Source organism: Variovorax sp. FW305-3-2-15-B-LB1, from assembly GCF_058787635.1.
Map to the genome: position 1 here is coordinate 1 of NZ_JBYSZY010000010.1, position 56,738 is coordinate 56,738.

48 protein-coding genes (1 of these 48 running past the window's edge) are annotated in these 56,738 nt (G+C 69.6%); 21 read left to right on the plus strand and 27 right to left on the minus strand.

Annotated features, from left to right (window positions below):
* Positions 1-88: 88 nt before the first annotated feature.
* The 8 genes from AC3WQR_RS08555 to AC3WQR_RS08590 all read right to left on the minus strand — a co-directional run bounded on the left by AC3WQR_RS08555 (position 89) and on the right by AC3WQR_RS08590 (position 8,443).
* Positions 89-1,099 (minus strand): aldo/keto reductase, encoded by a 1,011-nt coding sequence (locus AC3WQR_RS08555; protein ID WP_492741739.1) that lies wholly within the window; start codon positions 1,097-1,099, stop codon positions 89-91.
* Between the two features lie 89 nt (positions 1,100-1,188).
* On the minus strand, positions 1,189-2,739 hold the full coding sequence (locus AC3WQR_RS08560; RefSeq protein WP_492741740.1) for an alkaline phosphatase D family protein: 1,551 nt from the start codon (positions 2,737-2,739) through the stop codon (positions 1,189-1,191).
* Positions 2,736-3,269, minus strand: a complete 534-nt coding sequence (locus AC3WQR_RS08565; RefSeq protein WP_492741741.1) for a DUF3592 domain-containing protein — start codon at positions 3,267-3,269, stop codon at positions 2,736-2,738. Before AC3WQR_RS08565 ends, AC3WQR_RS08560 begins: the two co-directional genes overlap by 4 nt.
* A gap of 73 nt (positions 3,270-3,342) precedes the next feature.
* Positions 3,343-4,599, minus strand: coding sequence for an MFS transporter (locus AC3WQR_RS08570; protein WP_492741742.1), 1,257 nt, complete (start codon positions 4,597-4,599; stop codon positions 3,343-3,345).
* A gap of 116 nt (positions 4,600-4,715) precedes the next feature.
* Positions 4,716-5,483, minus strand: a complete 768-nt coding sequence (locus AC3WQR_RS08575) for an enoyl-CoA hydratase/isomerase family protein (RefSeq protein ID WP_492741743.1) — start codon at positions 5,481-5,483, stop codon at positions 4,716-4,718.
* On the minus strand, positions 5,480-6,445 hold the full coding sequence (locus AC3WQR_RS08580) for a Bug family tripartite tricarboxylate transporter substrate binding protein (RefSeq protein WP_492741744.1): 966 nt from the start codon (positions 6,443-6,445) through the stop codon (positions 5,480-5,482). Before AC3WQR_RS08580 ends, AC3WQR_RS08575 begins: the two co-directional genes overlap by 4 nt.
* A gap of 46 nt (positions 6,446-6,491) precedes the next feature.
* The gene (locus tag AC3WQR_RS08585; RefSeq protein ID WP_492741745.1) at positions 6,492-7,655 is read right to left on the minus strand and encodes a CaiB/BaiF CoA transferase family protein; all 1,164 of its coding nucleotides are present in this window, start codon (positions 7,653-7,655) and stop codon (positions 6,492-6,494) included.
* Positions 7,656-7,657: 2 nt separating this feature from the next.
* Positions 7,658-8,443: an enoyl-CoA hydratase-related protein gene (locus AC3WQR_RS08590; protein WP_492741746.1), complete on the minus strand. Its 786-nt coding sequence runs from the start codon at positions 8,441-8,443 to the stop codon at positions 7,658-7,660.
* Between the two features lie 104 nt (positions 8,444-8,547).
* Between AC3WQR_RS08590 and AC3WQR_RS08595 the strand changes: the two genes are divergently transcribed.
* A complete protein-coding gene (locus tag AC3WQR_RS08595) occupies positions 8,548-9,354 on the plus strand; it encodes an IclR family transcriptional regulator (RefSeq protein ID WP_492741747.1) in 807 nt (268 codons plus the stop codon).
* 4 nt (positions 9,355-9,358) lie between these two features.
* Here AC3WQR_RS08595 and urtE read toward each other — a convergent pair whose 3' ends face one another.
* The 9 genes from urtE to ppk2 all read right to left on the minus strand — a co-directional run bounded on the left by urtE (position 9,359) and on the right by ppk2 (position 19,402).
* Positions 9,359-10,051: an urea ABC transporter ATP-binding subunit UrtE gene (urtE, locus tag AC3WQR_RS08600; RefSeq protein ID WP_492741748.1), complete on the minus strand. Its 693-nt coding sequence runs from the start codon at positions 10,049-10,051 to the stop codon at positions 9,359-9,361.
* A gap of 263 nt (positions 10,052-10,314) precedes the next feature.
* Positions 10,315-11,193: an urea ABC transporter ATP-binding protein UrtD gene (gene urtD / locus AC3WQR_RS08605; protein WP_095744117.1), complete on the minus strand. Its 879-nt coding sequence runs from the start codon at positions 11,191-11,193 to the stop codon at positions 10,315-10,317.
* Positions 11,190-12,422, minus strand: coding sequence for an urea ABC transporter permease subunit UrtC (gene urtC / locus AC3WQR_RS08610; RefSeq protein ID WP_492741749.1), 1,233 nt, complete (start codon positions 12,420-12,422; stop codon positions 11,190-11,192). Before urtC ends, urtD begins: the two co-directional genes overlap by 4 nt.
* Entirely contained in the window at positions 12,419-13,966 is a 1,548-nt protein-coding gene (gene urtB / locus AC3WQR_RS08615) for an urea ABC transporter permease subunit UrtB (protein WP_492741821.1), read from the minus strand. Before urtB ends, urtC begins: the two co-directional genes overlap by 4 nt.
* 162 nt (positions 13,967-14,128) lie before the next feature.
* A complete protein-coding gene (gene urtA, locus AC3WQR_RS08620; RefSeq protein WP_013543023.1) occupies positions 14,129-15,397 on the minus strand; it encodes an urea ABC transporter substrate-binding protein in 1,269 nt (422 codons plus the stop codon).
* A 117-nt stretch (positions 15,398-15,514) separates the two neighbouring features.
* Positions 15,515-15,838 (minus strand): nucleotide pyrophosphohydrolase, encoded by a 324-nt coding sequence (locus AC3WQR_RS08625; protein WP_492741750.1) that lies wholly within the window; start codon positions 15,836-15,838, stop codon positions 15,515-15,517.
* A 44-nt stretch (positions 15,839-15,882) separates the two neighbouring features.
* Positions 15,883-17,319, minus strand: coding sequence for an MFS transporter (locus AC3WQR_RS08630; RefSeq protein WP_492741751.1), 1,437 nt, complete (start codon positions 17,317-17,319; stop codon positions 15,883-15,885).
* Positions 17,320-17,391: 72 nt separating this feature from the next.
* Entirely contained in the window at positions 17,392-18,426 is a 1,035-nt protein-coding gene (locus AC3WQR_RS08635; protein WP_062472220.1) for an extracellular catalytic domain type 1 short-chain-length polyhydroxyalkanoate depolymerase, read from the minus strand.
* Between the two features lie 49 nt (positions 18,427-18,475).
* Positions 18,476-19,402, minus strand: coding sequence for a polyphosphate kinase 2 (gene ppk2, locus AC3WQR_RS08640; RefSeq protein ID WP_492741752.1), 927 nt, complete (start codon positions 19,400-19,402; stop codon positions 18,476-18,478).
* 194 nt (positions 19,403-19,596) lie between these two features.
* On the opposite strand from ppk2, the gene AC3WQR_RS08645 reads away from it, so the two are divergent.
* Positions 19,597-20,631 (plus strand): transporter, encoded by a 1,035-nt coding sequence (locus AC3WQR_RS08645; RefSeq protein WP_070061594.1) that lies wholly within the window; start codon positions 19,597-19,599, stop codon positions 20,629-20,631.
* Between the two features lie 13 nt (positions 20,632-20,644).
* Here the strand turns inward: AC3WQR_RS08645 and AC3WQR_RS08650 are convergent, their stop codons facing one another.
* Positions 20,645-21,586, minus strand: coding sequence for a LysR family transcriptional regulator (locus tag AC3WQR_RS08650; RefSeq protein WP_167394989.1), 942 nt, complete (start codon positions 21,584-21,586; stop codon positions 20,645-20,647).
* A gap of 107 nt (positions 21,587-21,693) precedes the next feature.
* On the opposite strand from AC3WQR_RS08650, the gene AC3WQR_RS08655 reads away from it, so the two are divergent.
* From AC3WQR_RS08655 to AC3WQR_RS08690, 8 genes are all read left to right on the plus strand, one after another.
* On the plus strand, positions 21,694-22,683 hold the full coding sequence (locus AC3WQR_RS08655; protein WP_492741753.1) for a Bug family tripartite tricarboxylate transporter substrate binding protein: 990 nt from the start codon (positions 21,694-21,696) through the stop codon (positions 22,681-22,683).
* Positions 22,684-22,690: 7 nt separating this feature from the next.
* Positions 22,691-24,265 (plus strand): GMC family oxidoreductase, encoded by a 1,575-nt coding sequence (locus AC3WQR_RS08660; protein ID WP_492741754.1) that lies wholly within the window; start codon positions 22,691-22,693, stop codon positions 24,263-24,265.
* A 120-nt stretch (positions 24,266-24,385) separates the two neighbouring features.
* Positions 24,386-25,243, plus strand: a complete 858-nt coding sequence (locus AC3WQR_RS08665) for a 3',5'-nucleoside bisphosphate phosphatase (RefSeq protein WP_062482136.1) — start codon at positions 24,386-24,388, stop codon at positions 25,241-25,243.
* Positions 25,240-26,217: a DMT family transporter gene (locus AC3WQR_RS08670; RefSeq protein WP_492741755.1), complete on the plus strand. Its 978-nt coding sequence runs from the start codon at positions 25,240-25,242 to the stop codon at positions 26,215-26,217. The genes AC3WQR_RS08665 and AC3WQR_RS08670 overlap by 4 nt, the downstream gene beginning before the upstream one ends.
* Before the next feature lie 16 nt (positions 26,218-26,233).
* Positions 26,234-26,869, plus strand: a complete 636-nt coding sequence (locus AC3WQR_RS08675; RefSeq protein ID WP_062482128.1) for an L-threonylcarbamoyladenylate synthase — start codon at positions 26,234-26,236, stop codon at positions 26,867-26,869.
* Between the two features lie 43 nt (positions 26,870-26,912).
* Complete coding sequence (locus AC3WQR_RS08680) at positions 26,913-27,584, plus strand: site-2 protease family protein (RefSeq protein WP_492741756.1); 672 nt, start codon at positions 26,913-26,915, stop codon at positions 27,582-27,584.
* Between the two features lie 13 nt (positions 27,585-27,597).
* Complete coding sequence (locus AC3WQR_RS08685; protein ID WP_095744105.1) at positions 27,598-28,929, plus strand: tryptophan--tRNA ligase; 1,332 nt, start codon at positions 27,598-27,600, stop codon at positions 28,927-28,929.
* A gap of 76 nt (positions 28,930-29,005) precedes the next feature.
* The gene (locus AC3WQR_RS08690; RefSeq protein WP_056578680.1) at positions 29,006-29,608 is read left to right on the plus strand and encodes a LuxR C-terminal-related transcriptional regulator; all 603 of its coding nucleotides are present in this window, start codon (positions 29,006-29,008) and stop codon (positions 29,606-29,608) included.
* Between the two features lie 148 nt (positions 29,609-29,756).
* Here AC3WQR_RS08690 and shkS read toward each other — a convergent pair whose 3' ends face one another.
* The gene (gene shkS / locus AC3WQR_RS08695; RefSeq protein WP_070061585.1) at positions 29,757-31,172 is read right to left on the minus strand and encodes a surface-behavior sensor histidine kinase ShkS; all 1,416 of its coding nucleotides are present in this window, start codon (positions 31,170-31,172) and stop codon (positions 29,757-29,759) included.
* A gap of 192 nt (positions 31,173-31,364) precedes the next feature.
* Between shkS and AC3WQR_RS08700 the strand changes: the two genes are divergently transcribed.
* Positions 31,365-31,766 carry a phage holin family protein gene (locus AC3WQR_RS08700; RefSeq protein ID WP_062482043.1) on the plus strand — a complete coding sequence of 134 codons (402 nt, stop codon included), beginning with the start codon at positions 31,365-31,367 and terminating at the stop codon, positions 31,764-31,766.
* Positions 31,767-31,829: 63 nt separating this feature from the next.
* Here the strand turns inward: AC3WQR_RS08700 and AC3WQR_RS08705 are convergent, their stop codons facing one another.
* On the minus strand, positions 31,830-33,032 hold the full coding sequence (locus AC3WQR_RS08705) for an MFS transporter (RefSeq protein WP_492741757.1): 1,203 nt from the start codon (positions 33,030-33,032) through the stop codon (positions 31,830-31,832).
* Between the two features lie 144 nt (positions 33,033-33,176).
* On the opposite strand from AC3WQR_RS08705, the gene AC3WQR_RS08710 reads away from it, so the two are divergent.
* The gene (locus tag AC3WQR_RS08710) at positions 33,177-34,118 is read left to right on the plus strand and encodes a LysR family transcriptional regulator (protein WP_492741758.1); all 942 of its coding nucleotides are present in this window, start codon (positions 33,177-33,179) and stop codon (positions 34,116-34,118) included.
* On the opposite strand, the gene AC3WQR_RS08715 is transcribed toward AC3WQR_RS08710, so the two are convergent.
* On the minus strand, positions 34,094-35,461 hold the full coding sequence (locus AC3WQR_RS08715) for an amidohydrolase (RefSeq protein ID WP_492741759.1): 1,368 nt from the start codon (positions 35,459-35,461) through the stop codon (positions 34,094-34,096). The genes AC3WQR_RS08710 and AC3WQR_RS08715 overlap by 25 nt on opposite strands.
* A gap of 182 nt (positions 35,462-35,643) precedes the next feature.
* Between AC3WQR_RS08715 and AC3WQR_RS08720 the strand changes: the two genes are divergently transcribed.
* The 4 genes from AC3WQR_RS08720 (at position 35,644) to AC3WQR_RS08735 (ending at position 42,667) form a co-directional block, all read left to right on the plus strand.
* Positions 35,644-36,594, plus strand: coding sequence for a LysR substrate-binding domain-containing protein (locus tag AC3WQR_RS08720; protein ID WP_492741760.1), 951 nt, complete (start codon positions 35,644-35,646; stop codon positions 36,592-36,594).
* Between the two features lie 206 nt (positions 36,595-36,800).
* Positions 36,801-38,036: an efflux RND transporter periplasmic adaptor subunit gene (locus AC3WQR_RS08725; RefSeq protein ID WP_139706413.1), complete on the plus strand. Its 1,236-nt coding sequence runs from the start codon at positions 36,801-36,803 to the stop codon at positions 38,034-38,036.
* Positions 38,037-38,045: 9 nt separating this feature from the next.
* Entirely contained in the window at positions 38,046-41,210 is a 3,165-nt protein-coding gene (locus tag AC3WQR_RS08730; protein ID WP_492741761.1) for an efflux RND transporter permease subunit, read from the plus strand.
* Positions 41,210-42,667 (plus strand): efflux transporter outer membrane subunit, encoded by a 1,458-nt coding sequence (locus tag AC3WQR_RS08735; protein WP_492741762.1) that lies wholly within the window; start codon positions 41,210-41,212, stop codon positions 42,665-42,667. Before AC3WQR_RS08730 ends, AC3WQR_RS08735 begins: the two co-directional genes overlap by 1 nt.
* Positions 42,668-42,679: 12 nt before the next feature.
* On the opposite strand, the gene AC3WQR_RS08740 is transcribed toward AC3WQR_RS08735, so the two are convergent.
* On the minus strand, positions 42,680-44,107 hold the full coding sequence (locus AC3WQR_RS08740) for a short-chain fatty acyl-CoA regulator family protein (RefSeq protein WP_492741763.1): 1,428 nt from the start codon (positions 44,105-44,107) through the stop codon (positions 42,680-42,682).
* Positions 44,108-44,227: 120 nt separating this feature from the next.
* Here AC3WQR_RS08740 and AC3WQR_RS08745 point away from each other — a divergent pair, with 120 nt between their 5' ends.
* Genes AC3WQR_RS08745 through AC3WQR_RS08765 form a run of 5 tightly spaced genes read left to right on the plus strand, consistent with a single transcriptional unit; the run spans position 44,228 to position 50,533 of the window.
* Positions 44,228-44,638, plus strand: a complete 411-nt coding sequence (locus tag AC3WQR_RS08745) for an acyl-CoA thioesterase (RefSeq protein ID WP_492741764.1) — start codon at positions 44,228-44,230, stop codon at positions 44,636-44,638.
* Positions 44,635-45,792, plus strand: coding sequence for a bifunctional 2-methylcitrate synthase/citrate synthase (prpC, locus tag AC3WQR_RS08750; RefSeq protein ID WP_492741765.1), 1,158 nt, complete (start codon positions 44,635-44,637; stop codon positions 45,790-45,792). Before AC3WQR_RS08745 ends, prpC begins: the two co-directional genes overlap by 4 nt.
* 60 nt (positions 45,793-45,852) lie before the next feature.
* Entirely contained in the window at positions 45,853-48,447 is a 2,595-nt protein-coding gene (gene acnD, locus AC3WQR_RS08755) for a Fe/S-dependent 2-methylisocitrate dehydratase AcnD (RefSeq protein WP_492741766.1), read from the plus strand.
* 2 nt (positions 48,448-48,449) lie between these two features.
* Positions 48,450-49,640 (plus strand): 2-methylaconitate cis-trans isomerase PrpF, encoded by a 1,191-nt coding sequence (gene prpF / locus AC3WQR_RS08760; RefSeq protein WP_492741767.1) that lies wholly within the window; start codon positions 48,450-48,452, stop codon positions 49,638-49,640.
* A gap of 29 nt (positions 49,641-49,669) precedes the next feature.
* A complete protein-coding gene (locus tag AC3WQR_RS08765) occupies positions 49,670-50,533 on the plus strand; it encodes an isocitrate lyase/PEP mutase family protein (protein ID WP_070061575.1) in 864 nt (287 codons plus the stop codon).
* Positions 50,534-50,539: 6 nt separating this feature from the next.
* On the opposite strand, the gene AC3WQR_RS08770 is transcribed toward AC3WQR_RS08765, so the two are convergent.
* The 5 genes in view from AC3WQR_RS08770 to flhB are tightly spaced (at most 25 nt apart) and all read right to left on the minus strand, a layout consistent with a single transcriptional unit that may run on beyond the window.
* Complete coding sequence (locus tag AC3WQR_RS08770) at positions 50,540-51,274, minus strand: RNA polymerase sigma factor FliA (protein ID WP_139704662.1); 735 nt, start codon at positions 51,272-51,274, stop codon at positions 50,540-50,542.
* Positions 51,275-51,299: 25 nt separating this feature from the next.
* Entirely contained in the window at positions 51,300-52,103 is an 804-nt protein-coding gene (locus AC3WQR_RS08775) for a MinD/ParA family ATP-binding protein (protein ID WP_492741768.1), read from the minus strand.
* Between the two features lie 5 nt (positions 52,104-52,108).
* The gene (flhF, locus tag AC3WQR_RS08780; RefSeq protein WP_492741769.1) at positions 52,109-54,433 is read right to left on the minus strand and encodes a flagellar biosynthesis GTPase FlhF; all 2,325 of its coding nucleotides are present in this window, start codon (positions 54,431-54,433) and stop codon (positions 52,109-52,111) included.
* Positions 54,430-56,538, minus strand: coding sequence for a flagellar biosynthesis protein FlhA (gene flhA, locus AC3WQR_RS08785; protein ID WP_159274400.1), 2,109 nt, complete (start codon positions 56,536-56,538; stop codon positions 54,430-54,432). The genes flhF and flhA overlap by 4 nt, the downstream gene beginning before the upstream one ends.
* A protein-coding gene (gene flhB / locus AC3WQR_RS08790; protein ID WP_095946641.1) for a flagellar biosynthesis protein FlhB crosses the window boundary here: on the minus strand, positions 56,535-56,738 show its 3' portion. 939 nt of this gene lie beyond the right edge of the window; only the last 204 of its 1,143 coding nucleotides appear in the window; the start codon falls outside the window, past its right edge; its stop codon occupies positions 56,535-56,537. The genes flhA and flhB overlap by 4 nt, the downstream gene beginning before the upstream one ends.

Below are 56,738 nucleotides of genomic sequence, written 5' to 3' on the forward strand. Positions count from 1 at the left end.
GGGATGTGGTCATGCCGGGCGCGATTCTCCCGCATGGCCCAAGCACGTACTGCGCGCAGGCCATCCGGGCGCCCGCACGCCCGTTCGCTCAGCGGGGCGCGTCGCCCTTGCGGTACTCGGCGGTGAGCGCGTCGAGCTTCTGCTTGAGCGCCGGGTCGAGCACGTAGCTGGCGGCGGCCACGGTGGCGTCGAGCTGTTCGGGGCGGCTGGCGCCCAGCAGCGGCGCGGTGATCAGCGGGTTGGCCATGACCCACGCCACGGCCAGCGTGGCCAGCGGCACGCCGGCTTCGTCGGCCAGAGCGTGCAGCTGGGTGACGGTGTCGAAGCTGCGGTCGTTCCAGTAGCGGTCCTGGTACATGCCGCCGGCGGTGCCGAGGGTGAAGCGGGTGTTCTCCTCGGGCTTGGCGCCGGGCTTGTACTTGCCGGTGAGCAGGCCGCCGGCCAGCGGGTTGTAGGGAATCACGCCCAGGCCCTCTTCGGCCGCGAGCGGCAGCAGCTCGCGCTCGATCTCGCGGAACAGCAGGCTGTAGCGCGGCTGCACCGACACGAAGCGCGTGAAGCGGTGCAGCTCGGCCTTGCCCAGCGCGCGCGCCAGACGGTAGGCCAGGAAATTCGACACGCCGATGTAGCGCGCGCGGCCCGACTTGACGATGACGTCGAGCGCCTCGAGGCTTTCTTCGAGCGGGGTCTCGCGGTCGTCCATGTGCAGCTGGTACAGGTCGACGTGGTCGGTCTTCAGGCGCTTGAGCGAGAGGTCGATGGCGTCGAGCAGGTGCTTGCGCGAAGCGCCCTGGTCCCACGGGTTGGGGCCGACCTTGTTGACGGCCTTGGTGGCGACCACGAAGCGGCGACGGCCCGCGGAGCCCTGCTTGTCGAGCCAGTTGCCGATGATCTCTTCGGTGCGGCCGGTGGTCTCGATGGTGCCGCCCAGCGGGTACACATCGGCGGTGTCGAGGAAGTTGATGCCGGCGTCGGCGGCCTTGTCCAGGATCTGGTGCGACACGGCCTCGTCGGTCTGCAGGCCGAAGGTCATGGTGCCCAGGGCCAGGCGGGACACGGTGAGGCCGGTACGGCCCAGGCGGGTGGTGGGAATGCTCATGCAGGCTCGCTCCGAGAAGGTGGGAGAGGGAGGGAAAGAGGCGGCGGCCATCATAGGCACGGCCGCGCATTCCTGCAGGCGCTGGAGATTCAGGTGGATTCGAGGTGCACGCCGGGCGCGCCGCGTTCGACCGAGAAGCGGGCCATGGCCGCCACGACGGAGTCGGCGTTCTTCTCGTCGTCCACCGCGCGGAACTCGACCGCGCAGCCGCGCGCGTCGAGCGTCATGAGGCCGTAGCCGCGCTTGTCGGCGCGGCCGTAGCGCAGGTGTTCGTTCTTCGCGCGCATGTGGGCCACGCTGGCGGCGCTGGGCCCTTCGGAGGTGATGGCGCCGCCGACGAACTCGGTCGCGACGACGGGCCCCTGCGGCTCGCGGCGCAGGTCGGCGGCCCAGAAGGCGTGCACGTCGCCGCCGAGCACCAGCGCATCGCCGCCGCGCGACGGGTTGGCGGCCAGCGCGTCGAGCAGGCGCGTGCGCGCGGCGGCGTAACCGTCCCAGCCGTCCATCCAGTAGCCGTGACCGGGGCCGCGCTGGCGGTCGGCCTCGGCGAGCAAGGTCGGTTGGGCGATGACGGTCCAGCGCGCCGGCGGCGTTGCGAGTTCGTTCGCGAGCCAGGCTTCCTGCTGCATGCCGAGCAGGCTGCGCTCCGGCGCCAGCCGGTCGGCGCAGTCAACCAGCGGCTTGGTGCTGCGGCCCGGGAGGCAGGCGTGGTGCGAGCGGTACTGCCGGCCATCGAGCAGCATCACGTCGAGCATGCGGCCGAAGCGATGGCGCCCGTAGATGGTCGCGCTGGCGCCGCGCGGGCGCATGGAGGCGGGCACGGGCATGTGCTCGTACCAGGCTTGGTAGGCAGCGGCGCGGATCGCGAGAAACTGCGCCGGGTCGGGCGTGCGCGGCGAGACGTCGTCGGTGTAGTCGTTGGCGACCTCGTGGTCGTCCCAGGTCACGAGCCAGGGAAAGGCCGCGTGCGCGGCCTGCAGGTGCGGGTCGGTCTTGTAGAGCGCGTAGCGGTTGCGAAAGCCGGCCAGGTCGGTGGGAATGCCGCCCTCGTGGCGGCGCACGTTGTGCGAGCCGCGCGAGCTTTCGTAGATGTAGTCGCCCAGGTGCACGACGAAGTCGAGCGGCTGCGCGGCCATGTCGCGGTAGGCGGCGTAGTAGCCCTCCTCGTACTGCTGGCACGAGGCGAAGGCGAAGCGCAGCGGCTGCACGGCGGCGTCATCGTCGGCCGGCGCGGTGCGCGTGCGGCCGACGGGGCTGCGCACGCCGGCGGCGGTGAAGCGGTACCAGTAAGGGCGGCCGGGGCGCAGGCCCTGTACTTCGACGTGCACCGAGTGCGCGAGGTCGGCCTCGGCGCTGGCGATGCCCTTGGTCACGATGCGGCGAAAGCGCTCGTCCTCGGCGACCTCCCACTGCACCGCCACAGACGCCTCGCCCATGCCGCCGCCCTGCACCGGGTCGGGCGCGAGCCGCGTCCACAGCACCATGCCGTCCGGCCGTGGCGCGCCCGAGGCGATGCCGAGCGTGAACGGGTCGCGCGAAGCCGAGGGCTGGGCGCGCAGGTGCAGGAAGGGATGGCCGAGCGCGGCGGCGGCGAGGACGGTGTGCAGCAGGCGTCGGCGGGTGAAAAGCGGAGTGGTCATCGGGCGTCTTTCTTGGCGCGTCGCTCGGCGATCTCGAGGTCGATCGATGCTTGCAGCTGCGCTTGCCGTTCGGGGTTCTTCGGGCGGGTGTCGAAGCTCCTCGTGCGTATGCCTTCGACCGACTGTGAGGAAACACGGCGAGACTTTCCCCACCAGATCGCTGCAGCGCCGCCGAGCAGGAACAGCGCGACCATGAATTCCGCGGCGACCCGGTTCAGGTCGCTCTTGAGGATCGGCTGCGCTGCGTTGTTTGTCCGGTCCCGCGGAGGCAGCAGGACTGCGAGCTTCTTGCCCACGGGGCGCGCGCTGAACTTGCCGCCACGGCCGGCCCGCAGGACGGCTTTTCGGCCATCGGGTCGGACGTAGTCGACCCGCACCTCGTCGCCGTTGACGCCGGTGACGACACCCTCGACTTCGTCGTAGGAAAGAAGAACCAGCGCCGCGTCATACGCCGACAGCAGCGCGACACACAGCATGGCGACGCCCATCGCCGCAACGCACGTCGCCACCAACACTCGAAAGATATGCATGGACTCCAGCCATCAGGAACGTGCCTGATTCTGGCGCCCTTCTCTTACAGCACCGCCACTGCAGAACGGCGTCTCAGCCCACCGACCCTTCGCAAACCACGGCCACCGGCCGCCGCGCATCCGCACGCGCGCTCGCGACCGCCCAGGCAAAGATGCCCACACCCGCCAGTGCCAGCAGCGCGCCGACCCAACCGGTCGAGGTCCAGCCCAGGCCGGCCGCAATGGCGACGCCGCCGAGCCAGGCGCCGAGGGCGTTGGCCATGTTGAAGGCCGAGTGGTTGAGCGCGGCGGCGAGCGTTTGTGCGTCGCCGGCCACGTCCATCAGGCGGATCTGCAGGGCCGGGCCGATGGCGACGGTGGTGCCGATCAGGAACACGGTGAAGGCCGCCGTCACGACGTGGTGCGCCGCGAAGGTGAAGCTGGCAAGCACGAGCGCCGCGTAGACGAGCACGCCGCCGATGGTGCGCATGAGCGACTTGTCGGCCAGCCGCGAACCCACGAGGTTGCCGGTGACCATGCCCAGGCCGAACAGCGCGAGCACGAAGGGCACGCCGCCCAGCGGCAGGCCGGCCACTTCGATCAGCGTGGGCTTGATGTAGCTGAACACGGCGAACATGCCGCCGAAGCCGATGGCGCCGATGCCGAGCGTGAACCACACCTGCTTGCGCTTGAGCGCGCCGAGTTCGCGCCACGGGCTGGCGCCGGCGGCGGGTGCGATGTCGGGCACGTCACGGCGCAACAGCAGCACCGCAACGAGCGCGATGACACCCACGAACACGAAGGCCGCGCGCCAGCCGAACAGCTGGCCCAGCCACGCCGCGATGGGCACGCCGACCAGCGTGGCGCCGGTGAGCCCCAGCATCACGAGGCCGACGGCGCGCGCACGGCGCCCCGGCGGCGCGAGCGTGGCGGCCACGAGCGCGGCCACGCCGAAGTAGGTGCCGTGCGGCAGGCCGGTGGCAAAGCGCAGCAGGTTGAGCGACAGGTAGCCGGGCGCCATCGCGCTGGCGAAGTTGCCGGCCGCGAACACGGCCATCAGCGCGATCAGCAGTGCGCGTCGGCCCCAGCCGGCGGCCAGCACCGCGAGCACGGGCGCGCCGATGACCACGCCCAGCGCGTAGGCGCTGATGACGTGGCCGGCCTGCGGGATGGTGACGGCGATGTCTTTCGCGACCTCGGGCAGCAGGCCCATGATGACGAACTCGCCGGTGCCGATGGCAAAGCCGCCGACGCCGAGCGCGAGCACCGCGCGCAGGAACTGGGCGGACGAGACGGACGGTGCAAGGGCGGTGGTTTCCGCGCCTTCGCGGGCGGACGGTGAGGCGTTCAAGGCCGGGCTCCTGGGGGGTGCCCGGCGGACGCGGGCAAGGCCCGATTCTAGGGTAAACCCTTAAATTGTGAAGATGCTCTCGTGCGCCGCGTCGGTACCGTCTTGCAGACGAAGCCTCAGCGCCGCTGGAACTGCGGCGCCCGGCGCTCGGCCATGGCGCGCACGCCTTCCTTGAAGTCGTCGGTCGCGAACTGCACGCACTGCACCTCGCGCTCGTGGCGGTTGGCCTCGGCCACGGCGTCGGCCAGGCCGCGCCGCAGGGTGGCGCGCGTGGCTTCGACGGCGAGCGGGGCCGACAGCGCGATCTCGCCCGCCAGCGCCAGCGCGCTCGCGCGCACCTCGTCGGCCGGCACCAGCTGGTCGACGAGGCCGATGCGCAGCGCTTCCTCGCCGCCGATGCGCCGCCCGGTGAAGAACAGCAGGCCCGCCTGCTGCGCCCCGACGAGGCGCGGCAGCGTCGCGCTCAGGCCGAAGCCCGGGTGAAAGCCCAGGCGGTTGAAGTTGGCGCTGAAGCGCGCCTCGGCGCAGCTCACGCGAAAGTCGGCCGCCACCGCGAGGCCGAGGCCCGCGCCCACCGCCGCGCCGTGCACCGCGGCGACCAGGGGCTTGGCGCTGCGAAAGAGCCGCATCGCCTGCGCGTACAGCGGGCCGGGGTCGCGCGAGGTGCCGTCGTCGTCCCCGCTGTTGAAGTCGGCGCCGGCGCTGAAGGCGCGCCCCTCGGCAGCCAGCACGACCGCGCGGCAGCCGGGGTCGGCGTCGAGCCGGTCGAGGTGGTCGGCCAGCTCGCGCAGCAGCGCCTCGTTCACGTAGTTGAAAGGACCGCGGCGGATTTCGAGCAGCGCGACGTGCGCGTGGCCCGCGTCGAGGGATGCGATGTGGCTCATTGGACCTCCAGCTTGGCGATGTCGACGTAACCCTTCCACTTCTCGCGCTCCTGGCGCTCGAAGGTGGCAAGGTCGGCGAGGCTGACCTTGGCCGGCGCGAAGGCAAAGCCCTCGAGCCGCGAGCGGATCGGGTCGGTGGTCACGGCCTCGTTGATCCAGGTGTTGAGTTTCTGCTGGATCTCCACCGGCGTCGCGGCTGGCACGGCAATGCCGAGGAAGCCGCCGCGGATGGTGAACTTCGGGTACGTCTCGGCGATCAGCGGCAGCGCCGGGTAGCGCTTGAGCCGCGCGTCGCTGTGCACGGCCAGCGCACGCAGCTGGCCCGAGGCCACGAAGGCGTCGCCGGCCACGGTGTCGGTGAACACCACCTGGATCTGCCCGGCGATGAGCTCCGACATCGCCTGGCTCACCTGCTTGTAGGGAATGGGCGCCAGCTCGATGCCGGCCTCGTGCGCGAACAGCGCGCCCGTGACCTTCGAGGTCGCGTTGAAGTGGCCGTAGTTGATGCTGCCCGGTGCCTTCTTCGCGGCGGCCACGAACTCCTGCAGCGTCTTGTAGGGCGCGTCGGGCCGCACCAGCATGTAGGTGGAGCCGGGGCCGAAGGAGCCGACCAGTCGGAAGTCCTTGCCCGGGTCGTAGGGCAGCTTGCGGAACAGGCTGGGGTTGGCCAGGTGCGTGGACGTGGTGGCCAGCAGCAGCACCGAGCCGTCGGCTGGCGCGTTGCGCACCGCCTCCACGCCGATGATGCCGTTGCCGCCGGGGCGGTTGTCGACCACCACCGCGCGGCCGGTCTTGCGCGTGAGGAACTCGGCCAGCATGCGCGCCGAGATGTCGCCCGAGCCGCCGGGGCCGAAGGGCACGATGATCTGGATCGGCTTGTCCTTGTCCTGAGCAAGCGCGACGCCGGCGGTGGCCGCGAACGGCAGGCCCGCCAGCCAGGCGAGGCAGTGTCTTCTGTGCATGGGATGTGTCTCCTGTCTGTTTTTGAATGTCGTGGCCGGTGGGTGCTCAGCCGAGCGCGCCGGCGCCCAGCGCCTCGTTGTGCTCGCCCACGCCGGGCGCGCGGGCCCGTACCTGCGGGCGTTCGCCGTCGAAGGACAGCGGCAGCCCGACGATGCGCAGCTCTTCGTCGGGCACGGTCTGGAAGATGCCGATGGCCTCGGTCTGCGGCTGCGCCAGCACCTGCGCAAAGTCCTGGATCGGCGCGCACGGAATGCCCAGCGGCTCCAGCGCGTCGAGCCACTGCTGCGTCGAGCGCGTGCGGAACACGGCCTCCAGCGCGGGGATGAGCAGCGCCTTGTGCTGCACGCGCAGCGCGTTGCTCGCAAAGCGTTCGTCGCGCGTCCATTCCTCGTGGCCCGTGGCGCGCGCCAGCTTGGCGAACAGGCGGTCGTTGGCGGCGGCCACGACGATCTCGCCGTCTTCGGTGGGCAGCGCCTGGAACACCACCACGTTGGGGTTGCCGCTGCGGTGGCGCTCGGGCTGACGGCCCGTGGCGTGGAAGCCGGCCATCATCACCTGCAGCCAGCCCAGCGCGGTCTCGAACAGCGAGGTGTCGACCACGCAGCCCTGCCCCGTCGTCGCACGCCGCAGCAGCGCGGCGATGCAGCCCAGCGCCGCCCAGATGCCGGTGCCCAGGTCGAGCACCTGCATGCCGACGCGCGCCGACGGGCCGCTTTCGGCGCCGTTGATGCTGAAGATGCCCGCGAAGGCCTGCACCATCGGCTCGTAGCCGGGCGCCAGGCGCATCGGCCCCTTGTGCCCGAAGGCCCACAGCGAGCAGTACACCAGCCGGGGGTTGAGCGCGCGCAGCACGTTGGGGCCGAGTTCCAGTTCTTCGAGCGAGCCGGGGCGCATGTTCTGGATGAACACGTCGGCCTGCGCGGCGTGTTCGCGCAGCCACTGCACGTGCGCCGGGTTCTTCAGGTCGAGCGCGATGCTCTTCTTGCCGTGGTTCATGGCCTGGAAGGTGGTCGCGGTGCCGCGCCAGAACGGCGGGCCCCAGCCGCGCGCGTCGTCGCCCGCGCCGGGCCGCTCGATCTTCACCACCTCGGCGCCGAGCGAGGACAGGATCTCTCCCGCGTAGGGCCCGGCGATGTTCTGCCCGACCTCGATGACCTTGATGCCGGCCAGCGGCTGCGCGGCGGCGATGTTGTGGAAAGGGGTCGTCATGTTCAATGTCCTGTGAATCGGGGGGCGCGTTTGTCGAGGAAGTGCTGCACGCCCTCGCGGAAGTCGTCGGTGTCGCGGCAGGCAGCAATCTCACGGTCGGCCTCGCGCGTGGCCTGGCCCAGCGTCTGGTAGCGGGCGGCGCGCAACTGCTGCTTGATGACGCGGGTGGCGCGCGGCGAGGCGGCGTTCGCGATCTCGCCGGCGCGCGCGAGCACCGCGTCGAGAAAGCCCTCGGCCGGCAGCAGCCAGGCCAGCCCCATGCGATCGGCCTCCTCGGCCATCACGGTGCGGCCGGTCAGCAGCAGGTCGGCGGCGTGCATCGGGCCGATGAGGCGCGGCAGCAGCCAGGCCGTGCCGTGCTCGGCCACGAGGCCGCGGCGCGCATAGGGAAAGCTGAGCTTGGCGCCGGCCGCCACGTAGCGCAGGTCGGCATGCAGCGCGAGGCACAGCCCGACGCCAGCTGCGGCGCCGTTGATCGCGGCGATCAGCGGCTTGTCGAAGCCGCCGAGGTAGCCGTAGCGCTGCGCGAGGTCGTCGTCCGAGGGCGCCTGCGGCACGGGCGGCCGGACTGCTGCGCCCAACACCGCCATGTCCATGCCGGCGCAGAAGCCGCGACCAGCACCGGTCAGCACCGCGCAGCGCACGTCGTCGTCGGCCTGCGCCAGGTGGATGGCTTCGCGCAGCTCGGCTTCCAGCGTGGGCGTCCAGGCGTTGAGCCGGTCGGGGCGGTCGAAGGTGATCGAGGCGACGCGGTCGGTCACCGCGTACCTGAGTTCCGTGAATTCCAAGCGTGTCTCCGGTTCGTTGCTCGCCCTGTGTCGGGCATGGGCTCAGTATTCCGGCGCACCTTGGCGGTGACAATGCTGCAATTTCGCTGACCGAAATCATGGCCATGCCCCGCTCCACCTCCACCCGGGCCGAAACGCAGTCGACCGGCACCTTCGTGCGCAGCACGCCGGGCAGCCATTCGCTCGAGCGCGGGCTGGCGTTGCTGCGCGCCTTCCGGCATGGGGTGGACGTGCTGACCAACGCCGAGCTGGCCGACCGCACGCAGCTGCCGCGGCCCACGGTGAGCCGCCTGACACGCTCGCTGGTGGATGCGGGCTTTCTCGCCTACGACCTGGAGCAGCGCGGCTACCGGCTGACGGCCGCGTGCCTGAGCCTGGCCCTGTCGTTCCGCACCTCGGAGCAGACGCTGGCGCAGGCCCTGCCGCTGATGCGCGCGCTGGCCGAGGGCCGGCGCGTGAACGTGGGCCTGGCGGTGGCCGACCAGCTGGAGATGGTGTACCTGGACTCGGTGCGCTTCAGCCGGCTGGGCATCTTCCGGCGCATCCTGCCGGGCTCGCGCCTGCCGATCGCGAGCACGTCGCTGGGGTGTGCCTTCCTGGCGGGCATGCAGGCGACGGAACGCAAGGCCTTGCTGGCCCAGTTGCGCAAGGCGCATGGCAGCGACTGGCCCGCGCTGCAGCGACAGGTGGATGCGGCGCTGCGTGCGGTGGACGCGCAAGGCTATTGCCACGCGAACTGGGCGCCGGGCATGACGGCGGTAGCGCTGCCGCTGCGCGCGCCGTCAGGCAGCCTCTATGCGATGAACGTGAGTTTTCCGACGACGGGCGAGGTGTCGGCGGATGCACTGCGGACGCACGCCGATCTGCTGCTGCGCCTTGCGTCCGACCTGCGCAAGACGTGGGCGCGGTAGCGCGTCAGATCGCGACCAGCTGCCGCACGCCCTGCGCTTCCATGTCTTTTCCCAGGCCGCGCGCAATGACTTCGCCGCGCTCCATCACGAGGTAGTCGTCGGCCAGCTCCTGCGCGAAGTCGTAGTACTGCTCGCACAGCACGATGGCCATGTCGCCGCGGTCGGCCAGCATGCGGATGACGCGGCCGATGTCCTTGATGATGCTGGGCTGGATGCCTTCGGTGGGCTCGTCGAGGATCAGCAGCTTGGGCTTGGGCGCGAGGGCGCGGGCGATCGCCAGTTGCTGCTGCTGCCCGCCTGACAGGTCCCCGCCTCTTCTGTTGATCATCTGCTTGAGCACGGGGAACAGCTCGAACAGCTCCGCAGGAATCGGCGTGCCGCCGCTCTTGTAGGCCAGGCCCATGCGCAGGTTCTCTTCCACCGTGAGCCGCGCGAAGATCTCGCGGCCCTGCGGCACGAAGCCGATGCCGGCCCTGGCCCTGTCGTACGGCGTGGCCTTGTGGATCGGCTTGCCTTCGAGTTCGATGCTGCCGCTCTTGATGGGCACCAGGCCCATGAGCGACTTCAGCAGCGTGGTCTTGCCGACGCCGTTGCGGCCGAGCAATACCGTGACCTTGCCGAGCGTGGCCTGGAAGCTCACGTCTCTGAGGATGTGGGAGCCGCCGTAGTACTGGTGGATGTTTTTTACTTTCAGCATGGTGGGATGCCTTCCTTGGTCTTTATCGGGGGCACCCGGTGGGCGGCACGGCGCGGTCGGCCCCACTGTGCCGGCCCTTCGGGCTGCCCTGCGGTGCTCGCGTTTCGCGGGGTCTCGCAGAACTCGCTGCGCTCAAACAGCTGCGAGCCCTGATCCGCGAAACGCTGCGCTCCTCGGCGGCACAGAGGGGCCGCCCACACCGCACCGCCCACCGGGCGCTGGTCGTGGCGTTGATGCCGTCGGCTCTGGCCGCGGCGACAAGTTCACCGCCCAAGGTAGACCTCGATCACGCGTTCGTCGGCCTGCACTTCGTCGAGTGTGCCTTGCGCGAGCACCGAGCCATCGCACAGCACGGTCACGATCTCGGAGATGGTGCGGATGAAGCTCATGTCATGCTCCACCACCATCAGCGAGTGCTTGCCCTTGAGCGTGAGGAACAGCTCGGCGGTGCGAGCGGTTTCCTCGTCGGTCATGCCGGCCACGGGCTCGTCGAGCAGCAGCAGCTTCGGGTCTTGCATGAGCAGCATGCCGATCTCGAGCCACTGCTTCTGGCCGTGGCTCAGGTTGCCGGCCAGGCGCGACACGCTGTCGGCCAGGTGGATGGTCTCCAGCACCTCGGCCAGGCGGTCGCTCTGCGCCGAGTCGAGCCTGAACAGCATCGAGGCGCGCACGCCCTTGTCGGTCTTCAGTGCGAGCTCGAGATTCTCGAACACAGTGAGGTGCTCGAACACCGTCGGCTTCTGGAACTTGCGGCCGATGCCCAGCTGCGCGATGTCGGCCTCGCGGTGGCGCAGCAGGTCGATGGTGCTGCCGAAGAACACGGTGCCCGAATCGGGCCGGGTCTTGCCGGTGATGATGTCCATCATCGTGGTCTTGCCCGCGCCGTTGGGTCCGATGATGCAGCGCAGCTCGCCCGGCGCGATGTCGAGCGAGAGCTTGTTGATGGCCTTGAAGCCGTCGAAGCTCACGCTCACGTCTTCCAGGTACAGGATGCGGCCGTGGGTGATGTCGACCTCGCCCGGCGTGGCGATGCGGCTGAAGCCTGCGGTGCGGCCACCCGATTCGGTCTGGCCCGTGGCCGCGTGCAGGCCGGCCGCGCGTGCGGCGCGCTCGGCGCCGGCTTCCATCAGGTCGGGCGTCATGCGCGGGCTCCCTTCACCTCGGCGACCAGAGGCGCCTGCACGGTTGCTTCGGGCTCGGCATGCGCGGGGTGCGCGGCGGCGGGCTCGCGCCGCGCTTCCTTCGCAGCCGGCGCTGCGGCCTTCTGTGTCTTCTCGCGCGACAACCACTTGCGCACCAACCCCACGATGCCGTTCGGCAGGAACAGCGTGACAGCAATGAACAAGGCGCCCAGGAAGTACAGCCAGTACTCGGGGTAAGCCACGGTGAGCCAGCTCTTGGCGCCGTTGACGATGAAGGCGCCGAGGATCGGACCGATCAGCGTGGCGCGCCCACCGACTGCGGCCCACACCGCGATCTCGATGGAGTTGGCCGCGCTCATCTCGCCCGGGTTGATGATGCCGACCTGCGGCACGTACAGCGCGCCGGCCACGCCGCACATGACGGCGGAGATGACCCAGATCGTGAGCTTGTACGGTAGCGGGTTGTAGCCCGAGAACATCACGCGCGTTTCGGCGTCGCGAATGGCCTGCAGCACGCGGCCGAACTTGCTGCCGATGAGCCACTTGGCGAACAGGAAGAAGCCCAGCAGCGTGAGGCCGGTGAGCGCGAAGAGCGTCATGCGCATCTCCTGCGTGGCGATCGGGATGTTCAGGATGCGCTTGAAGTCGGTGAAGCCGTTGTTGCCGCCGAAGCCCGTCTCGTTGCGGAAGAACAGCAGCATGGCGGCGAAGGTCATGGCCTGCGTGATGATCGAGAAGTACACGCCCTTGATGCGCGAGCGGAAGGCGAAGAAGCCGAACACGAAGGCGATGAGGCCGGGCACCGCCACGATGAGCAGCAGCGTCATGCCGAAGCTGCCGCTGAAGGTCCAATGCCAGGGCAGTTCCTTCCAGTCGAGGAACACCATGAAGTCGGGCAGGTCGCTCTTGTAGTTGCCGTCGCGGCCGATCTGGCGCATGAGGTACATGCCCATCATGTAGCCGCCCAGCGCGAAGAACAGGCCGTGGCCCAGCGACAGGATGCCGGTGTAGCCCCAGATCAGGTCCATGGCCAGCGCGCAGATGGCGTAGCACATGATCTTGCCGACCAGCGCCACGGCGTAGTCGCTCATGTGCAGCGGGCTGTCGACCGGCACCACGATGTTGAGCACCGGCGCGATCGCGCACACCACGATGAGTGCGACGAAGAAGGCCGTCCAGCCCTTGCCGCTCAGCAGCGGACCTTTAGTTGGCAACGTGACCTTGCTCATGCCTCTGCGCTCCGGCCCTTCATCGCGAAGATGCCTTGCGGCCGCTTCTGGATGAAGATGATGATGAAGACAAGCACCGCGATCTTCGCAAGCACCGCGCCCGCCCAGCCCTCGATGAACTTGTTGAGAATGCCCAGCCCCAGGGCCGCATACACGGTGCCCGCGAGCTGGCCGACGCCGCCCATCACGACCACCATGAAACTGTCGACGATGTAGCTCTGGCCCAGGTCGGGGCCGACGTTGCCGATCTGGCTCAACGCACAGCCCGCCAGGCCCGCGATGCCGGAGCCGAGCGCGAAGGCGTAGGTGTCGATGCGTGCGGTGTTCACGCCCATGCACGAGGCGATCGGGCGGTTCTGCGTGACGCCGCGCACGAACAGGCCCAGGCGCGTCTTGCCGATGAGCCAGCCCATCGCCAGCAACACGAGCGCCGCGAAGACGATGATGCAGATGCGGTTCCACGGCAGCGTGACGTTGCTCAGCATGGTGAAGCCGCCGCTCATCCAGCCGGGGTTTTCCACGCCGACGTTCTGCGCGCCGAAGAGCGAACGCACGAGCTGCTGCAGCATCAGGCTGATGCCCCAGGTGGCGAGCAGCGTCTCGAGAGGACGGCCATACAGGAAGCGGATCACGCCACGCTCGAGCACCGCGCCCACGAGCGCCGAGGCGAGGAAGGACACGGGAATGGCGGCCACCAGGTACCAGCCGAACGCTGCCTCGGGCATGTACCTCTGGAAGATGCCCTGCATCACGTAGGTGGCGTAGGCGCCGATCATCATCAGCTCGCCGTGCGCCATGTTGATGACGCCCATGAGGCCGTAGGTGATGGCCAGGCCGAGCGCGGCGAGCAGCAGCACCGAGCCCAGGCTGATGCCGCTGAACACGGCGTTGATGCGGTCGCCCCAGACCAGCGCGCCGTCGATGTTGGCGATCGATGCGGTGATGGCCGCCTTGACGTCGGCCTCGGTTTCGTCGGCCAGGCGTTGGTTGAGCAGCAGCTTGGTGTCGGGGTTGCGGTTGTTGCCCAGCTCCTTGGCCGCGGCCAGGCGCTTGGCCTTGTCGGCGCTCGTGAGCATGCTGGCGGCACGCACCAGCTCGAGCTGCGCCTTGATCTTGGGGTTGGTCTCGGCGGCCAGCGCCTTCTCGACCATGGGAATGCGCGACTCGTCGGGCTCCTTGAAGAGCGCCTGCGCAGCTTCGGCGCGCACCGCGTCGTCGGTGCTCGTGAGCTTGAGTGCGGCCTGTGCGGCATCGAGTGCGCCGCGCATGAGGTTGTTGTTGACGACGTCCTCGGCGGTGTCGGGCACCTTCAGCTCGGAGCCGGTGACGGGGTCGAAGCCCTTGTCGTCCTTCATCACGAAGACCTTGTCTTCGGTGTACTTCACGGCGTCGTCGGACATCGCCTGGATGAACGCGGCGGTCTTGTCGTCGGCAGTGAGGACGGCCTTGTTGAGTGCGGCGATGCGGGCTTCGGATTCGCCGGAGGCGATGGCCTTGGCTTCGTCGGCGGTCAGCGCATGGACGGGCGCTGCTGCCAGCAACAGCAGCGCCGTCGTGCAGGAACAAATTGAGCGCAGTAATGGATGCACAGCGTTTCTCTCATTCGGGAACACCGAGGAACCGGCTTTGCCGGCCCTCAGGTGTTGCCCCCGGTAGGGGGAAGGCGAAGCGACACGAAGTGCGCACAGCCTGGGAGCGAGCCCCAGTTACATCGACTTGCCAGCGGGGTAATCCGGCTTCTTGTCGTTGCCTTCGATGTACGGGCTCCACGGCTTGGCCTTGACCGGACCCGGCGTCTTCCACACCACGCTGAACTGCCCGTCGGCCTTGATCTCGCCGATGAACACGCTCTTGTGCAGGTGGTGGTTCTTCTCGTCCATCTTCGACACGATGCCCGACGGTGCCGTGAAGGTCTGGCCGGCCATCGCGGCGATCACCTTGTCGGTGTCGGTCGACTTGGCCTTCTCGACCGCCTGCTTCCACATGTGGATGCCGATCCAGGTGGCTTCCATCGGGTCGTTGGTGAGCGGCTTGTCCTTGTGGCCGGCGATGTTCTTGGCCTTAGCGTAGTCGCTCCACTGCTTGATGAACGCCGTGTTGGTCGGGTTCTTGATCGACATGAAGTAGTTCCATGCCGCGAGGTGGCCCACGAGCGGCTTGGTGTCCACGCCGCGCAGTTCTTCCTCGCCCACCGAGAAGGCGACCACCGGCACGTCCTTGGCCTTCAGGCCCGCGTTGCCCAGTTCCTTGTAGAAGGGCACGTTGGAGTCGCCGTTGATGGTCGAGACCACGGCGGTCTTGCCACCGGCCGAGAACTTCTTGATGTCGGCGACGATGGTCTGGTAGTCGCTGTGGCCGAAGGGGGTGTACTTCTCGTCGATGTCCTTGTCGGCCACGCCCTTGCTCTTGAGGTAGGCGCGCAGGATCTTGTTGGTGGTGCGCGGGTACACGTAGTCGGTGCCCAGCAGCACCCAGCGCTTGGCGCCGCCGCCTTCCTTGCTCATGAGGTAGTCGACGGCCGGAATCGCTTGCTGGTTGGGTGCGGCGCCCGTGTAGAACACGTTCTTCGAGAGCTCTTCACCCTCGTACTGCACGGGGTAGAACAAGAGGCCGTTCATTTCCTCGACCACCGGCAGCACGGACTTGCGCGACACCGAGGTCCAGCAGCCGAAGATCACCGAGACCTTGTCCTGGCCGAGCAGCTGCTTGGTCTTTTCAGCGAACAGCGGCCAGTTGGAGGCCGGGTCGACCACCACGGGCTCCAGCTGCTTGCCCAGCACGCCGCCCTTCTTGTTGATGTCGTCGATGGCCATCAGCACCGTGTCCTTCAACACGGTTTCCGAGATGGCCATCGTGCCCGACAGCGAGTGCAGCACGCCGACCTTGATGGTGTCGGCTGCGAATGCAGGCGCAGCAGAAATGCTGGCCAGCGCGACGGCGGCGGTGAGCGCCTTGAGTGTGAAACGACGTTGCATGTGGACTCCTGCTCCGGGTGGGTTGAACCTTGTCGACAGCGCGGGGCTGGCGATGGAGAGGAGTCTGCGGAACGCACCACAAAGGGGAAATACGCCGGGTGGCGTACACGGAGGTACTCAGGCGGGTGGCGGGGCCGGGTACTTCACGGCGTTGGCGAGCATCTTGTGCTTCGCCGCCTCGACCGGGTCGATGCCGAGCTTGTCGGCCAGCTGCAGCAGGTAGAGCAGGACGTCCGCGATCTCGGTGCCGATCTGCGCGCGCTGGTCTGCGGGCAGCGCCCGGCTTTGCGCTTCGGTGAGCCACTGGAAATGCTCGAGCAGTTCGGCAGCCTCGACCGACAGCGCGGCGGCGAGGTTCTTGGGGGAGTGGAATTGCTCCCAGTCGCGGGCTTGTGCGAAGTCGCGCAAGGCCTGGGTCAGTGCTTGAAGTTCGGTGGCCATGTCAATCCTGCGGGGTCTGCCGCGAGTTTGGCATGGCTACCCGGCTACGCCATGCGACCTCCCCGCCCATGCAGCACCGCCACCAGCAGCGCCGACACCATCAGATAAACCAGCGCCACACCGAACGCGGCTGTGTAGTCCGCCTCGCGCCCCAACTGCCCATAGAACAGGATCCCGACCAACGCCACCCCCAGCGCATTGCCCGCCTGCTGCACCATCGACAGCACACCCGAGGCCACGCCCGCGTGCTGCGGCGGCAGGCCGGCCAGCACGGTGGACACCAGCGGCGCCATCACCATGCCGAGCCCCGCGCCCTGCACGAACAGCAGCGGCACCATCCACGCCACGACATGCGCATGGCCCGGCCAGCCGGCCACGTTGGCGCACTGCAGCGCATGCCCCGCCGCGAGCACGAGGGCGCCGAGTGCGATCGGGGGCGTGCCGCCGAAGCGGCGGGCGATGCGGGCGCCGGCCATCGAGGTCGCGAAGAAGCCCACGGCCAGCGCCGTGAAAACGATGCCAGAGTGGAGCGCACCCAGCCCGATCCCCTGCTGCAGATAGAGCGCGAGCACGAAGTAGAACGAGGCATTGCCCGCATAGAAGGCCAGCGTGGTGAGCAGCCCGGTCACGAAGCGGCGGTTGGCGAGCAGCACCGGCGCCACCAGCGGCGCACCGCCGCGTGCCGCAAGGCGGCGCTGCTGCCTCGCGAAGAAGCCCCACAGCGGCACGGCGGCGGCCAGGCACAGCCAGCTCCACAGCGGCCAGCCCTGCTGGCGCCCTTCGACCAGCGGCAGCACCACGGCCACCGACCCAGCCGCGACCAGCGCCATGCCGGCGAGGTCGAGCGGGCTGTCGCCGCGGCCCTGCGCCAGCGGGGGCACCACGCGCGGCGCGAGCACCAGCGCCAGCAGGCCGATGGGCACGTTGATGAGAAAGCAGCTGCGCCAGCCGAGCCCCGCGAGGTCGGCATGGATCAGCGCGCCGCCCACCAACTGCCCCAGCGTGGCCGCCAGGCCCAGCGTGAGGCCGTAGGCCGCGAAGGCGCGTGTCCGGTCTTCGCCCGCGTAGGCCAGGCCGATCATCGCGAGCACCTGCGGCTGCAGCAGCGCGCCGGCCAGGCCCTGCAGCAGGCGCGCGGCCACGAGCAGCCCGGCGTTCGGCGCCACGCCGCAGGCGGTCGAGGCGAGCGTGAACAGCAGCAGGCCGAGCATGAACATGCGGCGCCGGCCGAACAGGTCGCCCAGCCGCCCGCCCGTGACCAGGCCCGCGGCGGTGGCCAGGCCGTAGCCCGCCACCACCAGCTGCAGCGTGCCCGCGCTGGCCTGCAGGTCGTGCTGCATGGACGGCAGCGCGACGTTGACGATGAAGAAGTCGAGCACCACCAGGAAGGTGCCGCTGAGCATGACCCACAGGCCCAGCCGGCCCGGTGTGGCGGACGCGATCGATGGGGCAGAAGAAACGGCAGGGTTCGACGAGGTCATGGCCCCCACTGTCGGCACCGGCCGGCATCGCGGCAATGACCTGCGAGGTCATGCGCGCAGGGCGCCGCGCGTTCAGCGCTTGTCGAACTGCGCGGACGCAAAGGCCCAGGTCATGCGCGTGGCGTCGGGCCCGAGCGGGTCGCTGAACAGCTGCCCCCGCGACCCGCCGCTCCACGAGTGGCCGAGCCCCGCGATCTCGCACAGCGTGACCAGGGTGCGGCCCTGGCGCTTGAAGTCGGTCACGCGCATGGCGCGGCGCTGGCCGCGTTGCAGGTCGCGCGCGATGCCGGCGTGCGCGCCCACGGCGGTGGCCCAGACGGCCGCGCTGCTCATGGCGTTGCTCGGCGCCACCACGGCGTCGGCGTCGCCGTGCAGCACCAGCATCGGCGGCAGCGTCGTGAAGACGGCCGCCGCGCCCATGGCCTTGCCGACCGCGGTGACGGGCATCGGCGGCACGTGCTGTCCGCGCATGGCGCCGAGCGCGGTGGCCGACGACTTCGCGGCGCCGGGCGCCACGCCCGAGTGCATGACCACGGCGCGAAAACGGTTCGGGTAGCGCGTGGCCAGCAGCGCCGCCATGCTCGCGCCCGCCGACAGGCCGGCCACGGCCACGCGGTCGCGGTCGACGGGGTACAGCATGCAGGCCTGGTCGACGGCGGCCATCAGCGTGGCGGCCTCGGCGTCGGCCTTGCCGGAGCGGCGCTCGTACCAGTTCCAGCAGCCCTGCGGATGGGCGATGCGGTCCTGCTCGGGGTAGAGCACGAGAAAGCGCTGGCGCACCGCGAGCGCATTCATGCGCGTGCTGGCCGCGAAGTCGCGACCGGTCTGGCCGCAGCCGTGCAGCATGACCATGAGCGGGAGCTTCTCGCCGGGCTGCAGCACCAGGTCGGCCGGACGGAACAGGTGATAGCCGCGCGCCCCACCCGCGCCCATCGCCATGCCACTGATCCAGTCGCCCTTGCCGGGCGGCGGCTTGAGCCGCTTGGCGGTCGCGCGTTGCACCTGGCCGGCCACGCGCTTGCCGTTGCTCAGCGTGAGCTTGGTGAGCGCCTTCAGGTTGCGCTCATAGGCGCGGGCGAAGAATGAAGCGGTGGAGCGACGGGCCATGGCGCAGTGTGCAGGCAAAGCGCCGGGCGGCCAAACGGCCGCGAAGCCTTCAGTAGATTTCCGGCACGATCATGCTGGCGGGGACGGGCTGGCGAAGATAGTCGTCATGCCGCTCGCGCGCCGGCAGCTCGACCGGCGCATGCGCCACCTCCTGGTAGGGCAACTGACCCAGCAGATGGCTGATGCAGTTCAGGCGCGCCTTCTTCTTGTCGACGGCCTGCACCACCCACCACGGCGCCTCGGGGATGTGGGTGCGCTCCAGCATGATCTCCTTGGCCTTGGTGTATTCCTCCCATCGGCGGCGGCTCTCGAGGTCCATGGGGCTGAGCTTCCACTGCTTGAGCGGGTCGTGGATGCGGCCCAGGAAGCGCATGTGCTGCTCGTCGTCGGTGATGGAGAACCAGTACTTGATGACCTTGATGCCCGAGCGCACGAGCATCTTCTCGAACTCGGGCACGGTGCGGAAGAACTCCTCGTACTCGTCGTCGCTGCAAAAGCCCATCACGCGCTCGACGCCGGCGCGGTTGTACCAGCTGCGGTCGAACAGCACCATCTCGCCGGCGGCCGGCAGGTGCGCCACATAGCGCTGGAAGTACCACTGCGTGCGTTCGCGGTCGTTGGGCGCGGGCAGCGCGGCCACGCGGGCCACGCGCGGATTCAGGCGCTGGGTGATGCGCTTGATGACACCGCCCTTGCCCGCCGCGTCGCGGCCTTCGAAAAGAATGACCACCTTCTGCTTGCTGTGCTGCACCCAGTCCTGCAGCTTGACCAGTTCGCCCTGCAGGCGAAAGAGTTCCTTGAAGTAGGCCTGGCGCGCCGCCTTGTCGGACACGGAAGACGCGGTCGAGCCGGGGTCGAGCCCGTCGAGGTTGCGGTCTTCGATCTCCAGTTCGAGCTCTTCGTCGTAGCTGTCGATCAGGTCGCGGGCGATGCGTTGCATCAGGTCTTCGTGGTCGGGAAGTGCGCTCGTCAGCATGATGAAAAGGGGCAAGAGTGGCGGGTAGACAAAAAGCATGCTGCACCCGCCGCATGACGACGGCGTGACGGTTTTGCGGCTGTTTTCTGTAAGCCGACACGCCGTTGTCACATGGCACGAACACCATCCGGGGCACGCTGGCAGCCCGCCAAACGGGCGTCTGCCTGTTCACATGTCTTTTCTGACCACGCACCTTGTCGGTATTTCATGACCTCGCCGCGCAGTCCTATGGCGGCGACGAAGCCGGGCTGATCTGCGGCTACCTGTTCGACGCCGCGGCGCCGGAACCCGCGCGGGCGATCGATTCGGCGCAGGCCGCCGCGTGGCTGGCGGATGCCGGCCAGCTCGGCGACAGCAACGCCTACGTGTGGCTGCACTTCAACCTGAGCCATGCGCACGCCGAACGCTGGCTGGTGCGGCACGCGGCGCTGTCGGACACCTTCTACGAGACGCTGCACGAAGGCCTGCCCTCCACGCGCATCGAGCGCGCCGACGACTCGCTGATCGCGGTCATCAACGACGTGCACTTCGAGTTCAGCTTCGAGCCCTCCGACATCTCCACGCTGTGGATCAGCGTCGGCCCGCGCCTGGTGGTCACGGCGCGCACCAAGCCGCTGCGTTCGGTCGACGCGCTGCGCACGGCCGTGAAGGCGGGCGAGGCACCGCGCTCGAGCACCGAGCTGCTCGAGCACCTGCTGCGCGCGCAGGCCGACGTGCTGGTGAAGATCGTGCGCGGCGTCACCTCGCGCATCGACCGCATCGAGGACGAACTGCTGGCCGGCCGCCTGGACCACAAGCGCGCACGGCTGGGCGTGCTGCGCCGGCTGCTGGTGCGGCTGCAGCGGCTGCTGGCGCCCGAGCCGGCCGCGCTGTTCCGCCTGCTGCAGGGCCCGCCGGCCTGGATGGCCGAGCCCGACGTGCAGGAGCTGCGCGGCTCGACCGAGGAGTTCTCGGTGGTGCTGCGCGACATGCAGGCGCTGCAGGAGCGCATCAAGCTGCTGCAGGAAGAAATCGCCGCCAACGTCAACGAGGACAACAACCGCAGCCTGTTCGTGCTGACGGTGGTCACGGTGCTGGCGCTGCCGATCAATATCCTGGCCGGCCTGTTTGGCATGAACGTGGGCGGCATTCCGCTGGCGGAGCACAGGCACGGGTTCTGGATCGTGGTGGCGATCGTCGCCACCTTCACCGCCGTGGCCGCCTGGACGGCCTTCCGCAAGAAGCGCTGAGGCGCGCCCGCGCTCAATCCGACGGCAGCGGCGCGGCGGCCGCGTCCTGCATGCATTGCAGGAAGACGCGCGTGGGCGTGTTCATCGCCTCGCTGCGCAGGCGGAAGGCGCACATGGGGCCGCGCAGCAGCTCGCCCGGCATGGCGATGCGGCGCACGAGCCCGCGCCGCTCGAAGTCTTCGGCGTAGTGGTTGGCGGTGGCCCACAGCAGGCCCGAGCTGCGCACGAGGTGCAGCGCGAGCGGGGCCGAGTCGGCCTGGATGTCGGCCGGATGCGGCCCGCCCGGGCGGCGGTGCACCGACAGCATGCGGTCCAGCTTGGGCCGCAGCGGCGTGCGGTGCGGCGGCAGCACCCAGCGCTCGTTGGCGGCCTCGGCCCAGGTCGGCGCACGCTTGAGCGCCAGCCGGTGCCGCGGCGCCGCCACGATGCTGCTGAACTCCTCGTACAGCGGCGTGACCTCGACGCGGTTGAGGTCGACCGTCCACTCCGCGTGCGCGAGCATGAGGTCGATGCGCCCATCCTGCAGCGCGCCGTGCAGGTCCTCGATCTCCAGCGTCTGCACCATCGGGCGCACGTGGGGCAGCATCTGCGAGGCCTGCAGCAGCGCGGCCGCGAGCCGCTGCGCCGAGAACACGGGCAGCACGCCCAGGCGCAGCTCGCCGCTCACGCCCACGCGCAGGTCGCGCAGCGACTCCTCGGCCAGCATCAGTTCGCCCAGCACGCGGTCGGCGTGCCGGACCATGCTCAGCCCCGCCGCCGTGGGCGAGATGCGCTTGGTGGTGCGCTCGAACAGGCGCACCTGCAGCGTGGCCTCGAGCTGGGCCAGCGTGCGCGACAGCGCCGGCTGGGTGGTGTTGAGCAGCTCGGCCGACTTGCTCAGGCTGAGCGTGCGGCCCAGCTGGCTGAGCAGCCGCAGCTGGCGCAGCGTGAGGTTTCGTTCCAGGAAGGAGGCCATGGCCACTTATATCGACAACGGTATGAGTACGCTCGGATTTCTCATTTGTCGCCCTCCCCCGGCCTGCCCAGAATCCGCCCACCGCCCTGGCACCCCGGAGACCCGCGATGACCGAACCGACGAAGCGATCCCTTTGCGCCGCCCTCATGGCCGCCACCGCCCTGCTGGCCGGCCTGCTGCCCGCCGGCGCGGCGGCCCAGGCGTACCCGACCCGGCCCGTGCGCCTGATCGTGCCGTGGGCGCCCGGCACGCCGGCGGACGTGGCGGGCCGCGTGGTGGCCGAGCGCATGGCGGGCGGGCTGGGCCAGACCGTGTTCGTCGAGAACCGGCCGGGCGCGGCCGGCACCGTGGGCCTGGGCGAGGTGCTGCGCCAGCCGGCCGACGGCTACACGGTCTACATGCTGTCGTCGGCCTCGCTGGTGGCGCCGCTGCTGTTCCCCAGCCAGTCGCTCGACCTGCTCAAGAGCCTGGAGCCGGTCGGCATGACGGCCTGGAGCTACAACGTGCTGGTGGCGCCCGCCGCCTCAGCGCTGGGCTCGCCGCGCGAGCTGGAGGCCGCGGCCAAGGCCCGGCCGGGCACGCTGAGCTTCGGCTCCGGCGGCAACGGCACGCCGGCGCACCTGGCCGGCGCACTGTTCGCCCAGCAGACGGGCAGCCAGCTCACGCACGTGCCGTACAACCAGTTCCCGATGGCGGTGGGCGACCTGCTGGCCGGGCGCCTGGACACCATGTTCCTGACCGCATCAGCCGCATTGCCGCAGATCCAGGCCGGCAAGCTGCGCGCGCTCGCGGTGACCGGCGCGCACCGTCTGCCGGCCCTGCCCGCCGTGCCCACGATGATCGAGCAGGGCTACGCGGGCTTCGAGCTGCGCTCCTTCGACGGCATGACGGTGCGCAGCGGCACGCCGCGCGAGATCGTCGAGCGGCTCGGCGACGCGCTCGCCAAGGCGCTGGCCGCGCCCGAGGTGCGCGAGCGCCTGGCCACGCTGGCGCTCGAGCCGGAGCCGATGACGCCGGCGCGCTTTCGCACCGTGCTGGCGGCCGAGTCGGACAAGTGGCTGCGCCTGGGCCGCGGCGCCGGCATCAAGGCCGACTGAGCGCGCGATGCAGGCAGACATCGTGATCGTCGGGGGCGGCTCGGCGGGCTGCGTGCTGGCCGCCCGCCTGAGCGAAGACCCCGCGCTGCAGGTGGTGCTGGTCGAGGCGGGGCGGCCCTCGCGCAACCCGTGGCTGCGCATTCCCATCGGCTACTTCAAGACGGTGGGCCACCCCCGGCACGACTGGCGCTTCGAAACCGACCCCGAGCCGGACATGGCGCAGCGCCGCCTGCCCTGGCCGCGCGGCCGGGGGCCGGGCGGCTCCAGCCTCATCAACGGCATGCTGTACCTGCGCGGCCATCGCGCCGACTACGACCAGTGGGCCGCCCTGGGCAACCCGGGCTGGGACTGGGACAGCGTGCGCCCCTACTTCGACCGGTCGCAGCCCGCGGCCGATGGGCAGCTGTGGGTGTCCGCGCTGCCGCGCGATGCGTTGTCGGATGCCTTCATCGCCGCGGCGGCGCATGCCGGCATCGCGCCCACGGCCGACTTCAACGGCGGCGACAACAGCGGCGCCGGCTACTTCCGGATGACGACCCGCCACGGCCAGCGCATGGACACGGGGCGGGCCTTCCTGGCGCCGGCGCGGGGCCGGCCCAACCTGCGCGTGCTGTCGGGCGCGCAGGCGACCCGCGTGTGCTTCGAGGGGCGGCGCGCCGTCGGCGTGGACTGCGTGCGCGACGGCAAGGTCGAACGCGTCTCGGCGCGGCACGAGGTGATCCTCAGCGCCGGCGCCATCCAGTCGCCGCAGCTGCTGCAGCTCTCGGGCGTGGGGCCGGCCGGGCTGCTGGGCCGCCTGGGCCTGCCGGTGGTGGCGCCGCTCGAGGGCGTGGGGCGCAACCTGCAGGACCACCTGCAGGTGCGGCCCAGCTACCGCTGCCACGGCATCGAGACGCTCAACGACATCGCCCACAGCCGCTGGCGCAGCGCGCGCGAGTTCATGCGCTACTTGCTGACGCGCGGCGGCGCGCTGAACGGCGGCGTCTACCGCGCCGGCGCCTTCTTTCCGGCGGGCGACGAGGCCGCGGGGTGGCCCGATGCGCAGATCCACTTCGGGCTGGTGAGCTTCGAACGGCCGCACCAGCCGCCGCACCCGTTCCCGGGCGTGACGCTGTCGGCCTGCCTGCTGCGCCCGCACAGCCGCGGCGAGATCATGCTGCGCTCGGCCGATCCGCTGGCGGCGCCGTCGATCCAGCCGCGCTACCTGTCGCACGAAGCCGACCGCGCGCTGGCCGTGCGGCTGGTGCGCAAGATGCGCGAGATCGCCGCCGCGCCGCCGCTGGCGCGCTACCTGGCGCAGGAGCACGAGCCCGGGCCCGCGCTGGCCAGCGACGCGCAGCTGCTGGACTGGGTGCGCCGCCGCGGCGGCAGCATCTTCCACCCGGTGGGCACCTGCGCCATGGGACCCGCCGACGATGCCTCCGCGGTGGTCGATGCCCGCCTGCGGGTCCACGGCCTGCAAGGGCTGCGCGTGGTGGACGGTTCGGTGATGCCGCGGCTGGTGTCGGGCAACACGAACGCGCCGATCATCATGATCGCCGAGCGTGCCGCCGACCTCGTCAGGAACGACCTGCGCGCCTGAGCGCCCACGGGACGGCGCGCGCCAAGCCGCTTGGGCGATGAGGTTAATGCTATTTATCTAGTAGCAGACCGAAGCATCCACACGCCGGTGTCGGCGGGCGAGAGCGCCTAGAATCGGCCGGTGTCTTCTACTCTCAATGCCGATCTTCACTGCCACTCCGTGGTCTCCGACGGCACATTGACGCCCGAAGCGCTGGCCGCCCGCGCCGCCGCCAACGGGGTCGAGCTCTGGGCCCTCACCGACCACGACGAGGTCGGCGGCCAGCACCGCGCCGCCGCGGCCGCGCGCGAAAACGGCATGCGCTACCTCACCGGCACCGAGATCTCGGTGACCTTCGCGAACGAAACCGTACACATCGTCGGCCTGGGCTTCGACCCCGACGACGCCGCCATGTCGCAGGGCCTGTACGACACGCGCGGCGGGCGCGGCAAGCGCGCGCAGGAAATGTCCGAGGGGCTGGCCAAGGTCGGCATCCACGGCGCCTACGAAGGCGCGCTCAAGTTCGTCGGCAATCCCGAACTCATTTCGCGCACGCACTTCGCGCGCTTCTTGGTCGAGCAGGGCCACTGCCGCGACACCCCCGAGGTGTTCCGCAAGTTCCTCACCGAAGGCAAGCCGGGCTACGTGCCGCACCGCTGGGCTTCGCTGAAGGACGCCGTGCACTGGATCACCGCCGCCAAGGGCATGGCCGTGATCGCGCACCCGGGCCGCTACAAGTTCACGGCCAACGAGGAGTACGCGCTGTTCCTCGAATTCAAGGCGCACGGCGGCCAGGCGATCGAGGTCGTCACGGGCAGCCACACGCCGGCCGAGTTCGTCGAGTACGCCGACAAGGCGCTCGAGTTCGATTTCGCCGCCTCGCGCGGCAGCGATTTCCACAGCCCCGACGAGAGCCACTGCGATCTCGGCAAGCTGCCACCGTTGCCCGGCAGCCTCACGCCGGTGTGGGAACTGCTCGGCCACCGCATCCAGCAGTGAGCCAGAGCCCCGGGCCCGGCATCGACAGCGCGGCCACCGCCGCGCTCGCCCAGGCACGCGCCACAGCGCAAACCCGCCGCCGCACCGAGTCCGAACGCATCCTCGCGGGCATCGGGCTGGTCACCCTGGCGGTGGCCTGCTTCGCCACGCTGGACACGGCCACCAAGTACTCGACGCTCGCCGTGCCGATCCTCATGGGGGTGTGGTTCCGCTATGCCTTCCAGGCCGTGGCCACCACGCTGGTGCTGCTGCCGCTGCGCGGCACGGCCCTGCTGCGCACGCAGCACCCGCGCTACCAGGCGCTGCGCGGGGCGCTGCTGCTGGGCTCGAGCCTCTTTGCCTTTTTGAGCCTGCGCTACATGCCGCTGGCCGAGTTCACGTCGATCGTGCTGATCGCGCCGCTGGTGATCACGCTGCTGGCCGCCACCACGCTCAAGGAGCAGGTGTCGCCGCTGCGCTGGACGCTGGTGGCCGGCGGCTTCATCGGCACGCTGGTCATCCTGCGTCCGGGCGGCGGCAGCTTCAGCTGGGCCGTGCTGCTGCCGCTGGGGCTGGTGCTGACCAACGCCTGGTTCCAGGTGCTCACGAGCAAGCTCGCGCAGACCGAGAACCCGCTGACCATGCACTTCTATACGGGCTGGGTCGGGACGCTGCTGGCCTCGGTGGCCGTGCCCTTCGCCTGGACCGCCCTGCCCTCGTGGGAATGGTGGGCGCTGCTGTGCCTCATGGGTTTCATGGGCACGGTGGGCCACTTCATGCTGATCCTGGCCTACCAGCGCGCGCCGGCGTCCACCCTCACCCCGTACCTGTACGCGCAGATCGCCTTCGCGATGCTGGGCGGCTGGCTCATCTTTTCCCACGTGCCCGACCGCTTCTCGCTGATCGGCATGGCGATGATCGCCGTGTGCGGCGCCGCCGGCGCGTGGCTCACCGTGCGCGAGCGGCGCGTGCCGATCGAACCGGCGGAATCCTGATCAGGAGCAATTCACCATGGCCCAGTACTTCGAAGTCCACCCCGAGAACCCCCAGCAGCGCCTCTTGAAGCAGGCCGTGGCGCTGCTCGCGCGCGGCGAGGTCGTGGCGGTGCCCACCGACTCCAGCTACGCGCTGGCCTGCCACCTGGACGACAAGGACGCGGTCGACCAGCTGCGCCGCATCCGCCAGGTCGACGACAAGCACCACCTCACGCTGCTGTGCCGCGACCTGAGCGAGCTGGCCAACTACGCGCGTGTCGACAACAAGCAGTACCGCCTGCTCAAGGCCGCCACGCCCGGGCCCTACACCTTCCTGCTCGAAGCCACCAAGGAAGTGCCGCGCCGCGTGAGCCATCCGCAGCGCAAGACCATCGGCCTGCGCGTGCCCGACCACAAGGTGCTGCTGGAGCTGCTGGAACTGCACGGCGCGCCGCTGCTGGCCACCACCCTCATCGCCCCCGGCGAGACCGAGGCGCTGAACGACGCGCAGGAAATCCGCGAGCGCTTCGAGAAACAGATCGGCGCCGTCATCGACGCCGGCGCCTGCCCGTCGCAGCCGACCACCGTGGTCGACCTCACGCCCATGGGCGCGGGCGACGACCCGGTCGTGGTGCGCCAGGGCCGGGGTGCGCTCGCGGTGCTTGGCCTCTGACGAACGGCTCGGCCGCCCCATTCCTCTCTGACACAATCGCGCAGTGGATATTTCCAATCTGATACAGACGGTCCTGATTTACGCACTGCCGGTGATCTTCGCGATCACCGTGCACGAAGCGGCGCATGGCTACGTGGCGCGCCACTTCGGGGACAACACCGCCGCCATGATGGGCCGCGTGACGCTCAACCCCATGAAGCACATCGACCCCATCGGGACCATCCTGATGCCGCTGATGCTGTACTTCGCAACCGCCGGAAACTTTCTCTTCGGCTATGCCAAGCCGGTGCCGGTCAACTTCAATCGCCTGCGCCATCCGAAGCGGGACATGGTGTGGGTTGCACTCGCCGGCCCAGCGTCCAACTTCATTCAAGCGATTCTTTGGAAACTGGTACTGCTGGTATTCGTCCTGACCGGCTTCAATGAAACCTTTTTCATCAAGATGGCGCAGGGTGGCGTGCTGGTCAACCTCGTGATGTGGGCCTTCAACCTGTTCCCGCTGCCCCCGCTCGACGGCGGCCGCGTACTGGCCGGCCTGCTGCCCAACGGGCCGGCACAAAACTTCCTGGCGCGCATCGAGCCCTACGGCTTCTTCATCGTGATGGGTTTGGTAATCGCAGGCATCGTCAGCAAATGGTGGCTCTGGCCCCTGATGAACGTCGGCTCAAGTTTCATCAATCTGCTTATCTCCCCGCTCGTGGCATTGCTGCGCTAAGTTCCCTCGTCCCATGGCTTCGTCTTCTCCAGCTCCCCTGCGCGTCCTGACCGGCATCACGCCGTCGGGCACGCCCCACCTCGGCAACTACGTCGGCTCCATCCGCCACTCGGTGCGCCAGAGCGTCGCGGCCGGCGTCGAGAGCTACTTCTTCCTGGCCGACTACCACGCGCTCATCAAGGTGCAGGAGCCGGCGCTCATCCAGCGCTCCACGCTCGAAATTGCGGCCAGCTGGCTGGCCTGCGGCCTCGACCCCGAACGCGTCACCTTCTATCGCCAGTCGGACATCGCCGAGATCACCGAGCTCACCTGGTTCCTGACCTGCGTCACCGGCAAGGGCGTGCTCAACCGCGCCCATGCCTACAAGGCCCAGCTCGACAAGAACATCGCCAAGGGCGAAGAGCCCGACGCCGACGTGACGGCGGGCCTGTTCATGTACCCCGTGCTGATGGGCGCCGACATCCTGATGTTCAACGCCCACAAGGTGCCCGTGGGCCGCGACCAGGTGCAGCACATCGAGATGGCGCGCGACATGGCGCAGCGCTTCAACCACCAGTACGGCGAGCACTTCACGCTGCCCGACGCCGAGATCGACGATGCGGTCGCCACCTTGCCCGGCCTCGACGGCCGCAAGATGAGCAAGAGCTACAACAACACGATCCCGCTGTTCGCGCCGCGCGCGCAGCTGCAAAAGCAGATCGCCAGCATCGTCACCGACTCGCGCGCGCCCGGCGAGCCCAAGGACACCGAGGGCTCGGCCCTGTTCCAGATCTACCAGGCCTTTGCCAGCGCCGAGGAAACCGAGGCCCTGCGCAAGGCGTACGCCGACGGCATCGCCTGGGGCGACGCCAAGCAGGTGCTGTTCGAGCGCATCGACCGCGAAGTGGCGCCGCTGCGCGCGCGCTACGAGGCGCTCATGAACGACCCGGCCGAGATCGAGCGCATCCTGCTGCTCGGCGCCGAGAAGGCGCGCAAGCTGTCGCGCCCCTTCATGACCTCGCTGCGCCACGCGGTCGGCCTGCGCAACCTCGCGGCGGGCCGCGACGGCGCCGGCGCCAAGGCCGCCAAGGTGGCAAAGCCCAGCTTCAAGCAATACCGCGAGAAGGCCGACGGCCTGTTCTATTTCAAGCTGCTCGATGCGCGCGGCGAAACCCTTTTGCAAAGCCGTGGATTCGCGTCACCGCAAGAAGCCGGCCGTACCATCGCCGACTTGCAGGCGCAACGCGGCGCGGCGCTCACGGCACTGGCCGCGCAGCTCGAACCGGTCGACGCGCAACAGGCTCGCGCCGCCACCGAGGCGCTGGAGGCACTGGCGGAGGCAACGTCCACCACCCAGGGACATTGATCCGGCAACAACCCGCGGGCCATCCGCCAGCGGGTGTGACAAGAGAGAAGACGGTGCGATCACAAAGGAAGAAAACATGAGCATTTATGTCATCGACGACCACCCCCTGATGCGCGACGCGATCGTGATGGTCCTGCGTCGCCTGCGCCCCGCCGAGAACATCGTCGAGCTCGAGCGGCTCGACAAGCTCGCCAGTTCGGTCCAGCAGCGTGGCGCGCCCACTCTCTTCTGCCTGGACCTGAAGCTGCCGGACACCAATGGCGTCTCGGGCGTGATCGCGGTCAAGCAGGTCTATCCGAACGTGCCGATCGCCGTGTATTCGGCAGCCCCGGCTGCCGACATGGAAGACGCCTGCATCGAGGCTGGCGCTGATACCTACATCGAGAAGTCGGCCAGCTCCAACGAGCTGGCAGCCGCCCTGCGCGGCCTGCTGATGGCCGGGTCGGAAGACGACACCGAAGAGATGCCGGCCGCCAACAGCGGCAAGCTCTCCAAGCGCCAGACCCAGCTGATCGCCATGCTCGACAAGGGCATGAGCAACCGCGACATCGCGACCGACCTGGAGATCAGCGAACACACGGTGAAGGTGCACCTGTGGCGCCTGTTCCGCCGTCTGGGCGTGAAGAGCCGTACGCAGGCCTTGCACTATGCAAGAACGAATGGGCTGTTGTCTGGCTAACCCCCAGGCTTCGCGCACTTCGTGTCGCTACGCCAACCCCCTTGCAGGGGGCAACACCTGAGGCCCGGCAGAGCCGGTTCCTCGGTGTTACTGGAAGGAAAAAACCGCGCAACAGCGCGGTTTTTTTATGGGCGCGTCGCTCTCGTGCTCAGCCGCCCGACGCACTCACCCGTGCCTGCGCCACCGCTTCGTCGGCATCGTGCAGCGCCACGCGGAACACGCTGCCGCTGCCCAGGCGCGAGCGCACGCTGACCGGGTGGCCCAGCACGTGCGACAGCCGCGCCACGATGGCCAGGCCGAGGCCGAAGCCGTCGGAGGTGCCGGCGTGGTCGGCGACCTTGTAGAACTCCAGGAACACGTCGCGCAGGTGCTCGGGTGCGATGCCGATGCCGGTGTCCCACACCTCCACGCGCATGCCCTCGCGGGTCTGGCGCGCGGCCAGCAGCACGCCGCCTTCGGTCGTGTACTTGATGGCGTTGGCGAGCAGGTTGCCGATCATGCGGCGCACGCGGATCGGGTCGGTGAGGAACGAACCCTCGGTCACGTGCACCCGGAAGTCCAGCCCCCGGCTCTCAGCCACGGGGCGGTACTGCAGCTCCAGGTCGTGCAGCAGTTCGGCCACGTCGACGCGCTCGATGTGCAGGCGCACCTGGCCCGCGTCGATGCGCGCCAGGTCGAACATGGAGTCGAACAGCGCGTTCACCGCGTGGGTGGCGCGCACGATCTTCGGGGCCAGTTCGAGCACCAACTCGGGCTCGTTGCGCAGCCAGTCGGCGTACAGCGACAGCGCCAGCACGGGCTGGCGCATGTCGTGCGCGGCGCTGGCCAGGAAGCGATTCTTCATGGCCACGGCCGACACGGCCGCCTGCCGCTGCTGCGTGAGCGACTTGATCAGGATGTGGTTGTGGAACAGCAGCTCCAGGCTGTTGCGCGCGGTCTCATGGATGTTGCGGCCGGCGCGCAGCAGCAGGAACCAGTGCAGCGCCGGCAGCAGCGGCATGAGGTAGCCGTACTGGAAATGCGGGTGCTGCATGGTGACCGCCACGAGGCGCACCAGCACCGCGCCGAGCATGGTGATGAACAGCGTGTTGACGTAGCGCTTGAGCAGCGGCGGGTGCAGCGCCAGCCCGTTGAGCGGGAAGGTGCCCACGCCGGCCACGATGAGCCAGCTCATGAACTGGTTGACCTGCGGCGTGCGCTCGAAGAACAGCAGCACCGAGCAGCCCCAGACCACCGCGCTGGTGCTCCACACGAAGCCGTAGCGGTCGGTGAACTGCTGCTGTGCAACGGCGCTGCGCCCGGCATAGCGCACGGCGTACACGCGCGCGCCCCAGGCCCGGCAGGCGGTGGCGATGATGCCGGCGGCCAGCCAGGTCAGCAGCTCCCAGCGGGGCACGTGGCCCCAGCTCAAGCCGACCATGGCGGGCATGAGCGCCGCCGAGACGAGGTAGGAGCCGCGCGCCGAGCGCATCAGGCTGCGGATGAGTTCTCCGCGCACCCACGACTCGGCCTCGTCGGCCGACGCCGGAGCGGGTGTCACGCTTGCGATCGACGCATTCGCCATGGATGCATGACCGTGGTGGATTCGGCCAAACCAGAGAAAGATGGAGACAGGCGCCGGCGCCGGAAGTTCGCGATCTTAACGGCCTGTCGGCCATGGTTTCGGGAAGTAACCGCAGAAAATCCGCCCGCCCCGCGCAGCGGTCCGCCGCGACGCCCCGTTTACCATGCGGGCTGCCGACACACACCGCACGCCATGCTGAACAACATCACCCCTTTCCTCGTCCACTGGGCCATCACCGGCATCTCGCTGTGGGTCGCCAGCCATCTCTTCAAGGGGCTCAAGTTCGACAGCACCTCGGCGCTGATCGTGTCGGCGCTGCTGCTCGGCCTGGCCAACGCCATCGTCAAGCCGCTGCTGATCTTCCTCACGCTGCCGCTGACGCTGCTGACCTTCGGCCTGTTCCTGCTGGTCATCAACGCGCTGATGATCCTGCTGGTGGCGGCGCTGGTGAAGGGCTTCAAGGTGTCGGGCTTCTGGACCGCGCTGTTCGCGAGCATCTTCGTCTCGCTGCTGAGCATCGTCATCGGCTCGTTCGTGACCGGCGGCGATCCGGCCGAGCAGATCCAGATGCCGCAGGGCGGCAACTGGCTCTGAGCGAGCCCCCGCCTTTCTCGCGGGCCCCACCCGTGCGCGCGAAATGCTCCGCGCCCTTCGGAATCAGTGGGACGACCGGTGCGGTCTCGCGGGGAATCCGTGCGCACGCGATGTCCAGGCAATCAGAAGGCCGGGAAGCAGCAGCGCCAGCAGTGCCCATGGAAAAGCGCCGACGCCCGATGTCTCCAGCAACACGCCACCGACGATGCCGCCGCCCGCAATGGCGATGTTCCACACCGTGACGAGGATGGATTGCGCCACGTCCGCGCCGGGGCCGGCTGCTTCGGCCGACGCGGTCTGCAGCAAGGCCCCGGAGCCGCCGAAGGTCAGCCCCCACGCGGCCACCGCGACATAGACCACCACCGGCTGCGTGCCGGCGACGCCCAGGGCCAGCGACGCCAGCGCAAAGCCCGCGAGGGCGAGCAGCACCAGCGAGCGCAGCATGCGGTCGATGAGCAGCCCGCTGATCCAGATGCCGGCCAGCGATGCCACGCCGAAGACCAGCAGCACCGCATCGACCCGATCGGACAGGCCCGCCGGCGCCAGGAACGGCATCACGTAGGTGTAGAGGATGCTGTGCGCCAGTACCCACAGCGCAAGCACGGCCAGCACCGGTCGCACGCCGGGCGTGACGAAGATCCGGCGCACCGGCGCGCGCTTTTCGGCCGTCTGCCCCGGATAGTCGGGCGCCTGCAGGAAGACCCAGGCCATCACCGCCAGCGTGAGCAGCGACATGCCACCGAACGCGGTGCGCCAGCCCAGCGTGGCGCCCATCAACGTCCCCAGCGGGACGCCCAGCGACAACGCCAGCGGTGCGCCCAGCCCGGCCACTGCCAGTGCGCGCCCCTTGAGGTGCTCGGGCACCATGCGCCGCGCATAGCCCGCCAGCATTCCCCAGATCAGGCCGCCCGCCATGCCGGCCATGAAACGCGCAACCAGCGCGACGGCATAGCTCGACGTCAGCGCCGTGAGCGTGTTGAAGGCCAGCACGGCGACCAGCGCCGCGATCAGCAACGGCCGGCGCCGCCAGCCCAGCGTGGCCGCCGTCAGCGGGATGGCCGCAACCAGCGAACCGATGGCATAGAGGGTCACGAACTGGCCCGCGAGCGCTTCCGACACGCCCAGGTCCTGGCTGATGCGCAAGAGCATGCCGGCCGGCATCGTTTCCGTCAGCAGTGCCAGGAAGCCGGTCATCGACAGGGCCAGCAAGGCGGCCACGGGCAGTCGTTCAGTGCGCTCGCCCCCGGTGGCGGTTGTGGTGGTCATTCAGTTGTTTTCCATCGTCTGTGCCCGCGTTGGCCGGGTGGCCCGCGTTGGCGTTCACCGCAGTGTGGGCGGGAATGCATCAATGAAAAATGGGCTAAAGTTTCAAATACATATGACTCTCCAGTCATCAATCAAAGTCGCTCCATGGAAAACCTGGGTTCGCTGAACGTCTTCGTTCGCGCCGGCGAAACGCGCAGCTTCACGGCCGCGGGGCAGCAGTTGGGCATCTCGGCCTCGGCCGTCAGCAAGGCCATCGTGCGGCTCGAAGAACGGCTGGGCGTGCGGCTGTTCCATCGCTCCACGCGCACCGTCCACCTGACGCCGGAAGGCGCGCTGTTCCTGGAGCGCTGCCGGCGCATCCTTTGCGAGGTGGAATCGGCCGAAGCGGAACTGCTGCAGACACAGAGCGCACCGCGCGGCAAGCTGCGCATCAGCCTGCCGTCGGTGGGCACGCTGTTCATGCCCAAGCTGGCGGCGTTCAAGCGGCTCTACCCCGACATCGAACTGGACATCGACTACGCCGACCGGCTGGTGGACGTCATCGAGGAAGGCTTCGACGCGGTCATCCGCACCGGCGAGCCCAGCGATTCACGGTTGATGGCGCGCCGCATCGGCTCGTGCCGCAAGGTGATCGTCGGTGCGCCGGCCTACTTTCGCCGGGCCGGCGTGCCGCGCGAACCGCAAGACCTGGCAAGCCACGCCTGCCTGCTCTATCGCTTTCCCAGCACCGGCAAGCTGGACGTGTGGCCGTTGGGCCTCGCGGCCGGCTCGCCCCCTGTCGACCTGCCGGCCAGCATGGTGACCAACACGCTCGATCCGCAGGTCTGCTTTGCCGAGCAGGGGCTGGGCATTGCCTGCGTGCCGGAGATCGCCGTGCGCCAGCAATTGGAACAGGGCCGCCTGGTCACGGTGCTGGACGACCACAACCGCGAACACATGATCTTTCACGTGCTGTGGCCGTCGAGCCGGCAGCTGTCGCCCAAGATCCGTGTGTTCGTGGACTTCATCGCGCAGCACCTGTTTCCGCTTTCGGATGCGCTGGAGCAGCCGATTCGCTCAGGTCAGCGCTGCGCGCCCGCCATGTAGTCCACCGTCAGCTGCGTCAGCGTGCGCACGCCCACCAGCAGGCTGGCCTCGTCGACGAAGAAGCGCGGCGAGTGGTTGGGCTCGGCCTTGTTCGCGTCGCGGCCGGGCGGCGTGGCGCCGATCATCACGAACAGGCCGGGGGCCTTCTGCGCGAAGAACGAGAAGTCTTCGCCGCCCGTGCCCTTGGGGATCACGATCGGCGTGGCGCCGGGCACGCGCTGCAGGCTGGGCACCATCTTCGCGGTCAGGGCCGGGTCGTTCACGGTGGGGGCGTAGCCGTCGGCCTCGACGCGGACCTCGGCGGTGCCGCCGCCGCTTTGCGCGATGTGCGAGGCGGTCTCGCCCATGCGCTTGATGATGAACTGGCGCATCTCGTCGTCGTAGGTGCGCAGCGTGCCGCTCATCTCCACGCTGTCGGGAATGATGTTGTAGCGCGTGCCCGCGTTGAAGGTGCCCACGCTGAGCACCGAGGGCTCCTTGGTCACGTTGACCTGGCGGCTCGCGATGGTCTGGAAGCCCAGCACGATCTGCGAGCCCAGCACGATCGGGTCGACCCCGCTCCAGGGCTGCGAGCCGTGCGTCTGGCGACCCTTCACGCTGACCTTGAAGGTGTCCGAACTCGCTGTGATGGGGCCGCTCTTGTAGCCGATCTGCCCGGTGTTCAGGGCCGAGACCAGGTGCAGACCGAACACCGCGTCGGGCTTGGGCGCGTCGAAGGCGCCTTCGGCCAGCATGCGGCGCGCGCCGCCGATCTCGGCATTGGGCAGCTTCTCCTCGGCCGGCTGGAAGATCAGCTTCACGGTGCCGGGCAGCTGCGCCTTCATCGAGGCCAGCACCTCGGCCACGCCCATGAGGATCGCCACGTGGCCGTCGTGCCCGCAAGCGTGCATGACGTCGACCGTGGCAAAGCCCCACTGGGCACGCGCCTTGGAGGCGAAGGGCACGTCGACCTGTTCCTTCACGGGCAACGCGTCCATGTCGGCGCGCAGTGCCACCACCGGGCCGGGCTTGCCGCCGCGCAGCGTGGCGACCACGCCGGTCACGGCCACGCCTTCGCGCACCTCGTAGCCCAGCGCCTTCAGGTGGGCCGCGACCAGTGCGGCGGTGCGCTTTTCCTGGTTGCCCAGCTCGGGGTGCTGGTGGATGTCGCGGCGCCAGTCGATCACCTTCTGCTCGATGGCCTTGGAGCGCTCGGCGATCAGCGGGTACAGCGGCACGGCGGCGGCCAGTGCGGGCGATGTGGCAGCAGCCGCAGGTGCCTCCTGCGCCGAGGCGCACAGGGACGAGACGGCAAGGACGATGGGCAGGCACAGGCGCGCGGCCGGACGGAATCGGTGGGACATGGTGATGTGTTGTCAGAAAAGCAAGAAAGGGAAGGACCCGCCGGGCGGGAGCCCTTCGTCCGCACGGCCCCGTCGGGCCGGCAGCCGATGCGCCCTTGTCTGCCGCCCGACCCCGTGAGCGTAGGAAGGCCACCGATTGGCGTCCAATCGCTTTTGCATCGACTGATAATGATTGCCTATCGATGGCCGCCGACACACCTACGCCCTCCTCCGTGCTGCACGAGCGGCTGCTCGCGCGCCTGCGCCTGCGCCACCTGAAGCTCATCGACGCGCTGGCCGCGCACTCGCACCTGCGCCGCGCGGCCGAGGCGATCCACATCAGCCAGCCGGCGGCCACGCAGATGCTGCAGGAGGTCGAGGGCCTGCTCGACACGCCGCTGTTCGAGCGCCACGCGCGCGGCATGCGCATCACCGAGGCCGGGCGCCTGCTGGCGCTGCACGCGCGCATGGTGATCGACGCCATGCAGGTGGCCAGCGACGGCCTCGCGGCGCTGGCCGCGCAGGAGACGCGCGCGCTGCGCATCGGCGCCATCGAGGCGGCCATCGCCAGCGTGCTGCAGCCCGCGCTGAACCTGCTGCATGCCAAGCACCCCAAGCTGCGCCTGTTCATCGAGGAAGGCAACATCGAGCGGCTCACGATCGGCCTGCGCGCGGGCGCCTTCGACGCCGTGCTGCTGCGCCAGCCGGCGCGCGTGCCCGATGCCCACCGCTTCGTGCCGCTGCGCAGCGACGAGGTGGTGGTCATCGCCGGCATCGGCCACCCGGCCGTGCAGCGCAAGCGCCTGCGGCTGCGCGACCTCGCCGATTCGCGCTGGGTGCTGCCGCCCGCGCACTTCGCGGTGCGCCAGGTGATGGAAGCGGCCTGGGCCGCCGAGCGGATCGTGCCGCGCCCGCACGCCATCCAGGTGCTCACGCCGCAGCTGGTGCGCGCCCTGCTCTCGCAGCCCGACGTGGTGGTGCCGGTGCCGCGCACCGTGCTCGACCAGCTCGACCGCTCGGCCGTGGCCGAGCTGCCGCTGCGCATGAACGCGCCCATCGCGCCGCTGGGCATCCTCTACCGCACCGACAACGCGGTCGGACCGCTGCAGCTGCTGGTCGATTTCCTGGTCGCGCAGGCGAAGAAGAAGCCATAGAGAACGCTTCAGGCGGGTTTTTCATGCGGGCAATGCCCCGCTTCACACCCGCTTAACTGTGGGGCCGCACACTCGACGCCACCCGCCAGTCCCCTCGGGACATGGCACGGTTTCCGCTCTGTAAAGTTCGCCGCCCCCGCGCCGCGGCATTGAACTCGACGGCGCGAGCCCGCTCCATCTTTGGCTTTCGTTACTTCTGCCTGTCCATGCCCGTCCACTTCGCCTCCCGCTCCGCCCCGCTCCTCACGGCCCTGTGCATCGCCGCCGCCCTCGCGGGGTGCTCGCGCACCAATGTGGAGGCCCCCGGCGCGGCCAAGGCGGCCAACGCCCCGGCAAAAGAAGTCGGCATCGTCACGCTCAAGTCCGAGGTGCTGGCCCTGAGCACCGAGCTGCCCGGTCGCACCGCGGCCCCGGTGATCGCCGAGATCCGCCCGCAGGTCGGCGGCATCCTCAAGGAGCGGCTCTTCACCGAAGGCTCGCAGGTCAAGGCCGGCCAGGTGCTCTACCAGCTCGACCCGGCCTCGCTGCAGGCCGCCCACGCCAGCGCGCAGGCCAGCGTGCGCAAGGCCGAGTCGGCCCTGGCCACGGCCCGCACCGTGGCCAAGCGCAATGCCGAGCTGGTGAAGATCGACGCCATCAGCCGCCAGGTGTTCGACGAAACGCAAGCCGCCGAGCAGCAGGCCGAGGCCGACCTCGGCGTGGCCCGCGCCGCCGAGCAGACCGCGCGCATCCAGCTGGGCTACACGCGCATCACCTCGCCCATCACTGGCTGGGCCGAGCTGTCCACCGTCACGCCGGGCGCGCTGGTCACAGCCAACCAGGCGGCGGCCATGACCACCGTGCAGCAGCTCGACCCGATCCACGTGCACGTCACGCAATCGAGCAGCGAGCTGCTGCGCCTGAAGCGCGAGCTGGCCAGCGGCCGGCTGCAGCGCGCCAGCGAGGCCGAGGCGCGCATCCAGCTGCTGCTGGAAGACGGCAGCCCCTACCCGCACGCCGGGCGCCTCACCTTCAGCGGCGTGACGGTCGATGCCGGCACCGGCAGCGTCACGCTGCGCGCCGTGGTGCCCAACCCCGACAAGCTGCTGATGCCCGGCATGTACGTGCGCGCCGTGCTGCAGGAAGGCGTGAACGACGCCGCGCTGCTGGTGCCGCAGCAGGCCGTCACGCGCGCGCCCGACGGCAGCGCCTCCACGCTGGTGATCGACGCCGAAGACAAGGTCCAGAAGCGGCCCATCCGCATCGGCCGCGCCATCGGCACGCGCTGGCAAGTCATCGACGGCCTGGCCGCGGGCGACCGCGTGCTCATGGAAGGCTCGCAGCGCGTGAAGGTAGGCGACAAGGTGCGCACGGTCGACCTCGGCGCGAAGCCGGCCGGCACCTCCGTCGCGAGCGCCACGCCTGACACCACGTCGGCCGCTTCCGCCACCGTCGCGCGCTGAGGCCCCGCCATGGCCCAGTTCTTCATCGACCGCCCCATCTTCGCGTGGGTGCTTTCCATCGTCGTCATGCTCGCCGGCCTGATGGCCATCCGCACGCTGCCTCTCGAGCAGTACCCCGACATCGCGCCGCCGCGCGTGTCCATCAACGCCACCTACACCGGCGCCTCGGCCAAGACGGTGGAAGACTCCGTCACCCAGGTCATCGAGCAGCAGATGAAGGGGCTGGACAACCTGCTGTACATGCAGTCGACCAGCAACTCGTCGGGCGTGGCGCGCCTGTCGCTCACCTTCAACGCGGGCACCAACATCGACGTGGCCCAGATGCAGGTGCAGAACAAGCTGCAGCAGGCCATGTCGCGCCTGCCGCAGCAGGTGCAAAGCCGCGGCGTCACCGTCACCAAGGGCGGCAACGATTTCCTGCTGATCGTCTCGATGTTCTCCGGCGACGGCAGCGCCTCGGCGGTGGACGTGGGCGACTACATCAGCAGCAACCTGGTCGACGTCATCAGCCGCGTCGACGGCGTAGGCGAGGTGCAGACGCTGGGCACCGGCTACGCCATGCGCCTGTGGCTGGACCCCGACAAGCTGCGCAAGTACGCGCTCATGCCCTCCGACGTGGGCAACGCCATCACCGCGCAGAACGCGCAGGTCTCGGCCGGCCAGCTCGGCGCGCTGCCGGCTGGTGCGCAGCAGCAGCTCAACGCCACCATCACGGCGCGCAGCAAGCTGAAGACGGTCGAGGAGTTCGAGAACGTGGTGCTGCGCGCCACGCCCGACGGCGCCGTGGTGCGCCTGCGCGACGTGGCCCGCGTGGAACTGGGCGCCGAGAACCTCACGGTGCGCTCGGTGCTCGGCGGTCGCCCGGGCGCCGGCATGGGCATCGTGCTGGCCGACGGCGCCAACGCGGTGCAGGTGGCCGAGGCCGTGAAGGCCAAGGTGGCCGAGCTGCAGCCGCTCTTTCCCAACCAGATGCAGACCTTCGTGAGCTACGACACCACGCCCTTCGTGAGCGCGTCGATCGACGAGGTGGTGAAGGCGCTGGCCGAGGCCATGGTGCTGGTCGTGCTGGTGATGTACATCTTTTTGCAGAACTTCCGCGCCACGCTGATCCCTGCCATTGCCGTGCCGGTGGTGCTGCTGGGTACCTTCGGCGTGCTTTCCGTGGCGGGCTACTCGATCAACACGCTCACCATGTTCGGCATGGTGCTGGCCATCGGCCTGCTGGTGGACGACGCCATCGTGGTGGTGGAGAACGTCGAGCGCGTGATGCACGAAGAGGGCCTGTCGCCCAAGGAGGCCACGCGCAAGTCGATGGCCGAGATCACGCCCGCGCTGGTGGGCATCGCGCTGGTGCTGTCGGCCGTGTTCATCCCGATGGCCTTCTTCGGCGGCTCGACCGGCGTGATCTACCGCCAGTTCTCGATCACCATCGTCTCTGCCATGGCGCTGTCGGTGTTCGTGGCGCTCACGCTCACGCCGGCGCTGTGCGCCACGCTGCTCAAGCCCGTCGCCAAGGGCGGCCACGCGGCCCCGCGCAAGGGCGTGCTGGGCGCGGTCGACCGCTTCTTCGCGGGCTTCAACCGCCGCTTCGACCAGGGCGCCGACCGCTACCAGGGCATCGTCGGCGGCATCGTGCGGCGCGGCAAGCGCAGCCTGGTGGTGTACCTGCTGATCGCGGCCGTGATGGCGCTGCTGTTCATGCGCCTGCCCACCTCCTTCCTGCCCGACGAAGACCAGGCCTTCCTGCAGGTGCAGGTGACGCTGCCGCCGGGCGCGTCGGATGCGCGGCTGCAGCCGGTGGTCGCGCAGATGCAGGACTACTTCACGAAGCAGCCCGAGGTGGTGAGCGTGAACGTGATCACCGGGCAGAACGGCGACCAGAGTTCGGCGCGCGCCTTCGTGAAGCTGAAAGACTGGGCCGAGCGCGAAGGCGCCGGCCAGTCGGCCGCCGAACTCGCGCGGCGCGCCAACAAGGAGCTGTCGACCATCCGCGACGCGCGCATCTTCGTGCTGCTGCCGCCGGCGGTGCGCGGGCTCGGCGCCAACGCGGGCTTCAACTTCCACCTGAAGGACATCAACGGGCTGGGCCACGACGCGCTGGTGAAGGCGCGCGACCAGCTCATCGACCTGCTCTCCAAGCGCCCCGAGGTGGCGAACGTGCGCAGCAACAACCTGGACGACACGCCGCAGTTCGCGGTGGACATCGACGACGCGCGCGCCGGCGCGGCCAGCCTGGCCACGTCCGACATCGACAGCACCCTGTCGAGCGCGATGGGCGGCACCTACATCAACGACTTCCTGGACAACGGCCGCGTCAAGCGCGTGTACATGCAGGGCGACACGGCCTTCCGCATGCTGCCCACCGACATCGACCGCTGGAGCGTGCGCAACAGCCTGGGCCAGATGGTGCCGTTCCCGGCTTTCTCGAGCTCGCGCTGGACCTATGGCTCGCCGCAGCTGCAGCGCTACAACGGCAGCCCGAGCTACGAGTTTGTCGGCGATGCCGCACCGGGCGTGAGCTCGGGCGACGCCATGGCCGCCGTCGACGAAGTGATGAAGCAGATGCCCGCCGGCATCGGCTACGAATGGACCGGCGCCTCGTTCCAGGAACGCCTGTCGGGCGCGCAAGCGCCGGTGCTGTACGCCATCTCGATCCTCTTCGTGTTCCTGTGCCTCGCGGCCCTGTACGAGAGCTGGTCGGTGCCGTTCTCGGTGATCCTGGTGGTGCCGCTGGGCATCGTGGGTGCACTGCTGTTCACCAGCCTGCGCGGCCTGAGCAACGACGTGTACTTCCAGGTCGGCCTGCTGACCACCGTGGGGCTGTCGTCGAAGAACGCGATCCTGATCGTCGAGTTCGCCAAGCAGCTGCAGGAGCAGGGCAAGGGCGTGATCGAGGCCACGCTGGAGGCCGTGCGGCTGCGGCTGCGGCCCATCCTCATGACCTCGCTGGCCTTCGGCTTCGGCGTGCTGCCGCTGGCCATCGGCACGGGTGCAGGTGCGGGCGGTCGCCAATCGATCGGCACCGCGGTGCTGGGCGGCATGGTGGTCGGCACCGCGCTGGGCATCTTCTTCGTGCCGCTGTTCTTCGCGATGATCCGCGGCTGGCTGGAAGGCCGCCGCAAGCCGGCCGAAACGCCGCCGGATGCCTTGCCCGCAGAACAGGGAGCCCAGTGATGAAGCGCACCACCCTGCCCCGCCGTCCCCTGCGCGCACTGGCCTGCGCCGCCCTGGCCTCGGCCGTGCTCGCGGGCTGCGTCAACCTCGCGCCCGCGTATGAAACGCCCGCCTCGCCCGTGCCATCGGCCCTGCCCTCGGCCGGCGTCACGACGACCACACCCCTGGACATCGGCTGGCGCGACTTCTTCGTCGACAAGCAGCTGCAGGGCGTGATCGAACTCGCGCTCGCCAACAACCGCGACCTGCGCGTGGCGGCGCTCAACATCGAGCGTGCGCGCGCCCAGTACGGCATCGCGCGGGCCGACCTGTTCCCCACCGTCAACGCGGGCGCCGCCGGCACGCGCTCGCGCACGCCGGGCAGCCTGTCGACCAGCGGCGAATCGCGCATCGCCTCGCAGTACAGCGCCAACCTCGGCATGACGGCCTACGAACTCGACCTGTTCGGGCGCGTGCGCAACCTCGGCGAATCGGCGCTGCAGGGCTACTTCCAGACCGAGGAGACGCAGCGCAGCACGCAGATCAGCCTCGTGGCCTCCGTCGCCACGGCCTGGCTGCAGCTGGCCGCCGACGAACAGCGCCTGCAGCTCGCGCGCGGCACGCTCGAGAGCCAGCGCAAGTCCTTCGAGCTGGTGCAGCGCAGCCATGCGCTCGGCGCGCAGTCGGGCCTGGCGCTGGCGCAGGCGCAGAGCACCGTCGATGCCGCGCGCGCCGACGCCGCGGCCTTCGACAGCCAGGTCGAGCAGGACCGCAACGCGCTCGCGCTGCTGGTCGGCGCCACGCCGCCGCCCGAGTTGTTGCCAAGTGCCGCGACGACCGCCGACGTCGCGCAGCTGCTCGTACCGCCGGCCGGCCTGTCGTCGAGCGTGCTGCAGCAGCGGCCCGACGTGCGCGCCGCCGAGCACGCACTGCGCGCGAGCAACGCCGACATCGGCGCGGCGCGCGCGGCCTTCTTCCCGCGCATCGCGCTCACCACCTCGGCCGGCACCGCGAGCAGCACGCTCTCGGGCCTGTTCACGAGCGGCAGCAAGGCCTGGAGCTTCGCGCCGTCGATCAGCGTGCCGATCTTCGACGGCGGCGCCAACCGCGCCAACCTGCAGGTGGCGCAGGCCCAGCAGAAGATCCAGATCGCCACCTACGAGAAGGCCGTGCAGACCGCCTTCCGCGAAGTGGCCGACGCCCTGGCCGAACGCCGCACGCTGGCCGAACGCCTCGATGCACAGCGCTCGCTGCGCGCCGCCACCGCGCGCAGCTTCGAGCTCTCGCAGTCGCTCTTCAAGAGCGGCGCCGCCAACTACCTCGACGTGCTGGACGCGCAGCGCAGCGACTATGCGGCGCAGCAGACGCTCATCGGCTTGCAACTCACGGAGCAGACGAACCGGCTGGCGATCTACAAGGCGCTGGGGGGTGGGTGGAGCGAGGCGTCCGGCGCACAACAACCCGCGCAAGGCGACTGACGCACCACCGCCCTACGCCCCCGCCACCGCATACGGCGTGAACCTGCTTTCGTTCTCGTTCACATCCAGCGGCCGCCCGATGAACGGGAACGCCCGCTGCGGGCAGGCCACGCGCTCGCACACCTTGCAGCCCATGCCGATGGGCGTAGGCACGTCGGGGTCCTTCAGGTCCAGGCCCTTGGCGTAGACCAGGCGCGGGGCGTGGCGGATGTCGCAGCCCAGGCCGATCGAGAAGGTCTTGCTCGGTGAGCCGAAGCCGCGCTGGCCGTGCGACACGGTGCGCGCGATCCACAGGTAGGCGCGGCCGTCGGGCATGCGCGCCAGCTGCGGCAGCACGCGCCCGGGCTGCGCGAAGGCCTCGTACACGTTCCACAGCGGACAGGTGCCGCCGGTCTTGGAGAAGTGAAAGTGCGTGGCCGACTGCCGCTTGGAGATGTTGCCGGCCCGGTCCACGCGGATGAAGAAGAAGGGCACGCCCGACGCGCCCGGGCGCTGCAGGCTGCTCAGACGGTGGCACACGGTTTCGAAGCCCACGCCGAACTGGCGCGCGAGCAGATCGATGTCGTAGCGCAGCGCTTCGGCCGCCTGCAGGAACGGGCCGTAGGGCAACAGCACGGCGGCCGCGAAGTAGTTGGCCAGCCCGATGCGCGCGAGGGCGTGGGCCGGGGCGTCGCCGAAATCGGCCTGCACGACCAGCGACTCGATGAGCGCGGCCTGCTCCAGCAGCGCGAGCTGCGTGGCCAGCTGGAAGGCCTGCTGGCCCGGTTCCAGGCCGGCCGACAGGCGCAGCACGCGGCGGGCCGGGTCGTAGCGGCGCTGGCTGTCGAGCGCGCCCTCCGCTTCGTCGCCCGGCACCACGCGCACGCCGTGGGCCGAAAGAAGCCGCTGCTGGAGCCATTCGGCGAGCGGTCCGCCCTGCGCGCGAGCCTCGGCGGCGAGCGATTCGGCGGCGGTGTCGAGCGGGTCGAAATGGTTCTGGTGGGCAAAGAAGAAGTCGCGCACCACCTCGAAAGGCATGGGCCGGCTGCGCGAGATGTCGCCGCGCCCGTCGCCGAGTTCGGCGGCCATGAGCTCCAGCCGCTCCTGCGCCTCCTGGTGGCGGCGGTGCAAGGCGAGCAGCGCGCGCGCCACGGCCGGCATCTGCGACGCCACCTCGCGCAGCTCGGGCAGCGCCACGGCCTCGCCGCCGGGGTTGTCCGCCAGCGCCTCGCGCATGCGGGCCACGAGCCGCGCCTCTTCGTCCTCGGAGAACTGCTGCACGTCGACACCGAGCGTCTTGCTGATGCGCAGCAGCACCGCCACGGTGAGCGGGCGCTGGTTCTGCTCGATCTGGTTCAGGTAGCTCGGCGACAGGCCCAGCATCTGGGCCAGCGCCACCTGCGTGAGGCCGCGTTCGGCGCGCAGCGTGCGCAGGCGCACGCCCATGAAGGTCTTGCTCATCGGGTCACCTCGTGGGTCTTTGCGATATTCGCAATATTTGCAAAATCAGCCGTCTTCATTCGCAATGATTCGCCAATTCAGGCCTTCATTATGGGCGTTCGATTGCGTAAATTGCGAAGCATGACAAACCGATCCGCCGCCATCGAGCTGACCGACATCGTGTTCCCCGAGCACGCCAACCACTACGGCACGCTGTTCGGCGGCAACGCCCTGCTGCTGATGTCCAAGGCCGCGTTCCTCGCCGCGCGCGCCTTCGCGAAATCCGACGTGGTGATGGCCAGCCTGGGCGACGCGCAGTTCTTGGCGCCCGTGCCCGTCGGCCATGTGCTGCGCCTGCGGGCCTGGGTGACGCGCGCCGGGCGCAGCTCGCTCACGGTCTGCGTCACCGGCGCGGCCGAGCCGCCCGACGGCGAAGCCCGCCCGTCGCTGAAGGGCCTGTTCGAGATGGTGGCCGTCGATGGCCGCGGCCGTCCGACGCGCCTGCGCAACGCCTACCTGCACCCCGTGCCCACAGACAAGGAACCCGCATGAACGACATCGCCACCCCCACCGGCTTCAAGCCCAAGAAATCCGTCGCCCTGTCGGGCGTGACCGCCGGCAACACGGCGCTGTGCACCGTGGGCCGCACCGGCAACGACCTGCACTACCGCGGCTACGACATCCTGGACATCGCCGAGGTCTGCGAGTTCGAGGAAATCGCGCACCTGCTGGTGCACGGCAAGCTGCCCACGGCCGCCGAACTGCGCGCCTACAAAGCCAAGCTCAAGGCCATGCGCGGCCTGCCCGCGAGCCTGAAGGAGGCGCTGGAGCAGCTGCCCGCCAGCGCGCACCCGATGGACGTGATGCGCACCGGCGTCTCGTCGCTGGGCTGCCTGCTGCCCGAGAAGGAAGACCACAACCTGCCCGGCGCGCGCGACATCGCCGACCGCCTCATGGCCTCGCTCGGCTCGATGCTGCTGTACTGGTACCACTGGTCGACACAGGGCCGGCGCATCGAAGTGGAAACCGACGACGACTCCATCGGCGCGCACTTCCTGCACCTGCTGCACGGGCGCAAGCCGAGCGCGCAGTGGGAGCGCGCGATGCACACCTCGCTCAACCTCTATGCCGAGCACGAGTTCAACGCCTCCACCTTCACGGCGCGCGTGGTCGCGGGCACGGGCTCCGATGTGTACTCGGCCATCACCGGCGCCATCGGCGCGCTGCGCGGCCCCAAGCACGGCGGCGCGAACGAGGTGGCCTTCGAGATCCAGAAGCGCTACGACGCACCCGACGAGGCCGAGGCCGACATCCGCCGCCGCGTCGCCGCCAAGGAGGTCGTGATCGGCTTCGGCCACCCGGTCTACACCGTGAGCGACCCGCGCAACGTGGTCATCAAGGGCGTGGCGCGCACGCTGTCGCAGGAGGCCGGCTCGACCAAGATGTTCGACATCGCCGAGCGGCTCGAGGCCGTGATGTGGGAGGTGAAGCAGATGTTCCCCAACCTCGACTGGTTCAGCGCCGTGAGCTATCACATGATGGGCGTGCCCACCGCCATGTTCACGCCGCTGTTCGTCATTGCGCGCACCTCGGGCTGGGCGGCGCACATCATCGAGCAGCGCATCGACAACAAGATCATCCGGCCCAGCGCCAACTACACGGGCCCCGAAGACCTGAAGTTCGCGCCGATCCAGGATCGGAAGTAAAAACACGAGAAGAAGAAAAGCACCCGTGCCTGCGCGCGGGTGCCGAGCGACAAGCGCCCCATGAACACCGACTACCGCAAGAACCTTCCCGGCACCGCGCTGGACTACTTCGATGCGCGCGAAGCCGTCGAAGCCATCCAGGCCGGCGCCTGGGCCCCGATGCCCTACACCGCGCGCGTGCATGCCGAGAACCTCGTGCGCCGCTGCGACCCGGCGATCCTCGTGCAAAGCCTCACGCAGCTCATCGAGCGTCGGCGCGACCATGACTTTCCGTGGTTTCCCGCGCGCGTGGTCTGCCACGACATCCTCGGCCAGACCGCGCTGGTCGACCTGGCCGGCCTGCGCGACGCCATTGCAGAACAGGGCGGCGACCCGTCGCAGGTGAACCCCGTGGTGCCGGTGCAGCTCATCGTCGACCATTCGCTGGCCGTGGAGTGCGGCGGCTTCGACCCCGACGCCTTCGCGAAGAACCGCGCCATCGAGGACCGGCGCAACGAAGACCGCTTTCACTTCATCGAATGGACGAAGCGGGCCTTCCGCAACATGGAGGTGATCCCGCCGGGGAACGGGATCATGCACCAGATCAACCTGGAGCGGATGTCGCCCGTCGTGCATGCGCAGGACGGCATGGCCTACCCCGACACGCTGGTGGGCACCGACAGCCACACGCCGCACGTCGATGCGCTGGGCGTCGTCGCCGTCGGCGTAGGCGGGCTCGAGGCCGAGAACGTGATGCTGGGCCGCGCCTCGTGGATGCGGCTGCCCGACATCGTCGGCGTGCGCCTCGCGGGCCGGCCGCAACCGGGCATCACGGCCACCGACGTCGTGCTGGCGCTCACCGAGTTCCTGCGCGCGGCGAAGGTGGTGGGTGCGTACCTGGAGTTCCACGGCGAAGGCGCCGCCAGCCTCACGCTGGGCGACCGCGCGACCATCTCCAACATGGCGCCCGAGTACGGCGCCACCGCCGCGATGTTCGCCATCGACACGCAGACGCTCGACTACCTGCGTCTCACGGGCCGCGCCGACGAGCAGGTGCGCCTGGTCGAGGTCTATGCGAAGCAGGCGGGCCTGTGGGCCGACACGCTCGCCGAGGTCGTGTACGAGCGCGTGCTGCAGTTCGACCTCTCGACGGTCGTGCGCAACATGGCCGGCCCCTCGAACCCGCATGCGCGCGTGGCCACCGCCGACCTCGCGGCGCGCGGCATCGCCGCCCCGTGGGACGACGTGCCCGGCCAGATGCCCGACGGCGCGGTGATCATCGCGGCCATCACCAGCTGCACCAACACCAGCAACCCGCGCAACGTGATCGCCGCGGGCCTGCTCGCGCGCAACGCCAACCGCATGGGCCTCGCGCGCAAGCCGTGGGTCAAGACCTCGCTCGCACCCGGTTCGAAAGCGGTCACGCTGTACCTGGAAGATGCGGGCCTGATGCGCGAGCTCGAACAGCTGGGCTTCGGCGTGGTCGCCTATGCCTGCACCTCGTGCAACGGCATGTCGGGCGCGCTCGACCCGGCCATCCAGCAGGAGATCGTCGATCGCGACCTGTACGCCACGGCCGTGCTTTCGGGCAACCGCAACTTCGACGGGCGCATCCACCCGTATGCGAAGCAGGCCTTCCTCGCTTCGCCGCCGCTGGTGGTGGCCTACGCCATCGCAGGCACGGTGCGCTTCGACATCGAGAAGGACGTGCTCACCGTCGTCGACGGCAAGGAGATCCGCCTCAAGGACCTCTGGCCCAGCGACGAAGAGATCGACGCCATCGTCAAGGCCAGCGTGAAGCCCGCGCACTTCCGCCAGGTGTACGAGCCGATGTTCGCGATCCAGCCCGACACGGGCGAGCAGGTGGCGCCGCTGTACGACTGGCGCCCCGCCTCCACCTACATCCGCCGCCCGCCGTACTGGGAAGGCGCGCTGGCGGGCGAGCGCACGCTGAAGGGCATGCGCCCGCTGGCGATCCTTCCGGACAACATCACGACCGACCACCTCTCGCCGTCGAACGCGATCCTGCTGGACAGCGCGGCCGGCCAGTACCTGCACCGCATGGGCCTGCCGGAGGACGACTTCAACTCCTACGCCACCCACCGCGGCGACCACCTCACGGCGCAGCGCGCCACCTTCGCCAACCCCACGCTGAAGAACGAGATGGTGCGCAAGACCGACGGCACGGTGCGCGCCGGATCGCTGGCGCGCGTGGAGCCCGAGGGCGAGGTGATGCGCATGTGGGAGGCCATCGAGACCTACATGCTGCGCAAGCAGCCGCTGATCATCGTGGCCGGCGCCGACTACGGCCAGGGCTCGTCGCGCGACTGGGCCGCCAAGGGCGTGCGGCTGGCCGGCGTGGAAGCGATCGCGGCCGAAGGCTTCGAGCGCATTCACCGCACCAACCTGATCGGCATGGGCGTGCTGCCGCTCGAATTCAAGCCGGGCACGAATCGCCTCACGCTGGGCCTGGACGGCACCGAGACCTACGATGTGACCGGCGAGCGCACCCCGCGCGCCGACCTTGTGCTGGTCGTTCACCGCCGCAATGGCGAACGGCTCGACGTGCCCATGACCTGCCGCCTCGACACCGCCGAAGAGGTCTCCATCTACGAAGCCGGCGGGGTGCTGCAGCGCTTCGCGCAGGACTTCCTCGCCGCCACGAAAGCCGACTGACGATGCCGCACCAAGCACAGATCAAGATTGCCGCCACCTACATGCGCGGCGGCACCAGCAAGGGCGTGTTCTTCCGCCTGCAGGACCTGCCCGAGGCCGCGCGGGTGCCGGGCCACGCGCGCGATGCGCTGCTGCTGCGCGTGATCGGCAGCCCCGACCCCTACGGCAAGCAGATCGACGGCATGGGCGCCGCGACGTCGAGCACGAGCAAGACCGTGATCCTCTCGAAGAGCGAACGGCCGGGCCACGACGTGGACTACCTGTTCGGCCAGGTGTCGATCGACCGCCCCTTCGTGGACTGGAGCGGCAACTGCGGCAACCTCTCGTCGGCCGTCGGACCGTTCGCGATCAGCAACGGCCTCATCGATGCGGCACGCGTGCCGCGCGACGGCGTGGCCGTCGTGCGCATCTGGCAGGCCAACATCGGCAAAACCATCGTCGCGCACGTGCCGATGGCCGGCGGCGTGGTGCAAGAGACCGGCGACTTCGAACTCGACGGCGTGACCTTTCCCGCGGCCGAGGTGCAGCTCGAATTCATGGACCCCGCCGCCGAAGAAGACGGCGCAGGCGGCGCGATGTTCCCGACCGGCAACCTCGTCGACCACCTCGAGGTGCCCGGCCTCGGCACGCTGCAGGCCACGATGATCAACGCCGGCATCCCCACCGTCTTCGTGAACGCCGAGGCGCTCGGCTGCACGGGCACCGAGCTGCAGGACGCGATCAACGGCGACGCCGCCGCGCTCGCCCGCTTCGAAGCCATCCGTGCGCACGGTGCGCTGCGCATGGGCCTCATCCGCACGCTCGACGAAGCGGCCAGCCGCCAGCACACGCCCAAGGTCGCCTTCGTGGCCAAGCCCGCGGGCTACACCGCCTCGAGCGGCAAGGCCGTGGCGGCCGGCGACATCGACCTGCTCGTGCGCGCGCTGTCGATGGGCAAGCTGCACCACGCCATGATGGGCACGGCGGCGGTGGCCATCGGCACGGCCGCTGCCATTCCCGGCACGCTGGTGAACCTCGCGGCCGGCGGCGGCGCGCGCGAGGCCGTGCGCTTCGGCCACCCCTCGGGCACCTTGCGCGTGGGCGCGCAGGCGCAGCAGGTCGAGGGCGAGTGGCAAGTGACCAAGGCGGTCATGAGCCGCAGCGCCCGCGTCTTGATGGAAGGCTGGGTGCGTGTGCCCGGCGACACCCTTTGAGCTTTCAGATCCATTCACAGGAAATCCCGATGTCGACTCGCAAGACCCTCCGTTCCCTCGCCGAGGCCCGCCGCGGCGTGCTGGTGCCGGGCGCCTTCAACGCGCTGTCGGCGCGTGTCATCGAAGACCTGGGCTTCGAAGCGATTTACGTCACCGGCGCGGGCGTCACCAACATGTGGTTCGGCCTGCCCGACCAGGGCTTCATGGGCCTGCACGAGATCGCCGACCACACGGCGCGCATCCGCGACGCCGTGAACCTGCCGCTGATCGTCGATGCCGACACCGGCTTCGGCAACGCGCTGAACGTGCGCCACACGGTACGCGTGCTGGAGCGCGCGGGCGCCGACTGCATCCAGTTCGAGGACCAGGTCGCGCCCAAGCGCTGCGGCCATTTCTCGGGCAAGGAGGTGATCTCCACCGAGGAAGCCGTCAACAAGATCAAGGCCGCCGTCGATGCCCGCACCGACCCCGACCTGCTCATCATGGCCCGCACCGACGCGGCGGCGACGCTGGGTTTCGAGGCCGCGATCGAGCGCGCGCAGAAGTTCAGCGAGGCCGGCGCCGACATCCTGTTCGTCGAGGCCGTCACCACGGCCGACGAAATCCGCGCGCTGCCGCAGCGCCTGCACAAGCCGCAACTCATGAACATGGTGATCGGTGGCAAGACGCCGATCTTCGGCGCCGAGGAACTCGGCGGCCTCGGCTACGGCATCGTGCTGTACGCCAACGCCGCGCTGCAGGGCGCGCTGGCCGGCATGCAGAAGGCGCTCACGGTGCTGCGCGACACACGGCGCATGGACGAAGACCCGGCGCTGGTCGCGCCCTTCGCCGAGCGGCAGCGGCTGGTGCGCAAGCCCGAGCTCGATGCGCTGGATGCACGCTACGCCAGCTGAGGTTCTCTACAAAGAGTCCTTCAGCTTCGCACGCAGCCGGCTCACCGCTTGGCCGTGCAGCTGGCACACGCGCGACTGGCTCACCTCGAGCACCGCGCCGATCTCGCGCAGGTTCAGCTCTTCCTCGTAGTAGAGCTTGAGCAGCAGCTGGTCGCGCTCGGGCAGCGCGCCAATGGCGTCCACCAGCTGGTGGCGAAAGCCGCTTTCGAGCAGGCGCGCCAGCGGGTCGTCGAAGTCGCCGCGCCCCTTGCGCGCCTCTTGCGCATGCAGGTCGAGAAAGGGGTTGTCGGGGTCGCCCTTGGCGAAGTCTTCCACGTACAGCAGCTGGCAGCCCTGGATGTCCTGCAGCATCGACTGGTAGGTCTCCAGGTCGACCTTCAGCTCCTTCGCGATCTCGCCTTCGGTGGGCGCGCGACCCAGCCGGTGGCCCAGTGCCTGGATCGCTTTCTCGATGCCGCGCGCCGACTGGCGCAGCCCGCGCGACCCCCAGTCGCTGGCGCGCAGCTCGTCGAGCATGGCGCCGCGGATGCGCTGGCTGACGAAGGTCTCGAACTGCGCGCCGCGGTGGTCCTGGTAGCGGCTCGACGCATCGAGCAGGCCGAGCATGCCGGCCTGGATCAGGTCGTCCAGCTCCACGCTGGCCGGCAGCCGCGCCATCATCTGCAGCGCGATGCGACGCACCAGCGGCTGGTGCTGTTCCAGCAGATGCGATTTCTCGATGGTGCCCTGTGCGGTGTACACGGCCGTCCGTCCTCGTGGTCGTGCCTCAGGCCGCGAGCGCCTGCGGGAACACGGCCGGCCGCGCGGGCGTGCGCCAGGTCCAGCGGCCCATGTCGTCGGCGATGGCGCGGAAATCGACCGCCGCCGCGCTGGCCGGAAAGGCCTCGACCACGGTCTGGCGCAGCCGGGCCGCATCAGCCAGCCACGGGTCGGTGCGCACCCAGCCCACGGGCAGCAGCGACAGCGCGAGGTAGCGGCTGGCGGCCTGTGCGAGGTTGTGCATGACCTGCTGCGCGGTGCCCGCATCGGCCACGCCGTTGAGCAGAAAGCGCAGCTGCTTCAGCGCATGCGCACGGTGCAGGCGCTTGATGCCCGCGTAGGCCGAGGTGATGGCCGCCGGGTGCGGCTGCAGCACGAGCAGCAGTTCGTCGGCGCCCTGCGCCAGCGGCGACAGGCAGCCTTCGTCGTCGAAGGCCGCATCGACGAGCACGATGCCGCGCGGCCACAGCGTGCGCGGGTCGATGGTCGCGCCAGGCGATGCGGGCAGCACCTGCACGCCGCACACCGCGCTCGCAGCGGCCTGGTCGATGCGCAACCGCCGACTCGCCACATCGGCCAGCGTTCCGCGTGGGCCCAGCGCCCACACATCGCACACCGAGCGCACCTTGGTGTGATGCTCATCAAGCAGCAGCACGTCCTTGCCCTGCTGCGCCAGCGCCGCGCCCAGGCTCATCGCGGCCGTGGTCGCGCCCGCGCCGGGGCCCATGCCCGCGACGGCGACGACGCGCACCGACGCCTGCCCGAGCAGCCGACGCAGCCCGTCGGCCTGGTCCGTGACGCGTGCGCTCATGACCTTCAGCCCAGGCGTTCCAGCGCGCGCGGCGCTTGCGCAGGCCCTGCCGATTCGGTGCCCAGCGCATCGAGCAGCAGGAACAGCTTGCCCACACCCGCGTAGAGCGCACCGCCCGTCATGGCGCGACCGGCGCGCGGGGCGCGGCCCGTGAGCTGGCCCAGCAGCAGGCGCGTGCGGTCGACCCACTCGCCTTCGGCCTGCAGCAGACGCCACACGGTGGTCGTGACCTGGCCGGCGACGAGCAGGCGCTTCATCATGTGCGGATCGCCGGGCTCGCCCATGCCGCCCACGAGCTGCACGCCGTCGCGCAGCAGGCGGAAGCACGGCTCGGCGTCGGCGGCCCAGCCCTGCCATTGCGCGAGCTGCGATGCGTCGACCTCGCCGCCCAGGTTGGTGAGCACGCAGGTGTGCGACAGCCGCTTGCGGCTGCGCGCGTCGACCACGCGCACGGCCACGCAGCGCAGCGTGGGCAGGGTGTCGCGGTCGAGCGCGGTACGTGGCAACACCTCGACCTGCGCTTCGCATTGCAGCGCAGCCTTGCCGCGATAGCGCACGGGCTGTTCGGTCGTGTCGTCGAACGCGAAGGCCAGGCGCGCGAGCGTGGTCGCGGCCCCGGTGTGCACATCCGTCACGGCCGTGCTGCCGGGCGCGCGCGCCAACCACTGCGTGCCTTCGGCCTGCCACGCCAGCATCTGTTCGACGGCCGGCGGCTTGCCCAGCACATGCACGAGGCGTTTGCCGAAATCCTGTTGCTGCAGCCACTGCGCCTGACGCTGGCCCGGTGCGGCCGACTGGCGCGCCGCAGCGGTCGAAAGCCACTGGTTCGGTGCCGCCAGCGGCAGGCCGCTGCGGTCCGACAGCAGCAGGCTGCCGTGGCACACGTAGGCATCACCGCTGTCGGTCGCGCGCAGGCCCACCTGTCCTGCCAGCGCGAGCACGTGGGTGTCGCAACCCGCAGCCACCTCGCCGCGCGCAAACGCCGACAGCTCGTGCAGCACAGTCTTGGCATCGACAGCCTCATCACCGGCCTGGCGCCACAGCGTGCGCGCACCATCGAAGCCGATGTGCGCACCGGCCAGCGCGCCGGCGGTTGTCGCCAGTTCCTGCGCGTCGTGCGCCATCGCGCGGATCAGGCTCTGGTAGCGCAAGCGCAGGCGATCGGTCTCGCCCTGCGCTTGCGGCGAAGGCGCGGCCTCGTCGGGCAGGTCGGCTTCCGCCGGCACGAAGAGCGGACTGTGCTGGCGCGGCTGGAACACGCTGTCGATCAGCTGCACGCGGTCGGCGCGCATCAGGTTCTCGGGCACCTTCTGGCCGCCCGAGATGTAGTGCACCGGCAGGCGGTGGCGGATCACGGTGTCGATCAGCGCGCCCGGGTGCGTGGCCTCGTCGACCTTGGTGAAGATGCAGCCCGCCAGCGCATGGCCCTGGCGGTAGGCGTGCACCACCTCGTTGAGCGTGTCGCCGTGGCTGGTGGCGTTGAGCAGCAGCAGCCGCTTCACCGGCCGCTGGCTGCTGCCGAGCATGGCGATCTGCTCGGGCACGGCGCGGTCGCGCTGGCTCATGCCGACGGTGTCGATGAGCACCATGTGGCGGTCGCGCAGGTCGTGCAGCACCAGCTGCAGGTCGGCCGCGTCTTTCACGGCATGCACCGGCACGTTGAGGATCTGGCCGTAGATGCGCAGCTGCTCGTAGGCGCCGATGCGGTAGCTGTCGGTGGTGACGAGCGCGAGCTTGTCGGCGCCGAAGCGCATCACGCAGCGCGCGGCCAGCTTGGCGGTGGTGGTGGTCTTGCCGACGCCGGTCGGGCCCATCAAGGCATAGACGCCGCCCTGCGCGAACAGCGCATCTTCGTCTTCATGCACCGGCACCGCGCGCACGAGCTCGGAACGCACGAAGGCCATGCCGTCGGCGTAGCTCTGGCCGGTGGGCAGCTTCTCGAGCATGGCCTTCGACAGGCGCGCGCTGAAGCCGGCGCCCAGCAGCGTGCGCAGCAGGCGACCGCGCACCGGGTCGCGGCGCTGGCTGTCGCTCCAGACCACGCTGGCGAGCTGTTCCTCGATCATGCCGCGCATCGAATGGAGTTCGCTGAGCACGGTGGGGTCGGCGGGTGCGGCCGTGGCAAGTGCGGCTGCGGGCACTGCGGCCTGCACCGTCTGCTGCACATCGCCCTCGGCCATGGCGACGATCTCGACGCCCTGCGCGGTGGCGCGGTGCGTGAGCACGATGGCCTCGGCACCGAGCGATTCGCGCACCAGGCGCAGGGCCTCGCGGCCGGTGGCGGCGACGAATTTGCGTGCGGTGGTGCGCACGTCGGTCTGTGGATTCAAACGGCTCGTCCTCCAATGGCGGCGGTGATCTTGATGGTCCGGGCGTCAGGGATCTCGGCGTGCGAGAGCACCTTGAGCTGCGGCAGGCTGCGCCGCAGGAAGCGCGACAGCAGCACGCGCAGCGCGTGCTGCACGACCAGCACCGGCGCCAGCCCCATCTGCTCCTGGCGCACCATGGCGGCCTGCGCCTGCTTGAGCAGGTTGTCGGCAATGCCCGGCTCGATGCCGCTGCTGTTGTTCAGGGCCTGCTGCAGCACGCTGTCGAGCGAGCCGTCCAGGCCGATCACCTGCATCTCCTCGTCGCCCGGGAACAGCTGCTGCGTGATGGCGCGGCCCAGCGCCAGGCGCGTGAGCGTGGTGAGCTCGGTCGGGTCTTTCACCGTGGGCGCGTGCTCGGCCATCACGTCGAGGATGGTGCGCATGTCGCGGATCGGCACCTCTTCGTCGAGCAGGTTCTGCAGCACCTTGTGCAGCGTGCTCAGCGACAGCACCTTGGGCACCAGGTCTTCCGTGAGCTTGGGCGCGGTCTTGGCGATCTGGTCGAGCAGCTGCTGCACTTCCTGGCGGCCCAGCAGCTCGGCCGCGTGGGTGTGGATCAGGTGGTTCAGGTGCGTGGCCATCACGGTGCAGGCATCGACCACGGTGTAGCCGTACACCTGCGCCTGCTGGCGCAGGCTGGCGTCGATCCAGGTGGCCTCCAGGCCGAAGGCCGGGTCGCGCGTGGGCGTGCCGGTCAGCGTGCCCGTCACCTGGCCGGGGTTGATCGCCATCCACTGGTTGGGAAAAGCTTCGCCGCGGCCGATCTCCACGTCCTTCAGGCTGATGACGTAGGCGTTGGGCTTGATCTCCAGGTTGTCGCGGATGTGGACCACCGGCACGAGAAAGCCCAGCTCCTGCGCGATCTTCTTGCGGATGCTCTTGATGCGGCCCAGCAGCTCGCCCTGCTGCGACTGGTCCACCAGCGGGATCAGCCGGTAGCCGACCTGCATGCCCAGCGGATCGACCATGGCCACGTCGTCCCAGGTGGCTTCGGCCTGCTCGGCCGAGGCGGGCACGCCCGCCCCTTGCGTGGCGGCGGCAGCGGCAGCCTGCTGCGCGGCCGCCTGCGGCTTGCGCTGCACCAGCCGCTTGCCGAGCCACACCAGGCCGCCCGCGATCAGCAGGAAGGCCAGGTTCGGCATGCCGGGGATCATGCCCAGCAGGCCGACGATGCCGGCCGTGAGGAACAGCACCTGCGGGTTGGAAAAGAGCTGGCCCGTGAGCTGGCTGCCCACGTCCTCGTCGGTGGTCACGCGCGAGACGATCACGCCGGCCGCGGTCGAGATCACCAGCGCCGGAATCTGCGCCACCAGGCCGTCGCCGATGGCCAGCAGCGTGTAGGTCTTGCCGGCCGTGGAGAAGTCGAGCCCGTGCTGCAGCATGCCGACCACGAGGCCGCCGATGATGTTGATCACCATGATGAGCAGGCCCGCGATCGCGTCGCCGCGCACGAACTTGCTGGCGCCGTCCATCGAGCCGTAGAAGTCGGCCTCCTGCGCCACCTCGGCGCGGCGCTTGCGGGCGATCTCTTCGCCGATCAGGCCAGCGTTGAGGTCGGCGTCGATCGCCATCTGCTTGCCCGGCATGGCGTCGAGCATGAAGCGCGCCCCCACCTCGGCGATGCGGCCCGCGCCCTTGGTGATCACCATGAAGTTGATGAGCACGAGGATGATGAACACCATCACGCCCACCGCGAAGTTGCCGCCCACCAGGAAGTGGCCGAAGGCCTCGATCACCTTGCCGGCCGCGTCGGGCCCGGTGTGGCCGTGCATGAGCACCACGCGCGTGGAGGCCACGTTGAGCGACAGGCGCAGCAGCGTCGAGAACAGCAGCACCGCCGGGAAGGCCGCGAAGTCCAGCGCCTTCATGGTGTACATGCTCACCAGCAGCACCATCACCGACAGCGCGATGTTAAAGGTGAACAGCAGGTCGAGCAGGAAGGGCGGCAGCGGCAGCACCATCATGCTCAGGATGAGGATGATGAGGATCGGGCCCGCCAGCCCCTTGAACTGCGAGCCGGAGAAGATCCGCGCCGGCAGGCGCATCAGGTCGTTCAGTCCGTTCATGCGACCGCCGGCGAGTACTGCAGGTCGGCCGGCACCGGCAGGTCGGTCGGCGTGCGCGGCGCCTCGCCGCCCTCGCTGTTCCAGCGCTTGAGCTGGTACACCCAGGCCAGCACCTCGGCCACGGCGGTGTACAGCCCGGCCGGAATTTCCTCACCCAGCTTCGTGTGCCGGTACAGCGCGCGCGTGAGCGGCGGCGCCTC

What these genes read in the sequence shown, in the direction of transcription:
- urtA (WP_013543023.1), bottom strand. Translation starts at nt 15,397, where the DNA reads ATGCAACGTCGTTTCACACTCAAGGCGCTCACCGCCGCCGTCGCGCTG.
- AC3WQR_RS08630 (WP_492741751.1), bottom strand. Translation starts at nt 17,319, where the DNA reads ATGACCTCGTCGAACCCTGCCGTTTCTTCTGCCCCATCGATCGCGTCC.
- AC3WQR_RS08745 (WP_492741764.1), top strand. Translation starts at nt 44,228, where the DNA reads ATGACAAACCGATCCGCCGCCATCGAGCTGACCGACATCGTGTTCCCC.
- urtD (WP_095744117.1), bottom strand. Translation starts at nt 11,193, where the DNA reads ATGACGCCCGACCTGATGGAAGCCGGCGCCGAGCGCGCCGCACGCGCG.
- AC3WQR_RS08700 (WP_062482043.1), top strand. Translation starts at nt 31,365, where the DNA reads ATGCTGAACAACATCACCCCTTTCCTCGTCCACTGGGCCATCACCGGC.
- AC3WQR_RS08775 (WP_492741768.1), bottom strand. Translation starts at nt 52,103, where the DNA reads ATGAGCGCACGCGTCACGGACCAGGCCGACGGGCTGCGTCGGCTGCTC.
- urtC (WP_492741749.1), bottom strand. Translation starts at nt 12,422, where the DNA reads ATGAGCAAGGTCACGTTGCCAACTAAAGGTCCGCTGCTGAGCGGCAAG.
- AC3WQR_RS08655 (WP_492741753.1), top strand. Translation starts at nt 21,694, where the DNA reads ATGACCGAACCGACGAAGCGATCCCTTTGCGCCGCCCTCATGGCCGCC.
- AC3WQR_RS08685 (WP_095744105.1), top strand. Translation starts at nt 27,598, where the DNA reads ATGGCTTCGTCTTCTCCAGCTCCCCTGCGCGTCCTGACCGGCATCACG.
- AC3WQR_RS08595 (WP_492741747.1), top strand. Translation starts at nt 8,548, where the DNA reads ATGCCCCGCTCCACCTCCACCCGGGCCGAAACGCAGTCGACCGGCACC.
- AC3WQR_RS08690 (WP_056578680.1), top strand. Translation starts at nt 29,006, where the DNA reads ATGAGCATTTATGTCATCGACGACCACCCCCTGATGCGCGACGCGATC.
- shkS (WP_070061585.1), bottom strand. Translation starts at nt 31,172, where the DNA reads ATGGCGAATGCGTCGATCGCAAGCGTGACACCCGCTCCGGCGTCGGCC.
- AC3WQR_RS08710 (WP_492741758.1), top strand. Translation starts at nt 33,177, where the DNA reads ATGGAAAACCTGGGTTCGCTGAACGTCTTCGTTCGCGCCGGCGAAACG.
- AC3WQR_RS08560 (WP_492741740.1), bottom strand. Translation starts at nt 2,739, where the DNA reads ATGACCACTCCGCTTTTCACCCGCCGACGCCTGCTGCACACCGTCCTC.
- flhA (WP_159274400.1), bottom strand. Translation starts at nt 56,538, where the DNA reads ATGAACGGACTGAACGACCTGATGCGCCTGCCGGCGCGGATCTTCTCC.
- AC3WQR_RS08735 (WP_492741762.1), top strand. Translation starts at nt 41,210, where the DNA reads ATGAAGCGCACCACCCTGCCCCGCCGTCCCCTGCGCGCACTGGCCTGC.
- AC3WQR_RS08585 (WP_492741745.1), bottom strand. Translation starts at nt 7,655, where the DNA reads ATGACGACCCCTTTCCACAACATCGCCGCCGCGCAGCCGCTGGCCGGC.
- urtE (WP_492741748.1), bottom strand. Translation starts at nt 10,051, where the DNA reads ATGCTGAAAGTAAAAAACATCCACCAGTACTACGGCGGCTCCCACATC.
- ppk2 (WP_492741752.1), bottom strand. Translation starts at nt 19,402, where the DNA reads ATGCTGACGAGCGCACTTCCCGACCACGAAGACCTGATGCAACGCATC.
- AC3WQR_RS08660 (WP_492741754.1), top strand. Translation starts at nt 22,691, where the DNA reads ATGCAGGCAGACATCGTGATCGTCGGGGGCGGCTCGGCGGGCTGCGTG.
- AC3WQR_RS08730 (WP_492741761.1), top strand. Translation starts at nt 38,046, where the DNA reads ATGGCCCAGTTCTTCATCGACCGCCCCATCTTCGCGTGGGTGCTTTCC.
- AC3WQR_RS08555 (WP_492741739.1), bottom strand. Translation starts at nt 1,099, where the DNA reads ATGAGCATTCCCACCACCCGCCTGGGCCGTACCGGCCTCACCGTGTCC.
- AC3WQR_RS08720 (WP_492741760.1), top strand. Translation starts at nt 35,644, where the DNA reads ATGGCCGCCGACACACCTACGCCCTCCTCCGTGCTGCACGAGCGGCTG.
- AC3WQR_RS08740 (WP_492741763.1), bottom strand. Translation starts at nt 44,107, where the DNA reads ATGAGCAAGACCTTCATGGGCGTGCGCCTGCGCACGCTGCGCGCCGAA.
- AC3WQR_RS08725 (WP_139706413.1), top strand. Translation starts at nt 36,801, where the DNA reads ATGCCCGTCCACTTCGCCTCCCGCTCCGCCCCGCTCCTCACGGCCCTG.
- AC3WQR_RS08635 (WP_062472220.1), bottom strand. Translation starts at nt 18,426, where the DNA reads ATGGCCCGTCGCTCCACCGCTTCATTCTTCGCCCGCGCCTATGAGCGC.
- prpF (WP_492741767.1), top strand. Translation starts at nt 48,450, where the DNA reads ATGCCGCACCAAGCACAGATCAAGATTGCCGCCACCTACATGCGCGGC.
- AC3WQR_RS08765 (WP_070061575.1), top strand. Translation starts at nt 49,670, where the DNA reads ATGTCGACTCGCAAGACCCTCCGTTCCCTCGCCGAGGCCCGCCGCGGC.
- AC3WQR_RS08675 (WP_062482128.1), top strand. Translation starts at nt 26,234, where the DNA reads ATGGCCCAGTACTTCGAAGTCCACCCCGAGAACCCCCAGCAGCGCCTC.
- AC3WQR_RS08705 (WP_492741757.1), bottom strand. Translation starts at nt 33,032, where the DNA reads ATGACCACCACAACCGCCACCGGGGGCGAGCGCACTGAACGACTGCCC.
- acnD (WP_492741766.1), top strand. Translation starts at nt 45,853, where the DNA reads ATGAACACCGACTACCGCAAGAACCTTCCCGGCACCGCGCTGGACTAC.
- AC3WQR_RS08580 (WP_492741744.1), bottom strand. Translation starts at nt 6,445, where the DNA reads ATGCACAGAAGACACTGCCTCGCCTGGCTGGCGGGCCTGCCGTTCGCG.
- AC3WQR_RS08565 (WP_492741741.1), bottom strand. Translation starts at nt 3,269, where the DNA reads ATGCATATCTTTCGAGTGTTGGTGGCGACGTGCGTTGCGGCGATGGGC.
- AC3WQR_RS08625 (WP_492741750.1), bottom strand. Translation starts at nt 15,838, where the DNA reads ATGGCCACCGAACTTCAAGCACTGACCCAGGCCTTGCGCGACTTCGCA.
- AC3WQR_RS08575 (WP_492741743.1), bottom strand. Translation starts at nt 5,483, where the DNA reads ATGAGCCACATCGCATCCCTCGACGCGGGCCACGCGCACGTCGCGCTG.
- AC3WQR_RS08715 (WP_492741759.1), bottom strand. Translation starts at nt 35,461, where the DNA reads ATGTCCCACCGATTCCGTCCGGCCGCGCGCCTGTGCCTGCCCATCGTC.
- prpC (WP_492741765.1), top strand. Translation starts at nt 44,635, where the DNA reads ATGAACGACATCGCCACCCCCACCGGCTTCAAGCCCAAGAAATCCGTC.
- AC3WQR_RS08650 (WP_167394989.1), bottom strand. Translation starts at nt 21,586, where the DNA reads ATGGCCTCCTTCCTGGAACGAAACCTCACGCTGCGCCAGCTGCGGCTG.